This window comes from Micromonospora sonneratiae (assembly GCF_042679305.1).
In the GTDB taxonomy this organism is placed as follows: domain Bacteria; phylum Actinomycetota; class Actinomycetes; order Mycobacteriales; family Micromonosporaceae; genus Micromonospora_H; species Micromonospora_H sonneratiae.
The window spans coordinates 1-45,793 of record NZ_JBHTMP010000052.1 but is presented as its reverse complement, the minus strand read 5'-3'; the positions used below and the strand labels follow the sequence as shown (position 1 = coordinate 45,793).

At 67.4% G+C, this 45,793-nt stretch carries 34 protein-coding genes and 2 pseudogenes; 11 read left to right on the top strand and 25 right to left on the bottom strand.

The features are described from left to right. Positions 1–85: 85 nt before the first annotated feature. Genes ACFQ4H_RS26305 through ACFQ4H_RS26280 form a run of 6 tightly spaced genes read right to left on the bottom strand, consistent with a single transcriptional unit; the run spans position 86 to position 9,647 of the window. On the bottom strand, positions 86–1,147 hold the full coding sequence (locus tag ACFQ4H_RS26305) for a Wadjet anti-phage system protein JetD domain-containing protein (RefSeq protein WP_377575498.1): 1,062 nt from the start codon (positions 1,145–1,147) through the stop codon (positions 86–88). After that, entirely contained in the window at positions 1,144–5,595 is a 4,452-nt protein-coding gene (locus ACFQ4H_RS26300) for a coiled-coil domain-containing protein (RefSeq protein ID WP_377575495.1), read from the bottom strand. The genes ACFQ4H_RS26305 and ACFQ4H_RS26300 overlap by 4 nt, the downstream gene beginning before the upstream one ends. After that, positions 5,592–6,368: a hypothetical protein gene (locus tag ACFQ4H_RS26295; protein WP_377575493.1), complete on the bottom strand. Its 777-nt coding sequence runs from the start codon at positions 6,366–6,368 to the stop codon at positions 5,592–5,594. The genes ACFQ4H_RS26300 and ACFQ4H_RS26295 overlap by 4 nt, the downstream gene beginning before the upstream one ends. Continuing rightward, positions 6,365–7,960 (bottom strand): hypothetical protein, encoded by a 1,596-nt coding sequence (locus ACFQ4H_RS26290; RefSeq protein WP_377575491.1) that lies wholly within the window; start codon positions 7,958–7,960, stop codon positions 6,365–6,367. The genes ACFQ4H_RS26295 and ACFQ4H_RS26290 overlap by 4 nt, the downstream gene beginning before the upstream one ends. A 47-nt stretch (positions 7,961–8,007) precedes the next feature. Then, complete coding sequence (locus tag ACFQ4H_RS26285) at positions 8,008–8,496, bottom strand: hypothetical protein (protein WP_377575489.1); 489 nt, start codon at positions 8,494–8,496, stop codon at positions 8,008–8,010. A gap of 47 nt (positions 8,497–8,543) precedes the next feature. Then, positions 8,544–9,647 (bottom strand): helix-turn-helix domain-containing protein, encoded by a 1,104-nt coding sequence (locus ACFQ4H_RS26280; RefSeq protein ID WP_377575487.1) that lies wholly within the window; start codon positions 9,645–9,647, stop codon positions 8,544–8,546. A gap of 94 nt (positions 9,648–9,741) precedes the next feature. Here ACFQ4H_RS26280 and drmD point away from each other — a divergent pair, with 94 nt between their 5' ends. The 5 genes from drmD to drmC are packed head-to-tail and all read left to right on the top strand — an operon-like array spanning position 9,742 to position 23,428. Next, a complete protein-coding gene (gene drmD / locus ACFQ4H_RS26275; protein ID WP_377575503.1) occupies positions 9,742–12,933 on the top strand; it encodes a DISARM system SNF2-like helicase DrmD in 3,192 nt (1,063 codons plus the stop codon). Continuing rightward, positions 12,930–16,934 (top strand): Eco57I restriction-modification methylase domain-containing protein, encoded by a 4,005-nt coding sequence (locus ACFQ4H_RS26270; RefSeq protein ID WP_377575484.1) that lies wholly within the window; start codon positions 12,930–12,932, stop codon positions 16,932–16,934. The genes drmD and ACFQ4H_RS26270 overlap by 4 nt, the downstream gene beginning before the upstream one ends. Then, positions 16,931–20,632: a DISARM system helicase DrmA gene (gene drmA / locus ACFQ4H_RS26265; RefSeq protein ID WP_377575481.1), complete on the top strand. Its 3,702-nt coding sequence runs from the start codon at positions 16,931–16,933 to the stop codon at positions 20,630–20,632. Before ACFQ4H_RS26270 ends, drmA begins: the two co-directional genes overlap by 4 nt. Further along, positions 20,629–22,671 (top strand): DrmB family protein, encoded by a 2,043-nt coding sequence (gene drmB, locus ACFQ4H_RS26260; RefSeq protein WP_377575478.1) that lies wholly within the window; start codon positions 20,629–20,631, stop codon positions 22,669–22,671. The genes drmA and drmB overlap by 4 nt, the downstream gene beginning before the upstream one ends. Continuing rightward, on the top strand, positions 22,646–23,428 hold the full coding sequence (drmC, locus tag ACFQ4H_RS26255) for a DISARM system phospholipase D-like protein DrmC (protein WP_377575476.1): 783 nt from the start codon (positions 22,646–22,648) through the stop codon (positions 23,426–23,428). Before drmB ends, drmC begins: the two co-directional genes overlap by 26 nt. A gap of 398 nt (positions 23,429–23,826) precedes the next feature. Here the strand turns inward: drmC and ACFQ4H_RS26250 are convergent, their stop codons facing one another. Beyond that, the gene (locus ACFQ4H_RS26250; RefSeq protein ID WP_377575473.1) at positions 23,827–24,342 is read right to left on the bottom strand and encodes a hypothetical protein; all 516 of its coding nucleotides are present in this window, start codon (positions 24,340–24,342) and stop codon (positions 23,827–23,829) included. Between the two features lie 587 nt (positions 24,343–24,929). Between ACFQ4H_RS26250 and ACFQ4H_RS26245 the strand changes: the two genes are divergently transcribed. After that, positions 24,930–25,709, top strand: a complete 780-nt coding sequence (locus ACFQ4H_RS26245) for a hypothetical protein (protein ID WP_377575470.1) — start codon at positions 24,930–24,932, stop codon at positions 25,707–25,709. A gap of 62 nt (positions 25,710–25,771) precedes the next feature. On the opposite strand, the gene ACFQ4H_RS26240 is transcribed toward ACFQ4H_RS26245, so the two are convergent. Then, positions 25,772–25,972 (bottom strand): hypothetical protein, encoded by a 201-nt coding sequence (locus ACFQ4H_RS26240; RefSeq protein WP_377575467.1) that lies wholly within the window; start codon positions 25,970–25,972, stop codon positions 25,772–25,774. Between the two features lie 132 nt (positions 25,973–26,104). Next, positions 26,105–26,572, bottom strand: coding sequence for a redox-sensitive transcriptional activator SoxR (gene soxR / locus ACFQ4H_RS26235; protein WP_377575464.1), 468 nt, complete (start codon positions 26,570–26,572; stop codon positions 26,105–26,107). Positions 26,573–26,622: 50 nt separating this feature from the next. On the opposite strand from soxR, the gene ACFQ4H_RS26230 reads away from it, so the two are divergent. After that, entirely contained in the window at positions 26,623–28,098 is a 1,476-nt protein-coding gene (locus tag ACFQ4H_RS26230) for an MFS transporter (protein ID WP_377575462.1), read from the top strand. A 39-nt stretch (positions 28,099–28,137) separates the two neighbouring features. On the opposite strand, the gene ACFQ4H_RS26225 is transcribed toward ACFQ4H_RS26230, so the two are convergent. The 8 genes and pseudogenes from ACFQ4H_RS26225 to ACFQ4H_RS26190 form a co-directional block, all read right to left on the bottom strand. Next, on the bottom strand, positions 28,138–28,677 hold the full coding sequence (locus ACFQ4H_RS26225) for a hypothetical protein (RefSeq protein ID WP_377575460.1): 540 nt from the start codon (positions 28,675–28,677) through the stop codon (positions 28,138–28,140). A 339-nt stretch (positions 28,678–29,016) separates the two neighbouring features. Then, positions 29,017–29,469 carry a SitI3 family protein gene (locus ACFQ4H_RS26220; protein ID WP_377575458.1) on the bottom strand — a complete coding sequence of 151 codons (453 nt, stop codon included), beginning with the start codon at positions 29,467–29,469 and terminating at the stop codon, positions 29,017–29,019. A gap of 7 nt (positions 29,470–29,476) precedes the next feature. Beyond that, the gene (locus ACFQ4H_RS26215; RefSeq protein WP_377575501.1) at positions 29,477–29,884 is read right to left on the bottom strand and encodes a CdiA C-terminal domain-containing protein; all 408 of its coding nucleotides are present in this window, start codon (positions 29,882–29,884) and stop codon (positions 29,477–29,479) included. 189 nt (positions 29,885–30,073) lie between these two features. After that, positions 30,074–30,592 (bottom strand): annotated as a pseudogene (locus ACFQ4H_RS26210) (DUF6244 family protein); the annotation flags it as partial. A gap of 195 nt (positions 30,593–30,787) precedes the next feature. Next, a complete protein-coding gene (locus tag ACFQ4H_RS26205; protein WP_377575456.1) occupies positions 30,788–31,825 on the bottom strand; it encodes a LacI family DNA-binding transcriptional regulator in 1,038 nt (345 codons plus the stop codon). A gap of 122 nt (positions 31,826–31,947) precedes the next feature. After that, a complete protein-coding gene (locus ACFQ4H_RS26200; RefSeq protein ID WP_377575454.1) occupies positions 31,948–32,787 on the bottom strand; it encodes a carbohydrate ABC transporter permease in 840 nt (279 codons plus the stop codon). Next, a complete protein-coding gene (locus ACFQ4H_RS26195) occupies positions 32,784–33,800 on the bottom strand; it encodes a carbohydrate ABC transporter permease (RefSeq protein ID WP_377575452.1) in 1,017 nt (338 codons plus the stop codon). Before ACFQ4H_RS26195 ends, ACFQ4H_RS26200 begins: the two co-directional genes overlap by 4 nt. A gap of 55 nt (positions 33,801–33,855) precedes the next feature. Further along, a complete protein-coding gene (locus ACFQ4H_RS26190; protein ID WP_377575450.1) occupies positions 33,856–35,145 on the bottom strand; it encodes an extracellular solute-binding protein in 1,290 nt (429 codons plus the stop codon). Positions 35,146–35,421: 276 nt separating this feature from the next. Between ACFQ4H_RS26190 and ACFQ4H_RS26185 the strand changes: the two genes are divergently transcribed. The 3 genes from ACFQ4H_RS26185 to ACFQ4H_RS26175 all read left to right on the top strand — a co-directional run bounded on the left by ACFQ4H_RS26185 (position 35,422) and on the right by ACFQ4H_RS26175 (position 39,668). Next, positions 35,422–37,047, top strand: a complete 1,626-nt coding sequence (locus tag ACFQ4H_RS26185; RefSeq protein ID WP_377575447.1) for a glycoside hydrolase family 43 protein — start codon at positions 35,422–35,424, stop codon at positions 37,045–37,047. A gap of 378 nt (positions 37,048–37,425) precedes the next feature. After that, the gene (locus ACFQ4H_RS26180; RefSeq protein WP_377575444.1) at positions 37,426–38,790 is read left to right on the top strand and encodes an endo-1,4-beta-xylanase; all 1,365 of its coding nucleotides are present in this window, start codon (positions 37,426–37,428) and stop codon (positions 38,788–38,790) included. Between the two features lie 239 nt (positions 38,791–39,029). Further along, positions 39,030–39,668 (top strand): polysaccharide deacetylase family protein, encoded by a 639-nt coding sequence (locus tag ACFQ4H_RS26175; protein WP_377575442.1) that lies wholly within the window; start codon positions 39,030–39,032, stop codon positions 39,666–39,668. Between the two features lie 57 nt (positions 39,669–39,725). On the opposite strand, the gene ACFQ4H_RS26170 is transcribed toward ACFQ4H_RS26175, so the two are convergent. From ACFQ4H_RS26170 to ACFQ4H_RS26160, 3 genes are all read right to left on the bottom strand, one after another. Next, positions 39,726–40,622 (bottom strand): extracellular catalytic domain type 1 short-chain-length polyhydroxyalkanoate depolymerase, encoded by an 897-nt coding sequence (locus ACFQ4H_RS26170; protein ID WP_377575439.1) that lies wholly within the window; start codon positions 40,620–40,622, stop codon positions 39,726–39,728. 11 nt (positions 40,623–40,633) lie between these two features. Next, the gene (locus tag ACFQ4H_RS26165) at positions 40,634–40,852 is read right to left on the bottom strand and encodes a hypothetical protein (RefSeq protein ID WP_377575437.1); all 219 of its coding nucleotides are present in this window, start codon (positions 40,850–40,852) and stop codon (positions 40,634–40,636) included. Positions 40,853–41,108: 256 nt separating this feature from the next. Further along, positions 41,109–41,504 carry an NUDIX hydrolase gene (locus ACFQ4H_RS26160; protein ID WP_377575434.1) on the bottom strand — a complete coding sequence of 132 codons (396 nt, stop codon included), beginning with the start codon at positions 41,502–41,504 and terminating at the stop codon, positions 41,109–41,111. A gap of 259 nt (positions 41,505–41,763) precedes the next feature. Between ACFQ4H_RS26160 and ACFQ4H_RS26155 the strand changes: the two genes are divergently transcribed. Beyond that, positions 41,764–42,435: a GNAT family N-acetyltransferase gene (locus tag ACFQ4H_RS26155; protein ID WP_377575431.1), complete on the top strand. Its 672-nt coding sequence runs from the start codon at positions 41,764–41,766 to the stop codon at positions 42,433–42,435. 19 nt (positions 42,436–42,454) lie between these two features. On the opposite strand, the gene ACFQ4H_RS26150 is transcribed toward ACFQ4H_RS26155, so the two are convergent. From ACFQ4H_RS26150 to ACFQ4H_RS26130, 5 genes and pseudogenes are all read right to left on the bottom strand, one after another. Next, positions 42,455–43,015, bottom strand: coding sequence for an NUDIX hydrolase (locus tag ACFQ4H_RS26150; RefSeq protein WP_377575429.1), 561 nt, complete (start codon positions 43,013–43,015; stop codon positions 42,455–42,457). A gap of 452 nt (positions 43,016–43,467) precedes the next feature. Further along, positions 43,468–44,166 (bottom strand): TetR family transcriptional regulator, encoded by a 699-nt coding sequence (locus tag ACFQ4H_RS26145; RefSeq protein ID WP_377575425.1) that lies wholly within the window; start codon positions 44,164–44,166, stop codon positions 43,468–43,470. After that, the gene (locus tag ACFQ4H_RS26140) at positions 44,108–44,575 is read right to left on the bottom strand and encodes a thiol-disulfide oxidoreductase DCC family protein (RefSeq protein WP_377575422.1); all 468 of its coding nucleotides are present in this window, start codon (positions 44,573–44,575) and stop codon (positions 44,108–44,110) included. The genes ACFQ4H_RS26145 and ACFQ4H_RS26140 overlap by 59 nt, the downstream gene beginning before the upstream one ends. Next, the gene (locus ACFQ4H_RS26135) at positions 44,575–45,081 is read right to left on the bottom strand and encodes a hypothetical protein (protein WP_377575419.1); all 507 of its coding nucleotides are present in this window, start codon (positions 45,079–45,081) and stop codon (positions 44,575–44,577) included. The genes ACFQ4H_RS26140 and ACFQ4H_RS26135 overlap by 1 nt, the downstream gene beginning before the upstream one ends. Before the next feature lie 210 nt (positions 45,082–45,291). Further along, positions 45,292–45,793 (bottom strand): annotated as a pseudogene (locus tag ACFQ4H_RS26130) (glycoside hydrolase family 3 protein); the annotation flags it as partial.

Here is a 45,793-nt window from a genome sequence, read left to right as displayed (position 1 = left end):
GATATCTCACCCCTTCGGTGTAATCGATCAACCCTCGCCGTGTCACCACGCCACGCTGATCAACCCCACAACAGACCCCAGCCTTTCAACTTCTGTAATCGACGGCCTGCGCAAGCAGATTTGGATTGGCACGCAGCGCGCGTAGGCCAAGGGTCTCTTGAGCAATTCGCCGACGCCCTCGGAGCAATTGGGAGATCGGCTCATGTAGGTGTTCCGGCATCAAGGCTATTAGCGCGGCAGGGTTGCTGATGCCGGGGTTGGACCTGTCCGCGCGAGGAACGCCGTGGGCGAGCAGCCACTCGTAAAGCGCGGTCGCAGGTCGAAGGGGCGGCAGCTTGTGCGCGTTCGCCTTCGCGGCGGCGCCGGCCGCGATGCGCAGCCCGGCCGCGTCGAGGTCGCCCACGTAGTAGAGCGCGGTTGGCGCCGGGTCAAGCAGGGTCACGGCTGTGATGGAGGTGGGGAACTGGTTGCCGCAGCCCCATCCGATGTGCAGGTCGGGGCGCGCGTCGGGATGCAGTTGTCGGGCGGCCTGCAGAAGCGAATGGAACGTCGCGTTGTTTTCCGCCACCAGCAGCCGCGCCGGCCCTACCCCGGGGACGTGCTGGGAGGGAAAAGGTACGGGCGTCGGGTAGCACGCAAGCAGGTCGAGGGTCAGTGCGCCGGTGGTGAACAGTCGTTTGGTCGTTTCGATAGCGAGGGCCTTCTCGTCGTCGAGGATCTCCAACGAGCGTTCCTCAAGGGGGACGGGTTCGGCGTTGGGGTTGTTCCGCAACCAGATGCCGATCTTGTCCAGAAGTTGGTATTCGTCCGGTCGGCTTGCGATCGCGGCGGCTGCTTCGAGTGCTTGTGGCCAGACTCGCGGTGTCGGTGCCGCTTGGGTCCGACGTGGCTTCGTCGGCTTGCCCACCCAGATCGGCAATGGCGGTTTCGTTCGATCGTCCCAGCCGGAGCGTGCCTTTGGCAGCACGACGGCGCCCGCTTCGGCGAGGCCGGTCAGGATGGCGGCGAGCCGGGCCCGTGCTGTCGGATCGCCGACGAGCGTAGGGTCGACGGCGGTGGCATGCCGTAGCAGGCCGTCGACCCGGACTCGATTGGTCGGCTGCTCCGCGATGTAGGCAGCGATGATGTCACCCAGCGTCGTAGTCATGTCGACGTCTCGGGCTGGGCGTGCTTGCCGTGACCGCTGGACGACTCGTCGTGTGCGACCCGGACACCGGTGATGAGGCGCTGATTGGCTTCGTAGGTTAGCGTGTCGTCCGGGACGATGTAGCGGCGGTTCCGGGTGCGGCCCGGGCGGTTGTCCAGCCGGATGACGTTGGGGAACCGGGATACGGCATCGGGGTCTTTCACCCCGGTGGTGTACACGAGCTGGACTTTGTGTGCCGCGGCGACGGCTCGTTGGAGGCCGACGAGGCTGCCGTGTGAGGCACGGCCGATCGGATTGTCGAGTAGCAGCACGCCGCCCGAGCGGTCCCGGCGTCCGGCGTTGACGGCGCGCAGTGCCGCGATCGTGCAGTAGAGCGCGACGCAGACGGTCAGCTTCTCTCCGCCGGACCATTTGCCGAGCCGGGTGATGTCCTCGGTGGTGGGCACGAGGTCCAGGGCGGGTTTGAGGACCTTGACGGTGAAGCCCCGGGTTCCGGCTGCCTCGTGGACGGCATCCTTGAGCAGCGGCAGTCCTTCCGGTTTGACGCCGTCGGCGATGCGCCGCTCCACGACGCGGTTGACGTAGGTGCGCAGGTCCGCGTCGCTGGCGGGTGGTTCGAAGGAAATTCGGAGCATCTGCTTCCCGGCCCAGCCTCCGGTCTTCGTCGCTACTCGCGAGTACCGTTCGGCCTTGCGCAAGGTGTCGAGGGTGTTCGAGACGAGGCGGGCGAGGGAGTCGGCCACGATCGCCTGGTCCTTGGCTATGTCGGCGAGTTCCCCGTCGATCATGTCCGCGCGCAGTCTGAGCTGGTTGGCCAGCGTTCCCGCGTGCTGCGCCAGCACCTCTTCGGTGTCGTGGAGCACTCGGTCTTTCGCGGGCGTGGCGACCCCCGGGTACCTGCCGCCTGTTGTCCGCAGGTCTCCGACCGCGTTCGCCCGGGAGACCGCCGCGTCGCTCGCGCGCTTCTCCGCGGCACGCAGCGCTTGCACGACCGCCTGTTTGTGGGCCTTCGCCGCGTCGTCCGACCCGGCGAAGGGCGCGACACCCAAGCCGGCCGGGTCGGGAAGGCCGTCGGCGAGCAATTCGAACGCGGTGACCCGGCTCCGGTATTCGCCCTGCTTGCCCTCAAGGTCACGGAGTTCTCGTTCTGCAGTTGCCCGCTTCTCTATGGACGCTTGACCGATCCCGTCATGTTCGGCGGCCAGGTTGTCGGCCTGCTCCGCTGTGGCCGGTTCAACAGGCAACGCGCGCTTGGGTGGATCGGTGCGCCGTGCTCGAATTCGGGTGAGCGTCGCCGAGTGCTGGGCGATGTCGCCGGAGGCGCGGCCCTTTCGGCCGACCGCCTCCTCCTTGACTTCTCGGGCGGCGGCCAGTGCCGCTGCCCGAGCCGGCTTGGTCTGTCCCTCCGCGGTGGCGAGCAGGACACCGGCACGTTCCAAAGCTTCGGCACTGACCGCGGCGAGGGCCTGCGTCTCGGCCGCCAGCGCGGCGGCGAGGTTGCGTTCCCGCTCGGCGAGTACGGACTGGGAGGCTTGGACCTCCCAGGCGCGGGTGGCCTCTTGACGCCGAGCGCGGAGGACGTCGAGGGACGCCGCCGGATCGTCGGGAACATCCGGTTCGGAGTCGAGGAATGTCAGACCGGCCGCCTCGCTCCGGTATGCGTTGGCGGTCCTGCCCTCGATGTCGGCGAGCCTGCTTTGCTCGGTGGCGTGGTCGAGCGCCCGGTTGGCCTTCTCCGTGAGACGCTCGGCCCGGCTGTGGGCGTCCTCGGCTCGGGACTCGGCCTCGGCGAGATCCCTACGCCATTCGACGGCTGCCTCCATCTTTTGAATCAGGCCGGACAGGCGGGCGCGGGATTTCTCGATGTCGGAGGTCCCGCGCTGTGTACGCTGCTCGGCTGCGGTGTCGGACGCCTCCGCTTCGTCGAGCTCGGCGAGATCCACGCGAGCCTTGTCGAGTGCGGTGGCGACATCGCGCAGGGTGCTGTCGAGGTCGTCGACGCGGCTAGTGAGGCTGTCGAGGTGCCCGGCGGGGCAGTCGGCGAGCAGTTCGGTGAGCTCGCCGAGCAACGCCCTGTCGGCCTCACGCGCCTCGGTCAGGCGGGACTGCTGCCCGTCGTACGCCTCGGCGCGGCCCACGACTTGGCGAACGGTGCCTTCGGCCCACGCCGGATCCACCAAGCCCCGATGCAGTACGGCCCACACTGGAGCAGGTTCGTCGGGGTTCGCACGGGTGGAGCGGGAGCCGACGATCGCGGCGGCGGCCTGCGCGGTGTAGACGCCGACGAGTGCGGTGGTCGCCGTGTCGCCGCCGGTCAACGCGGTCGCGGCGGCGTCAGCCTGGGCGGTGGGAATGACGAGACCGACGCCGAGGCGCGCGAGGTCCGGGTCCGTGACCGTCTCGAGCAGGCGTGCACCAGGTAGCAGCGTACGCAGGTGGGCCCAGCCGGTTTCGGCCATGACGCCGTGTTCGGCCAGAACAGCCTGGACTCGTTCGGCGTCGAGGGTGGTGGGTAGCAGTCCGGTGCGCGCGTGTACGTCGAGGATGCGCTGGTCGTCGATGCGTTCGGCTTCCAGCCGCACCAGCGCGACGTCGGCGTCGACGATCGCGTCGGACAACCGGCGGGTCAGGGTGTCTGCCTCTGCCCAGAGGTCCACCGGCGCGTCGCCGGTGGCCTCGGTCAGATCCTGCACGCGTTCGCGTGCGACAAGTTTGGCTGCGCGTTCGGCGAACGCGGCATGGTCCTCCGCGAGCCGGGTACGCTCCGCGTCGAGCCGGACCTGTTCACCCGTCAGCGTGGTGAGCGTGCCGGTCAGGGCGCGCCGAAGCGCCGGGCGTTGCTCACGACGGCTCTGGATCTCGGCAAGAATGCCTGTGAGGGTGGTGTGCTGTTCGGCGAGAACGGCGTCATGCTTGGCCGGGTCGGTCTGCTCGTTCGGGAGCACGCCGTCGCGGACAGCCGTGCGTAGGTCTGCGGCCAGCGACTCCAGCCGGGCGGTCGCGGTCGCCCCGTCCTTGTCCGCTGCCTGGGCCTCCTGGCCGGCCTTCTTCGCTGCGGCGCGGTGGGCCTCGACGTCTGCCCTCGCCTTGGTGGCGGCTCCGGTGGCCGATGCCGCCGTAGCCTCATGGGCGTCGACGAGTGTACACAGCCGGGTTCGCAGGCGAGCTGTGTGCTCGTCGTGCTCTCGCCGCAGTGGCGCGGTGCGTGCCCGTTCCTCTCCGGCCTCACGCCGCGTGCGCTCCAGCGCGTCCTGCAACTCCTTCTTCTCCGCCAGGTGTCCGGCGGCCTCCCAGGCTTCGATGAGTTCGGCGGCGCCGCTGATGTCGGTGGCGGCCTTGCTGAGTTGGTCCTGCGCGGTGCTCAGTCGTATCTGGGCGGCGCGTTCCTCGTACAGGTAGACGAGCTCGTACGCGGCGCCGCCTTCGGTCACCGCTGCGGCGCGTCGCTTCTCGATGCCGTCGCGCTGCGCGGCGAGCGCCTCGATCTGATTGTTCGCCTGTGCGACCGTCGCGGCGAAGGCGGCGGAGAGTTTGGCTGCCTCGTCGACGGCCTGTTGGAGGTCGGCCGCTGACGCGTCGACCTCCTGCTGGCAGACGTGGATGCGGTCCAGGCCTGTTGCCGAGTCGAGGCAGAAGTCTCGCTCAGCCGTCTTGGCTGGCTTGGTCGCAAGCAGCGACGCGATCGAGGCCAGGCGATCGGCGACGCTGATCGCGTCTTCGGGCGCGACCGTGAGGTCGATGAGCAGGTCGATGAACTCGCGGGCGGACGAGAACCGGAACATGTCCTCCACACCGCCCTCGACGTGGTTCATCTGTTTCTGGGTGCGAAACAGCGCCGGGTCGAGACCCCGGCTGGTCAGTGCGGCTGTCCACTCGTGTTGCTTCTCGGTGGTGACCAGATCCATGGCTTGCGGGTAGGTCGCCGCGTGTTCCTTGAGGGCGGCGACGTAGGCCGCTCGGCGCCGGGGTGCGCCCCCGGCGCCGAGGATGGGGAGCCGGTGCAGGTCCAGCATGCCCGGCATGGCATAGAACGCGTAGAAGGTCATGTCGAGCCGGTCCCGGGCGCGGTCGGCGTCGGCGGGACGGCGCAGGTCGGACCATTCGTAGACGACGCCGGTAATGAGGATGCGGTCCGGCGAGCCGTCCAACGTGTCGGAGGCGGCCGGGTGCCACGCCGCGACGGTGTGCGCGGTGTCGCCGCTGTCGACGTAGTCGGTGAGGCTGCGTTTCACCGTACGCCCCATGAAGTCAATAGCTCTCGGCAACAGCAACGCGTAGAACAGCGACAGCAGTGAGGACTTGCCGCCTCCGTTACGCAGCCACACCACCGAGTCGGCGGGGTGGCTGCTGCTGCCGTCCGGGCCGGTGAGGTCGAGCGTGACGTCGGTGAAGCGAGCGGATCTCTCCCCGATCGAGTGGAGCCGGAATGCGGCCAGATGGTAGGTCATGCTTGCTCCCCGTCGTCCGCGGCGGGCGGCTGGACAGCGGGGCTCGACGGCCGGATGTGCGGCCGTCGGGCGATGTCCGCCAGGAAGGTGTATGCGGGTTCACCGGCCATGTCCTTGACCTGGACGCGGAACCGCTCGGTGAGCATCCAGGTCCCGCCGGTGCTGTCGGCACGGGCCATGCCCTGCTCGACGAGCCAGCCGAGGACGTTGCGAACCCAGTACAGGGTGCATTTTGGCGACAGCCGCCCGGAGCTGCGGCCCTTGTCGCCGACGAGCGTGGACGGCATCTCGTGATAGGCCCGCCACGCCTCGTTCAAGCCGTCGTCGGGGACCGGCTCGCCAGCGGCGTCGTGCTCTTGCAGGCGCTCGCACATCGCGCGCATCCACTGCTCGAACTCGACGTCCGCCACGCGGCGAATTCGTTCCTCCTCCAGGTCGGCCGGACTGGGGTAGGCGTAGGCGGCCACGCCGACCAGGACCAGCCCGGCCATCAGGCGCCCGATCCGGGTCGCCGCGTGGGGCATGTCGCCGACCCGGTAGGCGAACGGAGACTCGGGGCTGACGCCGAGGACGAGTCCGAAGTCGCCGTCGGACAGGACGCGAGCGTGCAGGCCGTGCAGAACAGCATCGGCGGCGATGCGGAAGTCGGACTCTGTCCGGTACCGGCCGAGCACCCGACGGTATTCCTGGCTGCGCCCGGGTCGCTGGGTGGGTTGCAGCGCATACGCGATGAGGGTCCCAATATCGGTGTGATCGTTCTGCGTCAGCGTCATCGCGTCTCCGCGTGTATCCAGGGGTGGTCGGTGACCGGTTGCGGGTCGGCGGTCGCCAGGGCGTCGGGATGCGGAACGATGATCAGGTCGTCGCCGTCCCATCCTGGCAGCTCGAGCTTGAGGTCGTCGGCGTCAGCGACGGCACGCGGCCCCAGGATCCGCGCGGTCAGGTCGACCGACGTGGTGTGCTCGGTATCGGTCTCCTCGGGCGCGAAGCACCACAGCGCAGCCAGTGCCAGGATCTCCGCGGCCCGCTGCCGGTCGGTGCCGCTGTCCAGGCCGGGATCGGTGAGGGCATCGGCGAGCAGCGCCGACAGGCGGGCGGGCAGGCCGGTCCTGGCGACGACTCGCCGCGCGGTGTCCACGATGTCCGGCCCGATTGTCGGCGGATCCGGGTCTCCCGCTTCATCACCGTCGTCAAGGTCACGATCGTCGTCGGCGGAGTCGCGCACCGCCCACAGGTCGTAGACCAGCCGGTACAGCCGGGGCAGTTTCGGAGGGCGCGGACCCGTGATGTCCGACAGCCACCTATCGGTGACCACGAGAGCGGTCTCACTGTCCAGGCCGAGCAACGGGGTGAGGATCTCCTGGCTGAGGTCGGGCAGGTGTCCGAGCGCCGGAGGCCGAAACGACTGCCGATCCTGCTCCTCCAGGAAAACGCTGCGGGTAGCGATGACCTGCCGGTGCAGCGCGTCGTGCCGACGCGAGCACTCGGTAAGCAGCGCGGCGATCCGGGCTGCCGTCATGGTCACCTGCTGGTCGTCGGATTCCAGCGACTCGCGGATCTTGGCGAGCAGGCGGTGCTCGGCCTCCATCCTGCCCGCGATGTGTTCCCGGGCTGTGGCTAGGCGTTGCGGAACGACCGCTGCCCACTCCTGGATGACGGCACGCAGGTCCCGGCGGGTGTTCTTGATCAGCTCGTTGAGGTCCTCTGCGAGCGAGACAGACAGCAGCCGAGCCCGGACTGCAGCGCGTTCTGCGGCGTCGAACGCTCCTTTGGCCAGCTGGCGTTCCAGTAGCACCTCGTTGGCGACCTGCTCGTCTTCGACGTCGAACTCCAGTCCACCGACCAGCGCGTTGATCGCGTCGCGGGTGGCGTTGAGGACGACCTCGCCACGCACCGGGTCCTCTCGCTCGATCAGCAGCCGGAACTGCACCTGCCGTCGCTGGTGGGTCCGGGCCTCGTCGGTGAAGTCGCTGATCCGGTAGGTGAACGGCGCCTCGCGCTCGCCCCGGTTCAGGAGCGCGTCGACGGTGTACTCGCCGACGCGGCGGTGCTCCGATGCGGGCCGCTCCGGTGCGGTACGGCGGGCGAGCGTGGTGAGGCCGTCCACGACGTCGTCGTAGGTGGCTTCCTCCTCGAAGCCCTGCTGTGCAATGACCAGATCAATCGCGGCGAGGGCGAACGTCGCGACGTCGTAGAGGGCCGCCGGCCAGTCCTGCCGGTTCGCGGCGACGATCGCCTCGGTGATCGGGCGGGATCGCATGAGTACTGCGACCCGCGCCGGAAAGGTGCGGTCGAAGACTGAGAGTTCTGCCGAAGCCGGTGACCGGGACAGGACGGTGCCGGCGAGGTCGAAGAGCTCGTTCACTCATCTCCTCCCGTGCGCATTCGCACTCGTACGGTAACCGACTCTTGTCAGCGGGTGAGGTCGGCTGCCGAGGTAGGCAGCCGGAGGTAGCGTCCTTGCTGGGACATTGCCTGCATCAGCTCGAAGCCCTCGCGGGTGCGCAGATCACCGTTGAGGACTGCCATCGATACGAGGTCGATCGTTTCGCGCGTGGTGATTCCGCGAAATCGGGCGAGCCGCAAAGCTTCCCGGTCGTCGGAGATCCACCACGAGCCGACGAACTCCGGCCAGTGCTCGATCACGTAGCAGGTTTCGGCCTCGCCCAGGTGCTGGAGCGGCTCGTCGTCCGTGCCGCCGAACACGGCCCGTCGGATGCGGTTGATCTGCTGTATGTCGGACTCGTCGGTGACCTCGATCGCCTCGCCCAGCCAGCCCTCGGAGGTAAGCCGACGCAGCGCGGGAAGGACGTTCGCCGATCGACTTGCCTCATAGGCCACCGCTCCCGTCCAGCGCCCCCGTTCGTCGAGCACCGACTTGAGCAGGTCGAGCCGGTCCACGGCGGCGAAGTTGCACAGTACGGTGTTGTCCGGGAACAGGAACTCGGTCATGGGGCATCGTGAGTTCGGTGCTCCAACTCGATCTCGCGCCTGAGTTGGTCGACATCGACTCCGAGTAGGCTTGCGTAGGGGCGCAGGGTCGCCGCGCCGGCTTCGTAGGCGGCGTAGGTGTCGCGGACGAGAAGCCCGGGTGGGCGTGGTCGGGCCGCTTCGGTGACCAAGTGTGCGAACGCCTCGCCTTGGCCGGCTGCGTGCGCGGCCTTGGCGGCGGTGAGGGACTTGAAGCGGTCGCAGGTTCCCGCGTCGATGAGACGCAGCTGCAGTAGCCGGTACGCCAACGCGGACGGCGTCACGATTAGGTCGCAGGCGAGTGCGGCGAACGTGTTGTCGGTGAAGCCGGTGGTGCCGGCGGCACGGCGGAGTATGTCCTCGGGCATGAGGAAGGCGGCGGCGAAGGCGTTGGCCCGCATTTCACTCGGGTCCTTGGCCTGCGACTTGTCGTAGACGTCCCGGTCGAGATGGACGTCCTGATCGTCGTCGGTGAGCAAGTGGGCCAGCTCGTGGGCGAGGGTGAACCGCTGCCGGGCGGGCACGTGTGAGGTGGCCAGAACGACGAGTTTGACGTGCTCGGACGAGGTCGCCAGGCCGTCGAATCCCGGGCCGAGTTCGACGACGGCGACGTCGGCGCCGAAGACCGCTTCGATTACGTCAGCCAGGTTGCCGGTAGCGACCGACCGACCCGCCTGCGTGACGCGGGTGAGGGCTTCCTGCGCGAGCTGGCGCCCTTGGGCCGCGTACCCGCCCCCCTTGAGTCCGCCCGCCATCGGTCGCCAGGGCTGCAGGTAGCCGAGCGAGGCCATGTCGGCGCGCAACGTGCTGTATCGCCGCGCTGTGGTGATGGCGGTGGTGGCGCTGCCGCCGGTGGTTCGAGCGGCCATCGCCAGCGGCGGCTCGTCGCCAGTGATGAGCCAGTCCACCGTGACCTGGCATAGCTCGGCGATGCGTGCGAGGTCGACTGAGGAGAACCGGCGCGCGCCGCTGAGTGACTTTGACATCTTCGATTCGTCGAGGCCGATGTGCTGTCCGAAGGCACGGCGGCTCATCCCGGATGCCTCGATCAGACCCAGGACTCGCTCGGCGACGCTTGACACGTGGCAGAGCTTATCCGCGGTCTTGCGAAAATCGCAAGGCCTGTGGAGAATGGCGGACGGTGAGCGACGAGGGGAAGACACAGACGTGACGATCATGGCGAACCAGCGGACCGGCAGCGAGCCCGGGTTCGCCGTGCCGCTCCTGCCTCAGCCGGGCCAGGTGGTCACCGTGCGCGGCTCGACGTGGGCCGTGGTCGAGGTGCGCCAGCAGGGCCTGCCCCGCAGCCCTGCAGACGAGGGCGCAGCCGGCCTGACGCATGTGGTGGTGCTTCAGTCGCTGGAGGAGGACCGTCTCGGCCAGGAACTCTCGGTCGTGTGGGAGCTGGAGGTGGGCCACACGGTCGCACCCGACCAAGGACTTCCCGAGAACGTCAGTCCAGAGGCGTTCGATGACCCGAACACGCTCGCCGCGTTCGTCGACGCGGTGCGGTGGGGTGCGGTCACCTCCGCGGACGCGAACTCCTATCAGGCCCCGTTCCGCAGCGGCGCGAACGTCGAGGCGTACCAGCTGGAGCCGCTGCGGCGCGCGCTGCAGTCCTCGCGCACCAACCTGCTGCTCGCCGACGATGTCGGCTTGGGCAAGACCATCGAGGCTGGACTGGTCATCCAGGAACTGCTGCTGCGCCACCGCGCCCGCAGCGTGATCATCGTGTGCCCGCCGAGCCTCGCCTTGAAGTGGCAGGACGAGATGCGCGAGAAGTTCGGACTGGACTTCGTCATCGTCAATAGCGACCTGATGGCCACCGTACGGCGCAGTCACGGGCTGAACGCCAACCCCTTCCGGTTGTTCCCCCGAGTCATCGTCAGCATGTCGTGGCTGCCCACGCTGCGCGTCCAGCGACTACTGCGCGACGTGTACGCCGACGTGGCGGACACCACCACGGCCCGCAGGTTCTCCTTCGACGTTCTGGTGGTCGACGAGGCTCACCACGTCGCACCCGCCAGCCCCACCACTGCCCCCGGCCGGCGCGGCTACGCCGTGGACAGCCACCGCACGACGGCTACCAAGGCGCTCGCCGAGCGGTGCGAGCATCGGCTCTTCCTCAGCGCCACCCCGCACAACGGATATTCGGAGTCGTTCACCGCTCTCCTGGAGATGATCGACGGGCGCAGGTTCACTCGGGGCGCCAACCTCGACGAGCGTGCGCTGCGCGATATCTTGGTCCGCCGGCTGAAGACTGATCTGCCGGAGAAGGGCTTCCACCGGCGGGTGCTCCGGTCGATCGTCTTCACGCCGAGCGATGCGGAACAGCGACAGTTCGCCACCCTCGCCCGGATCCTCGCCGACAGCGCCCGAGCCAACGGCAAGTCCGGTGCCGGCGGCATCGTGGCCATGCTGCTGAAGAAGCGGTTCCTGTCCAGCCCGTGGGCGTTCGCCCGCACGCTTGAGCTGTATGAAGAGGCGGCGGACGGCGGCCGGCTGGCCGTTGACGACGAGGAGCAGTACTACCAGGAGGTGCTCGGCAGCGGCCAGTCCGACGAGGAGGAGGGCGACGTCGAGCATCCCGAGTTCACCACGCTGCGGCAGAGCAAGGGCTCCCATGCGCTGGTGACGGCGACAAACGACGAGATCGACGAGCTCGTCGACTGGGGTCGGGGATACGAGCACCGCCCGGATTCCCGCCTGGAGGCGCTGATCGGCTTTCTCGATGCGATCTGTCGCCCCGACGGCAAGACGTTCACTAACGAGCGGGTCGTCGTTTTCACCGAGTACGCCGCCACGCTGGACTGGATTGCCCGGGTGCTGGTCCAGCGTGGCTACCGAGATGTCCTCGCCACTATCCAGGGCTCTACGCCGCCTGAGGAGCGGGAGCTGATCCGGGACCAGTTCACAAAGGACCCGGCGAAGTACCCGGTCCGGGTGCTGGTCGCCACCGACTCGGCCGGCGAAGGCATCGACCTGCAGGACCACTGCCACCGGTTGGTCAACTTCGACATCCCGTTTAACCCGTCGCGGCTGGAACAGCGGATCGGCCGTATCGACCGGTACGGCCAGAACCACACGCCGGAGATCTACCAGCTCGCACCGGACTCGACCGGAACGGTGTACGCGCGAGACCTCAACTTCCTGATCGAGCACATCGCCAAGAAGGTCGGCATGGTCGCGGCCGACCTGGGCTCGGTCAACCAGGTCATCGATGCCGCCGTGCAGGATCACTTCAACCCGGCCGCGGCCGGCCGCAGAAGCAGGCCGTCCGCGCCCGACGACGGCAACGCAGTGATCACCCGTGCTCTCGCCGGCGGCATCACGCTCAACCGCCAGCTGACCGAGCTGTCCCGCAACTACGACGTCTGCAAGGCTGAGATGCACCTGACGGCTGCGAACGCCCGCCGGGTTGTTGACACCGCGCTGACCATCACCGCGCAGCCACCGCTGGAACCGGACGACAGCTTTGCCCAAGACCTCGACGCCGAGGTTTTCCTCGTACCCAACCTCGGCTCCGCATGGCAGTCGGCGTTGCAGGGCTTGGACACCCGCAGCGAGCCCGGCGTGCCCCGCCCGATCACGTTCGACGACAAGGCCGCACAGGGCCGCCACAAGGAGCTGGTCCACATCCACCTCGGGCACGCCCTGATGCAGCGCTCCGCGCGTGTCCTGCGCAGCGCGCTGTTTAGCGTCGACTCCCCGGTCCACCGGGTTACCGCCGTCATCGTCGACGGCCTGCCGCAGTCTTGTGTCGCTGCGGTGTCCCGCCTGGTCCTGGTCGGCCGAGGCGGCCTGCGCCTGCACGAGGAGGTGTTCCTCACCGGCATCCGGGTGCACGGCCAGGCGATGGCCGAGGCCAAGGTGGAACAGGTCCTCGACGAGACACTCGACGCGCACGACCTCACCCTGGCCGACGAACCCGTACGCGCCGCCCTTGCAGACCTGTGGAACGCTGAGGACTCCCGGTTGCGTACCCGTCTGCTGACCGCGATGGCCCGCAAGGCCGAGACCCGGCAGGAGAAGGTCACCGAGGCGCTGCAGGTGCGGCGGGATTCTGACGTCATCCGCGCCCGGGAGATCTTCGCCGCGTTCCGGATAAACCTTCAGGAGTCCCGGGACCGACTGACCGCCGAGATCCGCAGCCAGGAAGAGCTCCTATTCACCGACGATCAACAGGCCCAGCGGCGCCGCGACCTGCGCACGATGGAGGACCGGTCGGCGAGCCTGGACGACGAGGAACACCGCGAGATCGCCGCCATCCGTGAGCGATACCGCGACATCAAGCCGCACGTGTCTGCCGCCGCAGTTGTCTTCGCGCTGACTCCGGCCGACGCCGAGGCTGGGAGGGTGGCGGCATGAACCGCAAGCACGCACCGACCGCCGCAGACCTGCACCGCGGTTGGCTGGAACTGGTCGACACCGACGGCCCGTTCCTGGCCGTGCCGGCGTTGCGGCGAGTCTGGCCACAGGGCATGCCGCAGCCGGACCGCAACGCGCTCGCCCCGCTGAAGGACGCCAAACCGGCGTTCGAGAAGGCGTGGGAGAACTGGGACAAGCATCCCGGCGACACGGCGGCGCTGGATTTCTACCGCCAGGCTCGCGACACCTGGGTCGACATCGTCGTGCGGAACGTCCTTGGCTGGAGCGACACCTACCGCACCGACACCGGCATCGCGACCGTGCGTTCACCCAACCACGCCGTAACCTTAAGCCCCGACGGGGCACTCGTACACGGCGACCTGACCGGCGCGCTGGTCTTGGTCACCGACCCAGTCGATTCGCTGCGCGACCCGCTCGACGACGGCTGGGCCACCAGCCCCATCGACCGCATGGAAGAACTGCTACGCGCGGCGAAAGTTCCCATCGGCGTCGTCACCGACGGCCGCTGGTGGGCGATCGTTAGCGCCCGTGAGAAGACCATGGTCGCCTCGGGCATAGTCGACGCCCAGACCTGGATCGAGGAACCCCACACCCGCAACGCCTTCATCGAGCTGCTCCAGCGCCGCCGGCTCGTCGGCGGCAAACCGGAAGACCAGCTCACCCAGCTGTTCGGCGAATCCGTCGCCGCCGCCGAAGAGATCACCGAGGCGCTCGGCATCCAGGTCCGCCGCGCCGTCGAACTCCTCGTCCACGCCCTGTCGGAAGCAGCCCTCGACGCCGACCCCGACCCGCTCCCCGAAAACCGTGCCCACGTGTACGAGGCGGCCGTCGCCGTGATGATGCGGGTGGTGTTCCTGCTCTTCGCCGAGGAACGCGGCCTGCTGCCCCATGGAAGGCTGTTCGTAGCGGGCTACGGCATCAGCGACGAACTGGACGCCCTCGACGTACGGACACGTGAGCCGGGTGGCACTGAGGCACTTGATGCCACCCACCTCGCCTGGCACCGGCTCCTGGCCACCTCACAGGCACTGTTCCACGGCTCGTCGTTCGAGGACATCCGTCTGCCCTCATACGGGGGGTCACTGTTCGACCCGAGCCGCTTCCCGTTCCTCACCGCCCGCAACGAACGCGGCACCCTCGCCATCACCGTCAGCGACCGGGTGATGCTCGAAGTTCTGAACGCCGTCCAAGTCGCCAAACTCAAGGGACAGCCGGCCCGCCGGATCTCCTTTCGGGACATCGACGTCGAGCAGATCGGCTACATCTACGAGGGCCTGCTTGGCTACTCCAGCGCGCAGGTCGACGAGGTCATCGTCGGCCTCGTCGGCAAGGAGGGCGAGGAACCCGAGATTCCCCTCGCTCTACTCGAAACACTCGCCGCAGAGAAGCAGACCGACACCGCACTGGCCGACGCCATCCTCGCCTGGGTCAAGGAACACCAGCTGGCGGCCACCGCGCCGTCCAAGGCCGCGCTTACGAAAGCGATCAGGGACAACGCTAAGGTCGAGGATGCCGAACGCGCCCTGCGGTCGGTCACCACCGACGAGCAGCTCCGCGACCGGCTCCGTCCCTTTATCGGCATCATCCGCCGCGACCTGCGCAACCGCCCTCTCGTCGTCGTCCCCGGCGGCGTCCTCGTCGTCGAAACCCCGTCACGGGCTTCGGCCGGCGCGCACTACACACCGCGATCCCTCGCCGAAGAGGTTGTCCGCTACGCCCTCGAACCGCTCGTCTACGACCCGGGACCACACCAGCAGGTCGACAGTTGGGTACCGGTATCCTCGGACCGCATCCTCGACCTCAAGGTCGCCGACATCGCCTGCGGCTCCGGTGCCTTCCTCGTCGCCGCCGCACGCTACCTCGCCGCCCGCCTGGTCGAGGCGTGGCGCAGCGAGGGCGTCGCGGTCGGCACGCCGCACGAACAACAGACCCACGCCATCCGCACGGTCGTGGCGAACTGCCTGTACGGCGCCGACATCAACGCGATGGCCGTCGAGATGTGCAAACTCTCGCTCTGGCTGGTGTCACTCGACCCGAAGCTGCCGTTCTCCTTCGTCGACGACAAGATCCTGCACGGGAGCTCCCTGCTCGGCCTCACCGACGCTCGGCAAATTAAGCTCAAACACATCAATCCCGACGCTGCATCGCAACAGCCGAGCCTCCTCGACATCGACGTCGACGGGGTTCTCCGCCAAGCGGCTCGACTCCGCCAGAAGCTCGCCACTGAGATCGACGACAGCGACCCGCAACGCTCGGCAACCACCAAACGCCGGCAGTGGCGCGACTACCAGCAGCTGATCGCTCAGCTTAACGACATTGCCGACGCGGTGGTCGCCGCCGGGCTGCGGCTTGGCGGCAAGGCTGGCAAGGCACTGCGCGAGGCGTACGTAAACCTGATCATCGCCGTCGAACGGGCCTACCCCGGCCCCGGCGGCACACCGGACCGCACCATGCTCGACAAGATCCTCAACGCCGGCCTCACCCCGACGGTGAAAACCGACTACGAGCGCTGGAAGCCGCTGCATTGGATTCTCGCCGTTCCCGACGTCATGGAGCGCGGCGGCTTCGACGCCATAGTCGGCAATCCACCATTCCTCGGCGGCCAGAAGCTCACCGGAACCATGGGCACCAACATCCGCGACTGGTTCGTTAATGTCCTGGCCAGCGGCACGAAAGGGAGCGCTGACCTCGTCGGTTATTTCTTCCTGAGAGCAGTTTCCCTGCTGGTCGGCGGTGGTAACTTGGGTCTCATCGCTACCAACTCTGTCTGGCAGGGTGCCACCCGAAGAGTCGGCCTTGACCGCATGGTCGCTAGCGGGTTCACGATTACGCGGGCAATTCAAAGTGAAGCCTGGCCGGCGGCGAGCGCAAACCTCGAATACGCGGCGGCATGGGGAACCCGGCGGTCTGTTCCGATCGACATCCCAAGAATCGCCGACGGGATTGCCGTGCGTAGGATTTCCTCGTTCCTGGAGGCCGTGGGAAGAGTTGACGGCGCGGCCACGAGGTTGAGGGAGAATGTGGGAATCTCATACCAGGGGTGTATCGTGCTCGGCATGGGTTTCGTTCTGGAACCCGATGAAGCAAAAGCTTGGATCGCCGCAAATCCAGCGAACTCCGAAGTCCTTATGCCATACCTTAGCGGAGAAGATCTCAACTCTCGGTTCGACCTGTCAGCCTCGCGCTGGGTTATTGACTTCACGGGCCGCTGCGAAATCTGCGCCTCCAAATTCTCTGAACCGTTCAATAGGGTTCGGGAGTTGGTCATGCCTGAGCGCGCCAAGAAGGCAAAGCCGGTCAGGCAGGCTCCCTGGTGGATTTTCCTCCGTCCGCGACCGGCCATGCGGCAGGCCATAGCGGGCCTGCGGGAGGTTCTGGTGATCGCGCGGGTAAGTAAGACTGTTATGCCTGCTCGTGTGGCCAATGATCGGGTATTCCATGAGAAGGTTGTGGTTTTCGCAACCGATTCGTACTCGGACCAAGCGGTGCTGTCGTCCAGCCTGCATCAGCTTTGGGCGATTAAGCATGGAACGACGATGCGCATCGACCCCACGTACACGCCGTCCACATGCTTTGAAACCTTCCCACGTCCTGAGCAGAGTGATCGACTCGACGAAATTGGGTGCAGGCTAGAGGTCGCGAGGCGGGAGATCCAGACTCGACGAGAGATGGGACTCACTGACCTTTACGGTTTAGTCAATGATCCGGATACGTCCGGCTCGGCAGACCGTGATGTTGCTCGACTACGTGAAATCCACATTGAGCTAGACCACGCCGTGATGGACGCCTACGGGTGGAACAATGTAGTGCTAGATCACGGCTTCCACACCTGGCGTCAGATGACCCGGTGGACCGTTGGCCCGGAGGCTAGAGTCGAGATCTTGGATCGGCTGCTGAAGGAAAACCACCGGCGTGCGGCGGCTCAGGGCGAAGCGCCTCCGCTCGCCGAGGGGGAAGACGAAGAAAGTGGCGAAGAGTGACCGCCCCGCAGAAGGCTCCGAGGGACCGGCAGTACCAGCTTAAGTATGAGCCGGACGGACGGTCGTGGACGGCTCGAGAGGATCTCGTTGATATCCTCGAACGTGAGCTACTCGGCCCGGCGAACGGACCTGAGGAGCTCCTGGACGCATCACCTGACGTCGTGTACTTGGTCGGTCGGATCGCTCCGGAGCGGCTCAAGGCCGGCGACGACGATCCCAAGGACGCGGACTCCGACGATGCCGTCACGGATGTCGGCGATGCGCTCGACGCCCAAGAGAGTCGGGGGGTCCCAGTCACTGCGGTGGAGGAAAGTGGCGCGGGCGCCGACGAGGATGCCGTGGAGGACGAGCCGCAGAAACGCGGGCTGATGATTCCCGCGTCCATGGGTCTGCGCTGTCAGCTTCCTCTGGAAGTCGCGGAGTTCACGGTGACCGCGTCGTGGGGTGTCTACGAGCCGATCAAGGAGAAGGGCGAGGAAGACAAGGCCGGGATGCGCAGTTACAAGCGCATTCCCGTCGAGATCCCGGCGAAGGTCGTCGTCGCGGACCTGGCACCCAAGAAGACCACGACGGTGTCGTTGAAGGACAAGGTGGTCCTTCGGATCGATCGACATGACGATCCGGAGCATGGTTGTCGGCTCATCGAGATCGCGCTGTGCAATGACCAGGTGACCCCGCGCAAGATCCCGGTAAATGCGTGGCTGTTCCAGACTGAGTTGCGGGTCGAGGCGGGCGGCGAGGATGTGTTCCTGCCGGTTTCCGATCCGTTGATCGATACGCGTCCCGAGCGTGATGACGAACTGCGCCGGCTGCGGTTGCAGTATCGGGATCGGCTGGAGTTCGCCGTTGGCCGTACCTGCTCGGTCGATTGGGACGTGGAGGATGGCGCGCGGCGGGCGCGCGCGGTGTGGACAACTTGGTTGCCGACGTGTCAGACCCCACAGACCACGGCCGAGGAGATCAGCACGGCACTGTTGGACATGAAGCGTCTTGAGTCGGCGAGCACGGAGGAGCTACGAGCCGGCCTGGAGCCCATCGTGAATGGCTACGCGGGTTGGCTTGAGAGTCAGAAGAAGAAGGCCAAGGCGCTTCCCGAGCATCTGCGTGACGAAGGGCTGGACGCGGTTTGGGAGGCGAGCCGGGTTCAGCAGCAGCTGGGTGAAGGGCTGAATTACCTGCTCGGTGATCCGGAGGCGTTGCGGTGCTTCCGGTTCATGAACCGGGTGATGGCCGACCAGCGGGTTCAGTCGCAGGTCGCCGCCCGCCGGGCGAAGAACCCGAAGGAGAGCATCGAGCGGGCGCGGGAGGCGGTGCTCACCGCAGGGCCGAAGGCGCACTCGTGGCGTACTTTCCAGCTTGCGTTCGTCTTGATGCAGATTCCGCTGTTGAGCGATCCGGCGGCGCCGCGGCGTTCCGGGGATCTGGCCAAGGCGCAGCTGTTGTTCTTCCCGACCGGTGGTGGCAAGACCGAGGCGTATCTCGGCCTGGCCGCGTACACGTTCGCTATCCGCCGTCGGCAGGGCATCGTCGAGACTCCGGACGGGCCGCTCGACGGTGGCCGCGGAGTCGCCGTGCTTATGCGGTACACGCTGCGGCTGCTGACCGCGCAACAGTTCCAGCGCGCCACGACGCTCGTGTGCGCCGCAGAACGGGTTCGCCTGGAGGATGAGGCGACGTGGGGCGCCGAGCCGTTCAGGATCGGGCTGTGGGTGGGCACGGATGTCAGCCCGAAGCGGTACGACGAGGCCGCAACGCAGCTCAGCCGGGCGAACCGCAGCGGCGGCGGATACCGGCTGACCGTGCTGCAGATCCAGCGGTGTCCCTGGTGCGGCAGCCGGATCAGCGCCCGGAACGTGCGCGCCGCCGAGGGGATCCGCCGGGTGTTCGTGTACTGCGGCGACGATCTCGCGAACTGCCCGTTCGCCGAGGGTGGCGAGGTGCTGGACGGCTTGCCAGTCCTCACTGTCGACGAGGAGATCTACCGACTCGCGCCCGCGTTCCTCATTGCCACGGTGGACAAGTTCGCCCGCCTGGCCCGTGAAGGTGAGGCGGCGTCGCTGTTCGGTTACGTGTCGCGGCACTGCGGGCGGCACGGCTTCGTGCACGCCGATTATCGGCACTGCGAGATTAAGGACGGCAGCAAGCATCCCAAGACGAAGGACGGTTATCCGCAGGCGGCCGTGCACCCATCGTCGCGGTTGCGGCCACCCGACCTCATCATTCAGGACGAGCTGCACCTGATCACCGGCGCACTGGGGACGACAGTCGGGTTGTTCGAGGTGGCCATCGACGTGATGGCCGGCTGGCGGACGGCGGACGGTGCTCGGGTGCGGCCGTTGGTGGTGGCCTCCACGGCGACCGCGCGCAACGCCCCGGACCAGGTCCGTGCGTTGTACGGCCGCGATGTCACGATCTTCCCGCCGCAAGTCCTCGACGCCGGCAAGACGTTCTTCTCGAAGGAGGAGAAGATCTCGGACGAGTTCCCGGGCCGGCGCTATGTCGGGCTGTCCACCACCGGGGTCCGCCTGACGACCGCGGAGATCCGGGTCGCCGAGGTGCTGATGGCGGGCGCGCAGCTCCTGCTGGACCGGTGCGGTGAGGCCGCGGACCCGTACATGACGCTGGTCGGCTACTTCAGCGCCACCCGGGAGCTCGCCGGCATGGCCCGATACATGGGCGACGACATCCAGACCGCCCTGGCCAAGAGGCGTCCCTGGTCATTGCTGCCGAGCCGGACCGGAACGAACTTCGGATCGCTCAACGTCGCCGAGCTCACGTCCCGAGTCTCCAGCGCTGACATCACCGCCACCCTGGACCAGATGGCGGTGCCATTCGACGCGCGGTTCGACTCCACAGCCGGCAAGCGGGAATTACGGGCGTTGCGCGAGGCACACAAGCCGGTGCCTTCCCGGGAGGTGAGTCCGTACGACGCAGTCCTGGCCACCTCGATGCTTCAGGTTGGTGTGGACGTGACTAGGCTCGGGCTGATGCTCGTGGTCGGTCAGCCGAAGAACACCGCCGAGTACATCCAGGCATCCTCGCGCGTCGGCCGGGAGGCCAAGAGGCCCGGTCTGGTGATCTCGCTCGGCAACTGGGCACGGCCCCGCGACCTGGCCCACTTCGAGCAGTTCCGCCACTACCACGAGACCTTCTACGCCCAGGTCGAGGCGTTGTCGGTAACCCCGTTTTCGATGACGTCGCTGGAGCGCGGACTCGACGGGGTCCTGGTCAGCGCGGCGCGGGTGGTGCAGGCCGCCGAGCCGCAAGGGCTGTCGCCGGAGCAGAGCGCCGGCCGGATCGACGGCCAGCGCACCTACGCCGTCGAGCTGATCGACGCGCTGGTGCGCCGGGTTCTGGAAGCCTCAGACGAGGACTCGGCGGACCGGGCACGGCAACGGCTGCTCAACCGGCTCGACCAGTGGGATAAACGCCGCAAGCACCTGGCCGACCGGCGCAAGTCTTTGGTGTACGAGAAGGTCGCCGATGACAGCCGCCAGGACACCTTGATGATGAGCGCGGAGAACGCGCGGTCCCGGACTGACGGTGGAGACGCGCCGCCATTCGTGGTGGCCAACTCGATGCGTGAGGTGCAGCCGGAGATCAACCTGCTGGTGAGCCCGATCAAGGAGAACCTCTTCTACATCGCGCCGCCCGCCGCCCCGCAGTGGGAGTTGCCCGAGGAGAGCGGAACGTCATGACCGACGTAGCCAGATTCGTCTACGACGCCGCCACCGCCGTCGACCCGCTCGGCGACGCCGAGAAGGAAGCCGAGAAGGCCACCAAGCACAACCGCGCCAAGGTCGGCTCCGGGCGTCCGTCATCGCTGCTCTACACCTACGGACCCGGTTCGATCATGGACCTGCCCCAGTTCACGATCATGCCCACCGGACTCGACGACTGGGACCGAATCTGGCGCCGCCGCGACGGGATTCCCCAGATCCGAGCGCCGCGGCTTCGGGAGGTGATCGCCCGGCTCCTACGCTCACGCGACGTCCAGTTACGCCCCCACCCGTGGCAGCCGAAGAAAATCAGCCTGTCCACCGAGGGCAACGACCTCGGCGTACCCGCACGGGTCTTCCCGCAGTGGCTGCGCTGCACCGGCTGCGACATGCTTGGACTGCTCTCGCAGTTCTCCTACACCAACACCCACCCGTTCCGCACCGACCTGGCGTGCTTCGAGCACGCCAAATGCACTGGCCGCAAAGGCAGCGGCAGCCGCAAAGGCAGCGGCAGCCGCAAAGCGACCAGCCGTACGGCAGTCCCCGCCCGCTATCTCCTCGCCTGCGTCGACGGTCACCTCGACGAGTTCCCGTACGACCTGTGGGTACATCACGGCAAGGCATGTTCCGCGGCAGAGTTCCCGGCGCTCAAGATGGTCGACCGCACCGCCGGCAAGGGCGCCTCAGCGGTCATTCACTGCGAATCCTGCGGACAGCGCCGACCGATGAACGAGGCGCAGGGCGAGGCCGGACGCAGCAAACTGCCGAACTGCCGCGGCCGTCATCCGCATCTCGACGCGTTCGAGCCGAACAGGTGCCGCAACAAGACCCGGCTCATGCTCGTCGGCGCGTCGAACCTGTGGTTCCCCGCCACCCAGTCGATCATCGTGATGCCCGAATCTCAGCAGGAACGCACCAGCGACCTCGCCAACCGGATCCGCGTCGCGCTCGGCGACAAGCTCGCCAAGTACAGCGACGACCTCGACACGCTCCGAGACGTACTCGACGGCAAGGTCGACGTCTCTGAACTGTCCGACGAACAGCTGAACGAGGCTGTCGCCGCAGCCATGTTGCCCCCCGACTCGGCCGAGGAGCAGGAGGCGTGGCTTCGAGACTGGGATCCGGTTGACCTACTCGTCCCCGAATGGCGCTACCTGCAGAAGGACCCAATCGGCCTGCGTCACGAGGACGAGACGAGCGGACTCACGCTATCCAAGCGTGACCGCGATGCCGACCTGCGACCCGAAGTCGTGCGGGTCCTGGCCGTCGAACGGTTGCGGAAGGTCAACGCCCTCGTCGGATTCACCCGCATCGACGACATGGACCGCGCGGGCGACCTGCCCCAGCGTCTCGCCCCGCTCGCCCGCGCCCCACGCCCGGCCTGGACAGTAGCCACCGAGGACCGCGGCGAAGGAATCTTCCTCCAACTTGACGAGCAGGCCGTCGCCGCTTGGGAAAAGCGCATCCTCGCGACCGAACTCTGGGAGGCCCACCGCGATGCCCACGAACGCAACTTCGAGCGGCGCTTCTCGGAAACCGCCAAGCGTGTCAGCGCCGACTCGCGCCTCAAACCACCTCGATACTGGCTGGTCCACACCCTGGCCCACGTCCTGATCCGGCAACTGGCGATGACTAGTGGCTACTCCGCCGCGAGCCTGAGCGAACGCCTCTACGCCTGGCAGGAAACGAGCAACCGGGAGGCAGCAGCCGGCCTGCTGATTTGCACCACCGCGTCCGACAGCGACGGCACCCTCGGCGGACTCGTCCAGCAGAGCGAACCCGCCCGTCTGCAACGCGTCGTAGCCAGCGCGCTCTACCGCGCGACGCGGTGTTCCTCAGACCCGATCTGCGCGATGCGCCAGCCCGACAAGTCCGAGGACTTTCTCCACGGCGCGGCATGCCACTGCTGCGTCATGGCATCCGAAACGTCATGCGAACGAGCGAACCGCTTCCTGGACCGCCGCCTGCTCGTCAGCCTTCCCGGGAGCGGCGTTGGATTCTTCGGAGAAATTGATTGACGCCTCCGCTGCCCGGCGCCTGGGTGAACTACTCACCGGCACCGAGGCGAAACAGATCGCTAACCGGCTGGCCGACGGCGACACCCTGACCGTCGCCTTGAAGGCCATCCCCGCCGGCCGCCGCGCCCAGCTCCGATCGCTGACCGAGACCAGCCCGACCATCTCCCTGATCGCAGTCCTACGAGCGATCGAGGGGGCGCGTAGCGCCCCGAGCGCCGTGAGCGCGCTGTGGACGATGCCCGGCCACATCGCCCAGCACGGCCCGCTCACCAGCTCGATCAGCCACCTCGTCGACCGTGCTCGGCAATCGGTAACCTGCTCCACGTTCAACTTCCAACGCTCATCCGCACTCTGGACAACACTCCGGCGCGCGGCGCTGCGGCCGGAGCTGGCCGTGCGGGTCTACGTCGATACGGCAGCTGCCGACCAGAGCCCGAGCCGCTCGACCCCGACTACCTTCGAGGTGGCCAGACACCTTTACCCCGGAACCGTTCTGCGAACGAAGGAGTTCGATGGTGTTCAGGTCCGTAATCATGCCAAGTTTATCGCGATCGATCACCGCTTTCTGCTAGTGACCAGCGCGAACTTTTCCTGGAGTGCGGAGCACGGCAATACCGAATTCGGAGTGCTCATCGACAACCGGTATCTCGCGGAGGCAGTCGAGCGCGAGATGCTCGACGCCGAGGACTTACTCTATGAACGAGTTCCCGACGCCCGAGGAGCTTCGGCGCCACGAGTAGACGGCTCGACTGGATGATGATTGACCAAGCCCGATGTTCGCGCTACGAACCCTGATGCCGGTTGTGGTGCTCCGTGGGTGCTCCGCCGCCGTGCACCGTACCGGCGTCGACTGGACCGTGCGGCACGTTCGTCCGCTGGAACCGGACGACATCCGGCGCTACGTGGACCGGTGGGACCCCGATGGGCGGTAAAGCACCGACCGACGCTGGCTCTTAATCCGCGGGTTCGGGGTTCGAGTCCCTGGCGGCGCACCAGCAGTAACAAAGCAGGCCCGGTCCATCTGGATCGGGCCTGAATCCTTTTCCGACCCCAACGTCAGGCTTTTCCGACCCCGACGTCAGGTCGGTGCGCGACCGGATCCCGAAGGGGAAGTCCCGCCGTCGAACTCCGACGCGGCTGCGGTGCCCAGATCCTTTACGCGCTCGTGGCTCCGGCGCCGGTGGTGTGCGCTTCGGTGCGCCGGACGACCTGGATACCGAGGACCGCGGTGACAACGAGTGCCACGGATGCGGCGACCAGCAGCAGGCCGCTCTCGCCCCAGGCCGTGCGCATGTACTCGCCCCCTCTCTCGGTGGTGAACAGGTACTGCACGGCCGCGAGGAGATTGACGGGGAGGGCGATGATGGCGCTGATTCGCCATTGGGACACCGGGGCTGCGGGAGCGAACGGTTTTCCGGTGCGCCGGCTTTGGGCGAGCCAGAAGACGACGGCGGCGACGGTGGTGAGCAGGGTGAGGAACAACAGCCAGGCCGTCACCGAGGACAGCTCACGGAGCGGCACGATGGTGTCGAGCATTTCCACAATCGCGGAGCCGTCGTGAGTCACCACACCGATGCGGTGCTGGTACAGGGCGATGGCGGCAATGGTGTGGAAGACGTCAACGACTACGAGTGCGACCAGGGCGGTCACGGCAGGGCGGTCGGCCGGCATCTGACGACGGTAGCCGATGGTGAACCATCGCGGGAGTGTTGAATGATCGGCTCGTGGGTTGCCTGGTGGAGTCCGCGCTGGGGACGTCGGGTTCCGCCGCGACGTATGCCCTGCTGGCAATCGGTAAAAGACTCTCCCGGGTCCCTGGGGATCAGGTCAGGAATCTGATCGGACGCGACTGTCGAGCATGTCCGGGACACGACGAGAGACGGCTGATGATTCAACCCGGTTGATGGTCGCCGGATCCGTCCCGCCTGATGTCGGACGGTGGATCTGGGAATTGGGGTGACCCTGCGGGGGCCGTCGGGCGCTGACCGGGTTGGAAGGGCGGCCGAATTCCGGCGGGCGGGGCGTGACGTGGCGCTGGACGGGTAACCGGCCGTAGCCGTACGAGGAGCGGGCGCTGGACGGGTAACCAGCCGTGTAGCCGTACGAGGAGCGCCTGACGTTGCGCGACGCGTTCCCTGGGCCTGAACCAGCGTCAGCGGTCGTCCCGCCGTGCCGGCGCGTCGGCGGTCCGGTCGGAATCGAGTCGGAGTCGCTGGCATCGATGGCAAAGATGAATCGTAACGGGGAGGCGGAGAAGAATGCCTTTCGAAGTCGAGGTCATATTAGAGGGAATCTACAACACGCTGGACACCGAAAGTGATGAGGCGGATAGGGACCTGGAGGTTCGTGGCACGCTGGGTGTGTGCGTCGGGCCGCCTCCCGGAAACAACCGGGTGTGTCATACGTTGTTCAGGAGGGCGGACGACGAGGGGGTGTCGATCGATTACCTTGAAACCTTCAAAATCGACGTCGGCCGTAACGTTGACATCTACCCCGGCGAGACCATGAGGATAGGCGGCCATTTGAAGGAGGACGACGACTGGAGCAAGGACGACGACTTCGGAGATCGTGGAATAACCTTCGATCACGACTACTTCAGGGACAAGGATCAGGAGGTCCGCCACGAGATACAGTATCCGAACCTCTCGGGCCAGGAGGTTTTCGTCTATTACCGGCTCCGCAAGGTCAGGGATCTGGATGTCGGGCCTGATCAGCCGAAGCCCGACGTCATTCAGGCGTTGAGCCGAATCGGCGTGGACTTCAGCGTCGAGGAGGCCGCACTCCGTGCCTGGTTGGCCGATCCGGCCCACACGCCGTATCCGGCAATTTCCGAAGCACTTCTACGCATGGGGCGGACGCTCGTAGCGCCCGTCTTCCTCGATGTCATAGTTTGGAACTACGAGCACACTCCCGGGGTCTCGTCGCCCCGAAGTGTCTCCGACGTACGCGACGACGTCCTGAAGGCAGCCATTCTGGACGGATACAACGTGCGTTACGGGCAGGCGGTTAAGGACTTCGCACAGATCGTCCGCCCCTGATGGCACGTGCCACCGTTGCGGCCGGTTCGCCGAAGACCTGTCGGCAGTGACTCCGGTCTGCTTCAGAGCCCTGTCGTGCCCGTCCGCAGACGGTGGAGATGCTCCGACAGTTCCGTCGCCACCTGCTCCGGTTCGGCCAGGCAACGCCATGCCGGGACCCGATGGACCGTCGCCGTGTCGCCGACGATGTCGAGGCGGGCGAGTATCTTGCGTAACGCGCGGCCGTCGGAGTTGCCGGCCGGGTCGTCCACGAAGACGGCCACCTCCGCGCCCTCCTGCCGTACGACCAGATCAGCGATCGATAGCGGTCCTTCTGCCGGGCGGCGTGCCGTGATCGGTTCAGAGCGCACCTCCGTGATCGCCGATCGACCCCAGTCGAGGTGTGCCCGAGTCCGTCAGTCGAATGGCCGTTGCTGGTCGCGCTGGGGTAGTCGGCGCGGGCCGGTTCCCTGTTCGCCCAGCTCATCCGCAGGATTCAGCACCCTGCACCGCTGCAGTGACAGGCAACCGCAACCGATGCATCCGGTGATCTCCCGTTCCAGTTCCTCGATCTCGCGCCTTCGTGCCTGAAGATGACCGGCCCAGCGTCGTGAGATGCGCTCCCAATCGCGCTTGGCTGGCATCCGGTCGTCGGGCAGGGCGGCGAACACCTCGGTCACCTCGGACAGCGGAATGCCCATCCGCTTGGCTACCAGGATCAACGAGATGCGTCTCAACACGTGCCGTCGGTAGCGACGCTGGTTGCCCGCCGTCCGCTCGGATGTGATCAGCCCCCGGTCCTCGTAGAAACGCACTGCCGACGTGGCGATTCCCGCCCTGCGGGCGACCTCGCCGACGGTGAGCAGGTCTGTCGGAGCCTTCACTGCCAGCCACCTTGACTTCAAGTGCACTTGAATTCCTAGCGTAGCCGCCCATGAGCAACTCGCCGAGCCCAGCCGCCCCACCAGCGCATCCGGGAGCCGATGTCGAAGCCTCCCGCCACCCGGCACGGCAGGAAGGAGGCTGGGCCGACCTGTTCCGGCCGCCGCACCTGACAGCCGCCCTCATCCTCGCCGGCGGGGTCGCGCTGTACGCGATGAACCTCTACTTCACGGCAGCCCTCATGCCGTCGATCGTCGACGACATCGGCGGCGCTCGCTACTACGCCTGGGTCGCGACCGGCTTCCTCATGGCCGCTGTCATCGCGTCGATGTTGGTCAGCCGCGTTCTGGGCGGGATGGGTGCCGCGCGCTCGTACACGGTCGGCTTCAGCGTCTTCGGCCTCGGGGCGGCGCTCAACGCGGTCAGCCCGTCGATGGAGATGCTGATCCTCGGTCGGGTGGTGCAGGGCTTCGGCGGTGGGTTGCTGGCGGGGCTCGGTTACGCGGTGATCAGGAGCGCGCTGCCCGATCGGCTGTGGACGCGGGCCGCTGGACTGGTCTCGGCGATGTGGGGTGTGGGCACGCTCGTCGGTCCCGCACTGGGCGGACTGTTCGCTCAACTCGATGCCTGGCGGTGGGCCTACGGACTGCTGCTTCTCGCCGCGCTCGTCCTGGCCGTCCTATCTCCCCGGGCCCTGCCCCGCGAACCGCGGACCGCCCGGGAAACTGCACCGGTTCCCTGGTTCTCGCTGGTACTCCTGACCCTTTCGGCGGCGACCTTCAGCGTTGGCTCGACGCTGCCACCGGGCTTTGCGACAGTCGCAGCCGTCCTCGTCGGTGGAGTGCTGATCGTACTGTTCATCGTGGTCGACCGGCGCGGCAAGGCAACCGTGCTGCCGCAGCTCACGTACCACCGGGCGAACAACCTCAAGTGGGTGTACCTGACCGTCGCCGCCCTGTGCGCGGGCGTCATGGTGGAGACCTTCATCCCGTTGTTCGGGCAGGAACTCGGCGGTCTTGGCCCGCTGGCCGCCGGACTGCTCGGTGCCGCGCTCTCCGTCGGATGGGTCGTCGCGCAACTGTTCAGCGTGAACCTGGTTGCCGAGCGGGCGAGGAGCCTGGCGATCCGGCTCGGCCCCGTCGTACTCGCGGTGGGATTGATCATCTACGGCACTCTCCAGGTCGGGGAGGCGTCGACCGTACGCATGATCGTCTTCGCGGTGGTCCTCTTCGTCGCCGGGGCCGGCATCGGTGTGGCGTTTCCACATTTGAGCGTGGCGGCACTGCGCAGCACCCAGGACGAGCAGGAGGGCAGCAAGGCGGCAGCGGCCCTGAACACGACGCAGCTCATCGCGTACTCCGTCACCTCCGCGATCGCGGGCACACTCGTCAGCATGGGCGGCCCGTCGCTGCTCGACTCGGCTCGGTACATGATCCTCGGAGTGGCGGCCATCACGGTGGTCGGCACGCTCACAGGTGCCCTCGCTACCCCTGGCCTCAACCGTTCGAAGGCGGCGTCAGGCCGGTAGGCCGATCCACCACGCACGCGGGTGCAGCCCGTTGTCCGGTCAGCGCATCGCCTCCACCTTCGGCTGCACCCGCCGTGCCCCGGCGGAACTGAATCCGAGCAGTGCGAGACCAGCCAGTACGCCCGCCCACGGGGCCGCCGCCTCGGTGACGGCAAGGCTGACGGCCGAGCCGACCGCCGCCAGCCCGACCATGGTCCAGCCCAGCCGGGCGAAGACCGGCGCCCCGAAGGCGTTGGCGAACGGCAGGAAGTGGGCGCCGACGACCAGAATGACCCATGGGACCGTGAGCACCGGCAGGTGCAGCACGTTGTTGATCAGGTTTGCGCCGACCGGGATCCCGATCGCCATCGCCGTGACCGACGTCCCGTATATGCGGATCGCGCGCCGCGACGGCGGCTCCGACGGCACCGACCTGTTGGACGGGCGGATCACGGCGAACCACACCACGGCCAGGAACGCCACGACTCCGGTGACGCGTATCAGCAGGCCTGCCGGTGCGGGCAGGTCCCCCGCATTGATCAGAACGAAGGCAAGGCCGCCGCTGGAGCCGATCATCGCCCCGATACGTTCGCTGCGCATTTGATCATCTTCGCATTGCGACAGCAACCGACCGCCTCGGCGGACTCACCCGGTCGACGAACCGTACGTGGACCAGAACCTCCCGGGGTTGATGCCGACGTCCCTGAGCGGCCTGTCCAGGAACATCCGGGAGTAGGCGACGAAAGTTCGGCCGGTCCGCGAGGTGCTCGTACAACTCGACGGCCTTGCGCCGGCCGCCGACGCGTTCAGCCGCGTTGAGGCTCGTCCGGGTCGAGTCCGTACTGTAGAAGCCGTCATTGGCCGGCAGGTCCGACGATGGCCGGTAGCGCGACCAGTTCTGCTGATGAAGTTCCGTTTCTGCCGTCAGCCGATGGTCGCTTATTTGCCGAAAATGTTGTCGTAGTTCTCGTCGTACCAGGTGGCCACGTTGTGCTTGCGCAGTTCCCCGCCAAAGCGGGTTAGTAGCAGCCAGTCCCCGTTCAACGTAAGTGCCGCATCCTCGGTTCGACCAGCTAGCACGCGGGCCACGGCCGCTATCATGTTCGGCACCCCGTATCGGGACAGATCATTCTTGCTCATGCGGAACGTTGCATCGACGTAGGCCTCGGGCTCCCACTCCCACTGTGAACCGTCATCGTCCTGTGCTTCGTAGTAGCCATGGCTGCCTGACGTAATGCTGACCGTGTACCCACGAGACTCTTCAAGGTCCGCACTGAGCAGTCGTGGGTAGCCGGGCGGGGCCGGAGCCTCGATAGCTTCCGGAGCGGCCAGTGCAGCCACCTGCTCCAGTGGGATGTCGCCGGCCAGGGTCAGGTGGTATTCGATCGCCATGTCGGTATTATCCTTGATCTCGTCGTACAACTTGAATGATCGCACCGCTTCTCGTGACCGCCAGCATCTCCTTCAAGTCTGGTATCGGCCAGTCGGCAAACTGCTTCTGCAAGGCGGAAAGTTCACCATCCCAGTCGTGGAGATTCAGTGTGATACGTTGAGCCTGCCGTTTTTCCATCTTCGCGGAGACCTGGCTCCAGATGCCTCGTGTCGATTTCCCGGGCGTCGGGGAGTAGCAGTCGAAGACGTAGTCCTCGATCAGGTAATCTGGGGAACTTGCCGGATCGCCAGTGTCGCCGGTGTTCAGGCGCGCTTCGGCGACTTGCTGTTTTGTGGGGTTCTGGTGGACTCGGTAGCCCTTGTCCGCGACCGTATCGGCGCATTCGTTCTCCAATTCCAGGGAACGTTGCTGCACAGGTCCATCCTTTGGCGAGATCTTGGTACGCGGTCCGGTCGGCGACCCACCAGGAACGCCGGTGGGCCTCCTGGACCAGGGCACCAGGGTGCCGTGGCCATTCGAGACGGGGTCGGTTGATCTGGCGGTCGTCGAGGCCTGATCGCTGGTGTTGGCGCTGGTCGGTGGGGAACCGCCAGCCGCGATCGAATTCCCGAGGATCCCCAGTCGGTGTGCCTCGGCAACTGCCGTTTCAACGCTTTGCCGGGCAGTACGCTGCGCAACCAGAGTCAGCATCTCCCTGACGTTCGCCAGTGTTTGCAACAAAGGCCCGGGTTGCCCACCCTGGAGGACGGCAACGACGATTCGCCGGACCTCATCTGCCTGGGCGATGGCGCTGGCCGCCGCATTACGCACCGAGTCGACGGCGCCCTGCACGAGTGACAAGCCGGTAGCTGCATCCTGCGGGGAGGCTCCGTTCGGCACGACCGCCGTTGCCTTCGTCGCCTCACTAATCGAGACGGCAAGGCTACCCAGGCCATTCTGGAGGAGGATGATCGCTTCTCGTACCTGGGTCATGCCCATCGCCACCGCAGTGAACCCGGCGTCCGCAGCTCGCCGCGCCACCTCCTGTGCCTTGTGGTCGGTAACAGTCGTTAGTCCATGCGCTCGCTCCACGCCAGTCATCAACGTCCGCAACTCGCCAGTGATCTTCTCGATATGTGACACGAGCTGGATCCTTCGATGAAAAAGCTCTGCGTGGGTATGTCTCCAGCGATCCGATCAGTGCCATCGGCTCGCGGTGGCCCGTGATCGGGTTCGGCCCGTGTAAAGCTGCCGATAGGCGCCCGTCCACCCGCTATCGCAGGAGATGTTGGCTGTCGTTTGTCTACGCGGCGCTGGCCCCGGAGGGCCTGTACCAGTTCAGCCGGGCGGAGCGGCGGCGCTGTCACGTACCACCAGTTCGGTGGCGAGCTCGACGCGTGGGCTTTCGATCCGTTCGCCGTGTGCCAGCCGGAGCACGGTACGGGCGGCGAGCATGCCCATCTCCGCGAGCGGTTGGCGGACCGTGGTCAGCGGGGGCGAACACCAGCGGACCTCCGGCAGGTCGTCGAAACCGACGACGCTGATGTCATCCGGTACGCGCAGACCACGCTGCCGGACCGCCTCGTAGACGCCGAGCGCCATCTGGTCGCTGGAGGCGAAGATGGCGGTGGGCGGCTCGGGCAGCCCGAGAAGTTGGCCGCCCCCGACAAAGCCGGCCTCGTGGTAGAAGTTGCCGGGGCAGATGAGCTTGTCGTCGACGGCGATTCCCGCCGACTCCAGCGCGGTACGGTAACCGTCGAGGCGGGCACGACTGCACATCAGCTGTGGTGGCCCGGCGATGAACCCGATGCGTCGGTGGCCGAGTCCGATCAGGTACTCGGTGGCGCGCAGACTGCCGACCCAGTTGGTGGCACCGATCGTGGGTGCCTCCTGCGGGGGTACGCCGGCCGGGTCGACGATCACGACGGGGATGTTCAGTCGGTGCAGCTCGGTTTGCAGGGGTGGTTCCAGGGTCGAGGTCACGAAGATGACACCCTCGGTGGAGCGGGCGCGCATGTTGTCCAGCCACTGCTTGGCCGATGAAGTCCGGCGGTGGATCGCCGAAACCACGGTGCCGACCCCGGCGGCATGCGCGACGTCCTCGACGCCGCGAATGATCTCGACGGCCCAGGGGCTGTCGAGATCGTTGAAGACCAGGTCGATCAGCCCGGAGCTGGCCCGCATACTGGGTGGCCGGCGGCGGTAGCCGTGTCGCTTCAGCAGCTCCTCGACGCGCTCACGGGTCTGCGGAGCGACGTCGGCACGACCATTGAGGACCCGCGACACGGTCGGCACGGACACTCCGGCCAGCCGCGCGATCGTCGCGATGGTCACTTTCCGCTTGTCGTCGGAACCCACCGGTCGCCCTTTCGTCATTGGTCGAGCCTACGGCTGTCGATCAGTATTCGACGCTGTCGGTCAGCCGTCGACGGCGTCGGTCCCGTCCCTGACACCGCCCACCAGCTCCGACACCGCCGATCAGCCCTTGACACCGCCGATCAGCCCTTGACGCCGCCGGCGAGGCCTCCGACGAGTTGACGCTCGGCCAGCGCGTAGAAACCGAGGGCCGGGACCATCGAGAGCACCACGTACGCCAGCACCCGGGCGGTGTCGTCGGCGTACTGGCCCTGGAACGCCTGCACCCCGACGGGCAGGGTCCACCAGCTCTGGTCGGTGAAGACGACCAGCGGCAGCATGAAGTTGTTCCAGCTGGAGACGATCGCCAGCACCGATACGGTCGCCAGCGCGGGCCGGGCCATCGGCAGCAGGATCCGCCAGAAGAACCCGAACGCGTCACAGCCGTCCAGGGTGGCGGCCTCCTCGACCTCGGCGGGAACCGTACGGAAGAACTGGCGCAGGATGATGATGGTGACCGGTAGGCCGAACGCGGCCTGGGGCAGGATCACGCCGAGTGGATTGTCCAGCAGACCCAGGCCACGCAACAGGATGAACAGCGGCAGGATCGCGACCGCGAACGGAAACATCAGCCCGACCGCGAAGAGCGTGAACAGGAACTCCCGTCCCCGGAACGTGAAGCGGGCGAAGACGAACGCGGCCAGCGCCGAGGCACCGACCATGACCAGGGTGGTGGCCAGCGCGATCAGGACGCTGTTCGTCAGCTGACGCCAGAACACGCCGGAGGTGAGGATGTCGGTGTAGTTGGCCGGTATCCACGGGGCAGGCCAGCCCAGCGGGTTGGTGGAGAGTTGGCCGTTGTCCTTGAAACCGCCGAGCACCCCGAATCCGATGGGCAGCACGATGAGTACGCCGATGACGACGGCGATGAGGTGCAGGACGCCGCGACGCACCCGTACCGCAGGGTTCTTCGTGGTGGTCATCGCTGGACTCCCCGGGTGGTGATGGCGCCCTCGGTGTCGCGGCGCATGACTATCCGCTGGTAGAGCAGGGCGAAGACGAAGCTCAGGAGGAACATGACGATGGAGATTGCGCTGGCGTAGCCGACCTCGAAGCGGCGGAAGCCGTACTGGTACATCGTCACGGCCATGGTCTCCGAGGCGTGGATCGGTCCGCCGCCGGTGAGTACCCACACCATGTCGAACAGTTGGATGGTGCCGATCACCGACAGGAACACGCTGATCCGGATGGTCGGACCGAGCAGCGGCAGCGTGACGTGCCGGAACACCTGCCAGGGGCTGGCGCCGTCGGTGGTGGCGGCCTCGGCGAGTTCGCGGGGGATGCTCTGCCGTCCGGCCAGGTAGAGGACCAGGTGGAGGCCGAAGTACTTCCACGAGATCACCAGGAACAGCGCAAACAGTACGGTGTCCGGGTTGGCGAAGATCGTGCCGGCTTCGGCCCCCAGCAGGCGGGACAGCGTGTCACCCAGGCCCCGGTTGGGGGAGAACACCAGGGTGAACAGCACGGCGGTGGTGACCTCGGAGAGCACGTACGGCGCGAAGAAGACCAGCCGGTAGACGCTGCGACCCTTCAGCGGTTGGTTGAGCAGCATGGCCAGCCCCAGCGCCACCGGAAGCTGGACCAGCAGGGACAGCAGGATGAGTACGAGTGCCCGCCACAGGTCGCCGAGGAACGTCGGATCGCCGAAGGCTCGAACGAAGTTGTCCAGCCCCACGAAGTCGTCCGGCAGACCGAAGCCGTTCCATTTGAACGCGCTGGCGTATCCGGCGACCAGGATCGGGGCGATGACCAGCAGCAGGAACAGCACCAGCGCCGGGGCCAGGAAGACGACGATGGTGCCCGGGCGGCTCGACCGGCGGCGGTTACGGCCCCGGTCCCGGCGGCCATGCGTCAGCCTGGCCGCCGGGACGGGTGCCGAGAGACCGGTTCCCGTGTCGTCGGATCGCCGGTGGGGAACCGTCGGTGGCGTCGTCATTCCTGCCCCACGTGGTGTGTGGTGGCGGGTACGGGCCCTTGGTCGGTGGACATGGCTATTGGCTCTTCGCCACCGTGGTGATGTCCTTGACGATCTGCTCCGGCGTCTTCGTACCGGCGATCAACTCGGCGACGCTGTCGTTGACCTGCTGCCCCACCGCCGGGGGATACGCCTGGTCGAGGTAGAGCTGGAACCCGGTCGCGCTGGCCAGGCTCGCCGCGACGACCTGGTTGTTCCGGTCGGTGATCGCGTCGGCGGCTTCCCGTACGGTCGGCAGCACCGCACCCGTCGCTGCGGCCCTGCGCTGGTTGGCCACGTCCAGCAACGTCCTGAGCAGGTCCACGGTCGAGGCGGGGGCGTTGCGGCCCACCGCGAAGCCGTTGCCGCCGCCGAACGCCTCGGAGACCGACCCTTTGCCACCGTCGACCGCCGGGAACACGAAGTAGCCCAGCTTGTCGCCCACGCCCTTCTTGCTCGTCGAAGACGAGTTCTGCACCGTGGGTGCCCACTGGCCCATCAGTTCCATCGCCGCACCGCCGTTGCCCATCGTCGCCGCCTGCCCGTCCGGCGAGCTGTATTCCGCGCCGAGGAAGCCCTTCTGGAACGGCTGTAGGTCGACCAGTTCCTTCAGCCGTTGACCGGCGGCGATGAAGTCGGGAGTGTCGAAGCTCTTCTCGTCGGCGGCCCTGCGCAACGCGTCCAGTCCGCCGATCCGCATGGCGAGGTAGGCCCAGTAGTAGTGGCCGGGCCACTTGTCCTTACCCGCCAGCGCGATCGGGACGATGCCCGCCGCCTTGATCCTGCCGACCGTGCTGAGCAGTTCCGCCCAGGTCGCCGGAGGGGCGGTGACGCCGGCCCTGGCGAACAGGTCCCGGTTGTACCAGAACCCGACCATGCCGACGTCGAACGGAACGCCGTAGATCCTGCCGTCGATGGTGAACGGCTGTACCGCTGCGGGGAGGAGTTTTCCGATCCAGGGCTGCACGTCGGCGGTGATGTCCTTGACCAGGCCCGCGTCGACCTGCTGTTTGAGCACCCCACCGCCCCACGACTGGAACAGGTCCGGCGGCGAGCCTGCCTGGGTGGCGGTGGTCAGCTTGGCCTTGAACGCCTCGTTCTCCAGCGGCTGAATCGCGATCTTTACGGTGTCGTGCGCGGTCTCGTACTCCTTGGCCATCGCCGCCCAGACCGGCAGCATCGGCTCGGTGTTCTGGATGTGCCACCAGTCGATGGTCTGTCCTCCGTCCGATGTGGAGGAATCGTCGCCGCAGGCGCCCAGCAGGAACGCGCCGGCGCTGACACCGGCCAGACTCAGCAGCGATCTGCGGGAGAGGTGCGCTGTCATGTGCCATCCCTTCGAGGACTTATGCCGTACTCGGATGCCGAACCAGTCGGCGGGAGGTGCCGGAACGCGTCACCGAAACTTTCGAAACCTTGCCGGTATTCCTGGATGATGGCGTGCACGTTACGACGTGCATACTCTGCGGTCAATATACTGTCGAATTTCGATGTGATCGGTTACGGTGGGCGGGATTCCGGGAGCGTTCGGGGCTTGAGTTTCCGGAACCCGACCGGAACCTGATCGGAACACGACCGGAAGTCGGACCGAAGGAGTCGAAACATGTCGACCGAGATCGCAGACGTGGCCACCGCCGCCCGGTCGATCCGCAACCCCGTCCTGTCCGGGTTCCACCCGGACCCCTCGATCCTGCGTGTCGACGACGACTACTACCTGGCCACCTCGACCTTCGAGTGGTATCCCGGAGTGCGGCTGCACCACTCCCGCGACCTCGTGCACTGGCGGGCCCTGCCCGGGATCATCACCGAGCGGCGACTACTCGACCTTCGGGGCTGCGGCGACTCGAACGGGGTCTGGGCACCCGACCTGTCCCATCACGACGGGCTCTTCCACCTCGTCTACAGCGACGTGGCCAGCTTCGCCAGCGGCTACTGGGACCCACAGAACTTCCTCACCACCGCCCCGGACGTCACCGGGCCATGGTCGGATCCGGTGCGGTTGCACTCACACGGGTTCGACGCCTCGCTCTTCCACGACGAGGATGGCACGAGTTGGCTGCTCAGCATGAGTTCCGACTGGCGGCCCGGCCGGGACCGCTTCGCCGGCATAGAGATCCAGCGGTACGACACCAGGCAACGGCGACTGGTCGGTAGGGCGCGGATCATCTTCAGTGGTACGGAGGTCGGCCTCACCGAGGGACCACGGCTGTACCGCCACGACGGGTGGTACTGGCTCGTCACCGCCGAGGGGGGCACGAGCTGGGAGCACCAGGTGACCGTGGCCCGCTCCCGGGACCTGTTCGGACCGTACGAGGTGGCGCCGGACGGGCCGCTGCTGACCTCGGTGGGGCGCCCCGACCTGCGGTTGCAGAAGGCCGGTCACGGCAGCCTCGTACGTACCCAGCACGGTCAGTGGTACCTCGCCCACCTCGTCGCCCGCCCCGGTACCCCGTTCGGCAACTGCGTGCTGGGCAGGGAGACCGCGATCCAGCGGGTCGACTGGGCCCCCGGTGCCTGGCCGAGCATTCCCGGCGGCGTTCCCGCCGACGAGGTCGCCGCGCCCGACCTGCCCACCCACCGGTGGCCGGACGAGCCGGCCACCGACCACTTCGACACCGACCAGTTGGCGACCTGGTGGTCCACGCTGCGCCGTCCGGCCAGCAGCGACTGGGTCGACCTGCGTACCCGTCCCTCGTACCTGCGCCTGCACGGCGGCCAGTCGCCCGTCGGCAGGCAGTGGCCGAGCCTCGTCGCGCGCCGGGTCGGGTCGGCGCACTGCGAACTCTCGACCGTGGTGGAGTTCCAGCCCGCCGACCACCGGCAGTTGGCCGGCATCACCGCCTACTACAACACGCTCAACTGGCACCACCTCTACCTGACCCGCGCCGACGACGGTCGTACCGTGCTGGAGTTGCTTAGCTCCGACAGCGGTCGGCGTACGGCCCATCCCGAGCTGACCGTCGACGTCGGGACCGCCACCCGGGTCGGCCTGCGCGTGTTGATCGACGGACCGGTGGCGCGGTTCAGCTACGACCTCGGCGGAGGCTGGCGGCAGTTGCCGATCGACCTGGACGCCACCATCCTGTCCGACGAACACGCTGCGCTGATCATCGATGGCGAGCCCGCCGCCTGGGGCTTCACCGGGGCGTTCCTCGGCCTGTGGGTGCAGGATCTCGGCAACGACGGCGCATACGCCGACTTCGACCGGGCCACCTACCTCGAACACTGACTCGGATGGTGCCGGGCCAGACAAGATCGATAATTTGCGTACCTGTTTCGGAAACCGCGCTCGTAGGCGAATTCGAGAGTCGTGGCGCAGCACCACTGACTTCGGCGCTTCGCCGGTGAAAGCCGCAGCCCACGAGCCTGACCGGGAACCGTACCCGCTCCGATAGTTTCCGAAAGTCGTTGACGCTGTGAAAACGGGCTGCCGAGAATCATTACGGCGAATGGAGTTGCTCCAGACGGGCCTGCCGCCAACGCCTCCACGGCGTACCCGGCCCATCGCGACAGCAGCCCCGATCCTGGAGGCGAGGCCCGAGGCTTCGATGTCGCTCGCTGATCCCCCCACGTGCCCCGTTCTACCTGTTCCGTGGAAGGAGCAGCAGTGACCAGCAGATTCTCTCCAGAGACAGCGTCGCGTCGTCGAACACAGCTGCGGAACGCGATCACGGTAGGTGCCGTCGCCGTACTCGCGGTGGGTGCCGGCCTCACCGTGGCGACCCGGACCAGCGCCGCCTCGACCCTGGGTGCCGCGGCAGCGGAGAAGGGCCGCTACTTCGGCACCGCCGTCGCCGCCAACCGGCTCGGCGAATCGGCGTACGCAACGGTGCTCAACCGGGAGTTCAACTCGGTGACCCCGGAGAACGAGATGAAGTGGGATGCCGTCGAGGCGTCCCGTGGCAACTTCACCTACGGCTCGGCCGACCAGATCGTCGACCATGCCGTCAACCGTGGCATGAAGGTACGCGGCCACACCCTGGTCTGGCACTCCCAGCTGCCCGGCTGGGTCAGCAGCCTCTCCTCCGCCACCGAGGTGCGTTCCGTGATGAACAACCACATCACCCAGGTGATGACCCACTTCCGAGGCAAGATCCATTCCTGGGACGTGGTGAACGAGGCGTTCGAGGATGGCAGCAGCGGCGCGCGCCGCAACTCCGTCTTCCAGCAGCGCCTGGGCAACGGCTACATCGAGGAGGCGTTCCGTACCGCCCGCTCGGTCGACCCGGGTAGCAGACTCTGCTACAACGACTACAACATCGACGACTGGAGTCACGCCAAGACACAGGCCGTGTACAACATGGTCCGCGACTTCAGGAGCCGGGGCGTACCGATCGACTGTGTCGGCCTACAGTCCCACTTCAACAGCCAGTCCCCGGTGCCGGGCAACTACCAGACGACGATCTCGAGCTTCGCCGCCCTCGGTGTGGACGTGCAGATCACCGAACTGGACATCGAAGGCTCGGGCACCAGCCAGGCCAACAGCTACCGCACCGTCGTCAACGCCTGCCTGGCCGTGTCACGCTGCACCGGCATCACCGTCTGGGGCATCACCGACAAGTACTCGTGGCGGGCCAGCGGCACACCGCTGCTGTTCGACGGCAACTACAACAAGAAGCCGGCCTACGACGCCGTCCTGGCCGCCCTCGGTGGTACGGGCACCCCCACCTCACCCGGTCCGACCAGCTCACCGCCCGGGGGCGGCAACTGTTCCACCACCTACACCGAAGGACAGAAGTGGAGTGACCGGTTCAACGGCAGCGTGACCGTGTCCGGCACCAGCAACTGGATCGTCACCGTGACGGTCACCCCGCCGCAGCGGATCATCGCCACCTGGAACGGCAACCCGACCTGGGACAGCAGCGGCAACGTGATGACGATGCGGCCGAACGGCAACGGCAATACCTTCGGCTTCACCGTCATGCACGGCGGGAACTGGTCGTGGCCGGCCCTGACCTGCCGGATCGGCTGACAACGGGCTGGCTTGACATCGGGTCGGCTGCCGGTGGCGGACCACCGTAGCTGAACCTCGCCCATCGAGCCGTGCGGTACGGCGACCGCATCTCGATCGCCGGTGACCTGGCAAGCGCCTCCGGGTCGCCGTACCGCACGGTCACCTCGTCCCGCCCGCCACAGGAGCCCGGTGCAGCGACTCCTACCAACTCCCAACGGGACGGGCGTTCCTGCCCTCTACGGCGTTGAGAGGTCCCCATGTTCTCGTCCGACAGCATTCGCCCGAAGCAGCGGCCCGGCAGCGGCATCGTCGACACCGCGCGGGGCACCGGAAAGGCCGTCAGCTTCACCTTCGACGACGGCCCCAACCCCCGCGACACCCTGCGGCTGCTCGACGTGCTGGGCAGGCACCGCGTCAAGGCGGTGTTCTGTCTGTGGGGCGACCACGTCGAGGAACACCCCGACGTCGTACGGCATCTCGTGGCTGCCGGACACACGCTCGGCAACCACGCCATGCACCACGACGACATGAGCGGTTGGGGTCCGGAGCGGATCAGGGCCGATCTGCGGGCGACCAGCGCCGCGATCCAGCGTGCGGTGCCGGGAGTACGCATCCCGTACTTCCGCGCTCCCTACGGCGCCTGGGGATCGACCCCGTCAGTGGCCGCGTCGCTGGGCATGCAGCCGCTGGGCTGGCAGTTGGCCGTCACCGACTGGGAACCGCCCGGCACCGGCGAACTCGTCCGGCGGCTACGGGAGGGCATCACGCCCGGTGCGGTGGTGCTGCTGCACGACGGCGGTGGCGACCGTGGTCAGACGGTCGAGGCCGTGGACCGCGTCATCCCGCTGCTGAAGGCGCAGCGTTGGCGGTTCACCCTGCCGGAGTTGGGCTGCTGACCACGTGCCCCGCAGCGGTGGGGGACGGACGAACCCCCACCGCTGCTCAGGTACGTGTCACAGGGCGGCGCAGGTCAGGCTCGGGTTGGGGACCGGTCCGTTGGCCTGGAAGCCGAACTCGGTGGACGTGCCTGCCGACAGCCGTCCGTTGTAGCTCATGTTCGTCACCTGGATGGTGCCGCCGGTGGCGCTGAACTGGCCGTTCCAGGAGTTGACGACACTGTTTCCGGTCGGCAGCGGCAGCGCGACCCGCCAGCCGTCGACGCCGTCACTGCCGGCCGTGACCCGTACCGCCGCCACGTACCCGGCCGGCCAGGAGTTGGTGACGGTGAAGGTCGTCGTACACCCGCCGGGGCCCGGGGGAGGCGTGGACGGCCCCGGTGACGAGGTCGGGGACGGTGACGAGGTCGGCGACGGACCGGCGGTGTCCAGACCGAGGAACGTGATCGCCGCGGCTGCCTGCACCGGCAGGTTGTGCGGGGTGTTGGCCATGCTTACCGCCTCGACCAGCACCTGACCCGCACCGTTGGCGTAGCGGGTACGGGTCCAGTTCGGCTGTGGACTGTCCGTCGAGGTCGGGGTCTGGCTCAGCCCGTGGACGTTGGTCCACTGCTTGATCGCCTCGCCGAAGTTGACGTAGGAGAGGATCTCGTCGTTGGTGCCGTGCCAGAGTTGCATCCTTGGCCGTACGCCGGTGTAGCCCGGGTAGGCGTTGCGGACCAGGTCGCCCCACTGCTGTGCGGTCCTCGTGATCTGCCCCTGGGCGCAGGCACTGTTCCACTTGTTCGGCCCGGCGAAGCAGGTGAACGGCACCCCGGCGAAGGCCGCCCCGGCCCTGAAGACGTCCGGGTACGCCCCGAGCAGCACGTTGGTCATCATCGCGCCGGACGAGACACCGGTGGCGTAGGTGCGGTTGGGATCGGCGTTGTGGTTCTGCTGCACGTACCTCGTCATCGACACGATGCTCAGTGAGTCACCGCCACCAGCAGCGCCGGGCGTGGTGCGACGTTGTCCGGAACGTAGAGGTACATGCGTAGGTTGCCGGGGTTGGTGCCGAAGTTGGTGACCTCGGTCAGGGTGGCGGCCCGGGTCGGCACCGTCACTGCCATCACCGCCGCGATCGTCGCCGCGACGACGCCGGCCATCGCGAGCCGGATCGCGTGCGGTCTCCTGGGTGGCTTCATGAGCCTTTGCTCCTCCTGCTGCTGCGCAGGCCGGCTGCAGCAGTGCCGTCACCTGCGCCGACGGAACTCTGCCGTCCTCCCGCGGTCACGCGAAGCGCCCTTGGCAGAGGATGGATGGCCGCCGCCGGGGTGCGGTCCATGCCGGCTCCCGAGGCGGATGTTAGGCGCGGCCGTGTGTCCCGGCACGAACTATCGGTGTGTGCACGGCATGATTGCGCCGAGTGGCGCATCTGCTGCGATGAATGACTGCCGGGTCCTACAGTTCGCCGTTGGCGCGCAGCCAGTCGAAGATCATCTGTCCGCCCAGCGTGAGTTCGTCCCGAACGGAGTAGTCCAGCCAGGCGAACTCCTCGATCTCGCTGCCGGCTTCGATCGTTCCGAGATAGTCGGCCCGGTAGCAGGTGATCCGTACGATCGTGCCCTCGGCGTGCCGATGCGCCGGCGCCTCGAAGATCTTCGCGAACTCGATCGTTCCGTCGACCAGGTCGACGCAGAGCTCCTCCTTGATCTCCCGGCTGAGCGCCTGGTGATCGGTCTCGCCCATCTCCCGCTTGCCACCCGGGACGTAGAACACGTCGTTGCCGTACGAGCGGGCGCAGAGGATCCTGCCGTCCTCCACCCGTAGCCAGGCGAGCTTGTCGATAAGCTTCATGTCCGGGTCCCTGTTCGTCGTCGTCTCGGTCGGTGGTGGGTGCCTGCTCGGCCCGGTGGGGCTCGTGTCAGGGCAGAAAGCGATCATGCTGATTTCCTAGGAAGCTTAGGGGTAGGGGTGCCCCCTCCCACAATGGGACCGTCAGCGTCCAGCCGATGGCGGCCGACCGGCCTACGATCATGGGTGTGGCGATCGTCTACGGGCGGTTACGTCACACCCAACGACCACGTGGGTCTGGCTCGTCAGGAGGAGCAGACGGATGCTTGACCGGCGGCTCTACCGCCACCTGGTGACCTGGCTGGGGCAGTGGCCGGCCCGGCAACCGGTGCATGTCGTGGGCTCGACCCGCCGTACCGAACCGGGTTGGGACGGCAGGCTGCACCCGGTGATCGGCGTCGCCGATCCGGACCGGATGGTGCTCTCGGTGCCGCCGGGCCGTACCGAGCGGGTCCGGGAACTGCGGCATCTCCCACCCGGGAAGCTGTTGGCCGCCCTGCCCGAGGCCGTCGGCCACGATGACTGGTACGGCTACCGGGCGGTGTTCCGCTACACACTCGCCCCGGCGCCGCTGCCCGAGGTCGGTGAGTGGCTCCCGGTGGACGACCCGGTGGTGCCGCCGTGGCTGCGCCCGTTCGGCGGGGAGGTGCTGGTCGTCCGGGACGGCGCCGGTCGCTACCTGGCCGGGGCCGGCATCAAGCGGCACGACCGGTACGGGCACGAACTGTCGGTCGGCACCGAGCCGGCAGCACGTGGCCAGGGACTGGCCCGACGGCTGGTCGCCCGGGCCGCGAGGCGGGTGCTCGATGAGGGGGCGGTACCGACGTACCTCCACGAGCCGGCCAACATCGGTTCGGCCCGGGTCGCCGAATCGGCGGGCTTCGCCGACCGGGGCTGGTGGGCGTACGGACTCTCGTCCGGGACGACCAACTGAGGCAAACCGGTGCGGCCCGCTAGCCGGGCCAGGTCACCCGGGCCAGGGTCTCGCCGACGTTGGGTTCCGTCGTGGCCAGCGCCTCCTCGACGGACAGCCATCGAAGTGCTGCCGCCGGGTCCTCCGGTCGTATCGAGTCGGGGTGGTCGGTCGCCAGTACGAACCGTACGTCGAGGTGTTCGTGTGCCGGCTCGGCGGGAGAAGCAGCCACCGGGACGATGATGACGTGCACCGGCGCGGTGTCGGGCCACGGGACAAGATCGGTCAGCCCGGTCTCCTCCCGTGCCTCGCGCAGCGCGACGGCCAGTGGCTCCACCTCGCCCGGGTCGGCGTGCCCGCCGACCTGTAGCCACGCCTGTAGGCGGAGGTGCCAGCGTAGGAGCACCCGCCGGCTGGCCGGGTGGATGACCAGCGCGGACCCGGTGACGTGCAGCGGTGCGGCCCGACTCCACGGATCTTCGCCGGCTGCCAGGTGGCGTGCCCGGTCGACGTCGGCGGCTTCGGCATCGGTACGGGGACGGTAGTCGGCCAGGATCTCGGCGAGTGGGGTGAGCGTACGGGCGGCGCTGTCTGCCGTCATGCCGGTCCAACTTTCTTGGAGGCGTCTGGTGCCCGTCCACGGTAGTGGCGGTGCCGCCCGGTCCGGCCGAGGAGGGGTCGGCAGGCGGCCGGGTCGAGGGATGGGCGGCGGGGCGTACCCGGGAAATGACGCGGACCGTGGACCCGAACGGGCCCACGGTCCGCATCCGTCCCCAGGTCGTGGCTCGTGGCGGGCCGGTACCCGAGGGACGGCTGCGCGCAGGTACGGCTGTGCTCAGGCGACGGCTGACTGTGGACTTCGTCGAAGATCGCCAGCGGCGTAAGTGCTGTCAGGGAGCAACGCCCGGCCGCTGGCAGTAACGCTACGTATCCGAGGATGACCTTTCAAGATGCCCGGACCGAATTACCCGTTAGGTTGGTCGGCGCTGGTACGCCACCCTGTCGAAGACAGGTCATCTGTCCCTGAGTCGATCCGTCGATAACGGAAAGTAACTAGTGGCGGATGCTGCGAATCAATTCGAGCACCTCGCGGGTGACCGGCCGCAACACCCGGAGCCGGGAGAGTCCGACCAGCCGATCGATCAGCGGCACTGATCCGTCGATCAACCGGCGGGTCTTCGCCTGTTCGGGTGACCGGTCGTGCACCCAGTAGAGGATCACCCCCATGTACGCCAGCCACAGCAGTTCGGGCAGGTCGGTACGGAGCTCGGCGTCGACCTTGGCGGTCGAGCCCTCCAGTACCTCACGGAACAGCCCGATTGCGGCGAGGCGAGGCTCCGAGGACTCGGCGGAGAACGGGCTCAGCGGCGAAGTGGGCTCGGCTGCGGTCTTGAAGAACGTCGCCGCGAAAGCGTGCGACGGTGTCAGCACGTCGACGCCCGCGTGCAATGTGCCACGTAGTCGCGCCGCGAAGTCGGTTTCCCGGCTCAGCAGCGGGGCGACTGCCGCCCGGTGCTCGACCTGGGCAGATTGGTAGAACCCCTGGATCAGGTGTTCCTTCGAGTCGAAGTAGTAGTAGGCGTTGCCCACCGCCACCCCCGCCTCCTGGGCGATGGCGCGCATGGTCGTCTGCGCGTACCCGCGCTCGCGGAACAGCCGCATCGCCGTGTCCAGGATGAGCTGCCGGGTCTGCTCACCACGTACCGTCGTCGGCTGGACCGCAGCGGTCGTCGGCGCATTCTGCTCGGTCATCGCTGTCACCGTATCCCGGGTCCCGGCTCCGCTGACGGACCGCCGACGCTGCCGCGATCATCCGCCGGGCCGCTGGCAGCAGGTGCGGGCTGGCCAGCCGGTCCGCCGTCGCCCGGTAGTCGGCCAGGGCCCACAGGCAGGCCAGCCAGGCGCCGTCACCGACGTAGATCTCGCCGGTGTCGGCCACGACGGTGATGTCGCGCAGCGTGGCATCGTGGTCGAGGCCGGGGAACTGCTGCCGGGCCTGCGTCGACCCGGCGGGCACGAAGACCAGCGGTACGAGTTGGGCGCGTGACTCCAGCCAGCGTCGAGCGGTTCGGCACAGGGGGCAGTGCCTGTCGTAGAGGACGGTCAGGGAGCCGATCCCAGCGGCCCCGTGAGCGCTGGGATCGGCATCGGAGAAGGTCATCAGGGTTGGGCGGGGGGCGTTGGCGGAGTGGAGGGCGTCGGCGGGGGCGGGGGAGTGGAGGGCGGGGCGACCGGCCCGGGGCGGCCGACGGGAGCCGGGGCGGCGTATGCGGGATGCATCGGCAGTCGGCCGGCCGGTGCCAGCGGTGGATGGGTGGCGAGCTGGCGGAGCCGACCGCGTCGGTAGCGGTTCAGGGCGAAGACGTTGAAGAAGTGCAGTGCGCCCAGCACCAGCAGCACCAGGCCGATCTTCATCGACAGCTCCTCCATCGCCTGGCTGGTCGAGTCGATCGGATCGGAGTGCCGCATCGCGACCGTGACGTAGCCGAGGTTGAGCAGGTAGAAGCCGACCACGAGGAGGCTGTTGACCGCCTTGGCCAGCCGGCTGTCCGTGAAGACCTCCTCCAGGAAGACCAGCCCGTTGCGGGAGAGTGCGCCGGCCACCCAGATGGTCAGCCCGATGCTGATCGCCAGGTAGACCAGGTACATCCAGACCTTGGTATCCATCCGCACGCCCTTTCTTGAACGTGTTCAGGTCTTGGGTGTCCTGAGTGTACGGCCAATCTGAACGTGTTCAACAGAGGCTGCGACGGCGTGCGGGGTGACGGTGGGCACGCGAGATCCCCGTGATGCGCAAGATCCCCGTGATCAGGGGTGCTGGGCTGTGACACGCCAGCGACACGCGGGAGTCATTCCCTGATCACGGGGATGGGTGCGTCAGTGGGCGGCTGCGGCTAGACCGAGGGCCTCGGCTGCGGCCCGGCCGTTGGCGTGGCTGGCGCCGTACGTGGTGACGAAGGCCCGCGCTCCGGCTGGCCGCCAGCTCGACGGCCAACCCATCTCGACCACGGCAACCGGGTGCTCGGCGGCCAGCGCCTCGACCAGTTCGGCCGCCCCGGCCAGCCGGTGCAGGTGCCGTCCGACCAGCACGATCGGCCGGCTCCCGGCCAGTTCGCGCAGGGCGGCAGCCTCGGTCTCGGTGGCCACCACCGGGAGTTGCTCGGTGCCGTTGAGGTGCGGACCGAGCCCCCAGGGCACCCGCCCCTCGGCGATGGTCGACGCCGAGAGGAGTTGTACGACCAGCGGGGTGTCGAGGCCGGCGAGGACGCCCTCCACGCGTACCGCGCGCCGCGCTGCGGCGTACCCGAGATCGGTCGGCACCGGGTGGACCGGCGTGGCCGGCCGGGTCCAGGCGGCCAGCGCGGCGGCACTCGCGGCA

Coding starts and splice junctions, on each gene's coding strand:
- ACFQ4H_RS26230 (WP_377575462.1), top strand. CDS start 26,623: ATGAGCAACTCGCCGAGCCCAGCCGCCCCACCAGCGCATCCGGGAGCC.
- ACFQ4H_RS26270 (WP_377575484.1), top strand. CDS start 12,930: ATGAACCGCAAGCACGCACCGACCGCCGCAGACCTGCACCGCGGTTGG.
- ACFQ4H_RS26135 (WP_377575419.1), bottom strand. CDS start 45,081: ATGGATACCAAGGTCTGGATGTACCTGGTCTACCTGGCGATCAGCATC.
- drmB (WP_377575478.1), top strand. CDS start 20,629: ATGACCGACGTAGCCAGATTCGTCTACGACGCCGCCACCGCCGTCGAC.
- ACFQ4H_RS26150 (WP_377575429.1), bottom strand. CDS start 43,015: ATGACGGCAGACAGCGCCGCCCGTACGCTCACCCCACTCGCCGAGATC.
- ACFQ4H_RS26195 (WP_377575452.1), bottom strand. CDS start 33,800: ATGACGACGCCACCGACGGTTCCCCACCGGCGATCCGACGACACGGGA.
- ACFQ4H_RS26140 (WP_377575422.1), bottom strand. CDS start 44,575: ATGACCTTCTCCGATGCCGATCCCAGCGCTCACGGGGCCGCTGGGATC.
- ACFQ4H_RS26200 (WP_377575454.1), bottom strand. CDS start 32,787: ATGACCACCACGAAGAACCCTGCGGTACGGGTGCGTCGCGGCGTCCTG.
- drmD (WP_377575503.1), top strand. CDS start 9,742: ATGGCGAACCAGCGGACCGGCAGCGAGCCCGGGTTCGCCGTGCCGCTC.
- ACFQ4H_RS26145 (WP_377575425.1), bottom strand. CDS start 44,166: ATGACCGAGCAGAATGCGCCGACGACCGCTGCGGTCCAGCCGACGACG.
- ACFQ4H_RS26185 (WP_377575447.1), top strand. CDS start 35,422: ATGTCGACCGAGATCGCAGACGTGGCCACCGCCGCCCGGTCGATCCGC.
- ACFQ4H_RS26165 (WP_377575437.1), bottom strand. CDS start 40,852: ATGAAGCCACCCAGGAGACCGCACGCGATCCGGCTCGCGATGGCCGGC.
- ACFQ4H_RS26220 (WP_377575458.1), bottom strand. CDS start 29,469: ATGGCGATCGAATACCACCTGACCCTGGCCGGCGACATCCCACTGGAG.
- ACFQ4H_RS26175 (WP_377575442.1), top strand. CDS start 39,030: ATGTTCTCGTCCGACAGCATTCGCCCGAAGCAGCGGCCCGGCAGCGGC.
- ACFQ4H_RS26300 (WP_377575495.1), bottom strand. CDS start 5,595: ATGACCTACCATCTGGCCGCATTCCGGCTCCACTCGATCGGGGAGAGA.
- ACFQ4H_RS26305 (WP_377575498.1), bottom strand. CDS start 1,147: ATGACTACGACGCTGGGTGACATCATCGCTGCCTACATCGCGGAGCAG.
- ACFQ4H_RS26225 (WP_377575460.1), bottom strand. CDS start 28,677: ATGCGCAGCGAACGTATCGGGGCGATGATCGGCTCCAGCGGCGGCCTT.
- ACFQ4H_RS26205 (WP_377575456.1), bottom strand. CDS start 31,825: ATGACGAAAGGGCGACCGGTGGGTTCCGACGACAAGCGGAAAGTGACC.
- ACFQ4H_RS26190 (WP_377575450.1), bottom strand. CDS start 35,145: ATGACAGCGCACCTCTCCCGCAGATCGCTGCTGAGTCTGGCCGGTGTC.
- ACFQ4H_RS26250 (WP_377575473.1), bottom strand. CDS start 24,342: ATGCCGGCCGACCGCCCTGCCGTGACCGCCCTGGTCGCACTCGTAGTC.
- ACFQ4H_RS26155 (WP_377575431.1), top strand. CDS start 41,764: ATGCTTGACCGGCGGCTCTACCGCCACCTGGTGACCTGGCTGGGGCAG.
- ACFQ4H_RS26245 (WP_377575470.1), top strand. CDS start 24,930: ATGCCTTTCGAAGTCGAGGTCATATTAGAGGGAATCTACAACACGCTG.
- ACFQ4H_RS26160 (WP_377575434.1), bottom strand. CDS start 41,504: ATGAAGCTTATCGACAAGCTCGCCTGGCTACGGGTGGAGGACGGCAGG.
- ACFQ4H_RS26170 (WP_377575439.1), bottom strand. CDS start 40,622: ATGACGAGGTACGTGCAGCAGAACCACAACGCCGATCCCAACCGCACC.
- ACFQ4H_RS26295 (WP_377575493.1), bottom strand. CDS start 6,368: ATGACGCTGACGCAGAACGATCACACCGATATTGGGACCCTCATCGCG.